Source organism: Halobacillus salinus (assembly GCF_004684905.1).
Classification (GTDB): domain Bacteria; phylum Bacillota; class Bacilli; order Bacillales; family Halobacillaceae; genus Halobacillus; species Halobacillus salinus.
Map to the genome: position 1 here is coordinate 1 of NZ_SRJC01000004.1, position 56,317 is coordinate 56,317.

Below are 56,317 nucleotides of genomic sequence, written 5' to 3' on the forward strand. Positions count from 1 at the left end.
AGGGGATCAGCTCGCTTCCTGCGCTCGACTTGCATGTATTAGGCACGCCGCCAGCGTTCGTCCTGAGCCAGGATCAAACTCTCCATAAAAGTTAAGTTTGACTTGCTCATTTGCACACCGAATGTGCGTTGTTGTCTTTTCTTCACTAAGAAGAAAAATATTGACGTACTGGTTGGTTCGTTCAGTTTTCAAAGATCAAATGTTACAATGGTGGGCCTGAGTGGACTTGAACCACCGACCTCACGCTTATCAGGCGTGCGCTCTGACCAACTGAGCTACAGGCCCCAATGGTAAAACATTTAATGGAGCGGGTGAAGGGAATCGAACCCTCATCATCAGCTTGGAAGGCTGAGGTTTTACCACTAAACTACACCCGCATATTTCATTGTATTGAGTAAGTAACTCGGATGGTCGGGAAGACAGGATTCGAACCTGCGACCCCTTGGTCCCAAACCAAGTGCTCTACCAAGCTGAGCTACTTCCCGTAAGTAGTAAGTAAATGGCGCGCCCGAGAGGAGTCGAACCCCTAACCTTCTGATCCGTAGTCAGACGCTCTATCCAATTGAGCTACGGGCGCCTTTTGAAGCGACAAAATCTATTATATCATTTGTTTCGGTTTGACGCAACAACTTTTTTCAAAGTTTTTTTGGTGCGGCCGAGAGGACTTGAACCTCCACGGGGTGAACCCCCACTAGGCCCTCAACCTAGCGCGTCTGCCGATTCCGCCACGACCGCAAATCTATGAATGCTAATCATGGTAAAATTGAAAAGTGCGGGTGGAGGGACTTGAACCCCCACGCCGTGAAGCACTAGATCCTAAATCTAGCGTGTCTGCCAATTCCACCACACCCGCAAGTTACAATGGTGAGCCATGAAGGATTCGAACCTTCGACCCTCTGATTAAAAGTCAGATGCTCTACCAGCTGAGCTAATGGCTCATAATTAATGAAAGGCTTTTTCAAATCGCTAGTTTCGATGATTCCTGTTTTAAAAGCACAAGGAACATCTTATAACGTTTATTCAAATTTGTCAACCCTTTTTCCGAAGAAAAAATGGCTGGGCCAGCTGGATTCGAACCAGCGCATGACGGTACCAAAAACCGTTGCCTTACCGCTTGGCTATGGCCCAATACTTAATGGCGGTCCGGACGGGACTCGAACCCGCGACCTCCTGCGTGACAGGCAGGCATTCTAACCAACTGAACTACCGGACCTAAATTGTAAAGTGACCCGTACGGGATTCGAACCCGTGTTACCGCCGTGAAAGGGCGGTGTCTTAACCACTTGACCAACGGGCCATTATTTTGAGAAAAAAATAATGGCGGAGAAGGAGGGATTTGAACCCTCGCGCCGCTTACGCGACCTACACCCTTAGCAGGGGCGCCTCTTCAGCCACTTGAGTACTTCTCCGTAATGGCTCCAACGGTAGGATTCGAACCTACGACCGATCGGTTAACAGCCGATTGCTCTACCACTGAGCTACGTTGGAATAATGTAAATGCCGCTCGTGATTGATGCGTTTTTGAATTGCTTTATCATCAGCGACGATTTATATCTTATAACATCTGAAGGACAAAGTCAAACCTTTTTCGCAAAAAAAATGTTGTTTCTTTGCGGTTGATGGCTTGTCTCAATCGACCTTTATAAATTTAACACGGTCTATACTATCCGTCAATGGATTTTCTATATCTTTTTTAACTTCCCTTTACATTTCCCACATTGATACTTGGATATATTCACTCTTCTTCTGCGGTGATATACATGACCGCACTCGGCACACGTATACTTATGGACGCTTTTCTCATGTTCTGATGGCAGTGGCTGACAGTATCTTGGTGAGTTGGTTTGTTTAAGGAGAGACTTGAATTCCGGATCGCCATGTCCGTATCCTTTCCCCTCTATATGCAAATGATAATGACATAATTCATGTTTGATGATGCCCGCAAACTCTTCTTCCCCTAATTCGCGGAGATACTTTGGATTCAGCTCAATAACACGCTGGGACGGAATATAGCGGCCGCCAGTTGTGCGGAGTCTAGGATTGAATGTGACAAGATCAACAAATGGTTTATGGAAATATGTTTCTGATAGATTGTTCGTCCATGCTTGTAAATCAATTTGTTCGGTTGTCATTCCTTCACGCCTCCCCACTTCATTGCATACTGTATCATAACTCATTATTTTTAAGAAAGGATTTGAATAGAAATGCCTTCATGGTTAAGAAAACAAATATCGAAAGCCTTCCTGGACAAAGACAAATATCAGATTAAGATGTTGAATCAGTGCTGGTATTACTACAAGCATCTATATAAATAAGAAACCCGGAAGCATTTGTGCCCCCAGGTTCTCTTTGTATTTTACTTTTGCAGCATGGTTAAGGCTATTCGTTGTTTCTTAATATCTACCGAATCGACCCAGACGGTGACGACATCACCTACAGATACGACGTCCATCGGGTGTTTGACGTAGCGATTTGCTAGTTTGGATATATGAACAAGCCCATCTTGTTTAACACCTACATCTACAAATGCTCCGAAATCCACAACATTACGAACGGTACCTTCAAGCTCCATCCCCTGCTCTAAATCTTCCATAGAAAGCACATTCGTTTTTAAGAGCGGCTTCGGAAGGTCATCACGAGGATCACGACCTGGTTGGATCAGAGACTTCATGATATCTTCTAATGTCAACTTACCTACATCAAGACTTTCTGCTGTCTCATTCAAATCCAATGCTTTGAGTTTCTCCGCCACCTCTTCTTTACCAAGGTCTCCGGCCGTAGCATCCACCATCTTCAATAAGGACCGTGCTGCTTTATAGCTTTCTGGGTGAATGGACGTACGGTCGAGTGGTTCAGCCCCGTCAAGGATTCTCAAGAACCCGATACTTTGCTCATAAGTCTTGGCACCGAGTCTTGGAATGTCTTTCAGCTCGGAGCGTTTCGTGAATTTTCCGAGCTCCTCTCGCTTTTTCACCACATTGTTCGCCACCGTCTTACTCAAACCTGATACATATTGAAGTAACGAAGAAGATGCTGTATTAACGTTTACGCCTACTTGGTTAACGACGGTTTCCACGACAAAGCGGAGCGATTCGTTCAATTGCTTTTGACTGACGTCGTGTTGGTACTGTCCGACACCAATAGATTTAGGGTCGATCTTGACGAGCTCCGCCAATGGATCCTGTACACGCCTGGCAATGGAGACGGCACTTCTCTCTTCAACTTTCATATCTGGGAATTCGTCACGAGCCAGTGCAGAAGCAGAGTAGACACTCGCTCCCGCTTCATTGACGATCATGTACGAAACATCCAAGTTATGCTTTTGAATCATATCAGCGACGAACTGCTCTGTTTCACGGGAAGCCGTTCCGTTCCCGATTGCCATCAATTCGATCGGGTGCTTCTTCATAAAGGACAGGATAATCTTCTCCGCTCCTGCCGTATCATTCTTCGGTGCTGTCGGGAACATGACTGAAATGTCGAGTACCTTCCCTGTTTCATCGACCGCCGCTAGCTTACATCCTGTACGGTAGGCTGGGTCGATGCCGAGAACGACTTTTCCTTTTAAAGGTGGCTGCAAGAGTAAACTTCTGAGATTACTCGAGAACACTTCAATCGCCTGCTCTTCTGCCTGTTCCGATAATGAATTACGGATTTCTCTCTCGATAGACGGTTGGATCAGTCGCTTGTAGGCATCTCGAATTGCTTCCGTTAACAACGTATAGGGTTGTCCTGATGTTTTCGGCAAAATGACATGCTTCTCGAGATACTGGACGATCGAATCTTCTGGAGGATGGATAGATACCTTGATCACTCCCTCTTTCTCTCCACGATTCAAAGCTAATACACGGTGAGAAACAATCGATCGTACGGGCTCCTGATAGTCATAGTACATTTCAAAGATGCCCTTCTCGTCATCCTCTGCCTTCTTATCAGTAGAAGAAATGGTACCTTTTTGGAAGGTTTGCTTTCTGATTTGCTCACGGTAAGCGGGGTCGTCCGAAATCCATTCAGCGAGAATATCATTTACACCGGATTGTACTTCTTCCACGGAATGAAGCTCGTGCTCCTCAGAGAAGTACGATGCTGCTTCCTTTGCAAAATCGAAGTTCTCCTGCTTCCATACCTTTTGAGCAAGGGGTTCAAGCCCCTTCTCCTTAGCAATCGTAGCACGGGTTCTTCTTTTTTGTTTATATGGACGGTAGAGGTCTTCTACCTTTTGCAGCTGAGTGGCTGACTCGATTTCTTTCTTCAATTCATCGGTCAGCTTGCCTTGTTCGTCGATTAAACGAATGACCTCTTCTTTTCGTTGCGAAACATTCTGCACATAATTCCATTGGTCTTCTATTGATTTGATCTGCACTTCATCAAGGCCGCCTGTCAACTCTTTACGATAGCGCGCAATGAAAGGTACAGTATTTCCTTCATTTAATAAGGTGATTACTTTTTCTACAGATTTTTCATTAAGACTGGCCTGGGAAGCGACCAGCTTGATCAATTCTGGGTTTAATGTTGATTCACTCAATACATAGACCTCCTTGGATAACTCTTTCTGTATTGTATCAAATTCTTACCTCTATGACTCGGCAAGGGGACGAGACGTATGATAGATAACAACATAAAAAAGACCCTATTCTATTCTTAAGAATAAGGTCTTTATCATAGATACTCCATCACAATCAACGTCGTATCGTCATCTCTTACTTGACCGTAGAGCTCTTTGTACTGTTCGATAATAGATGTAACGTCATCGGTGTGCACACGTTTGAGTGGGAAACGCCTGTCATTGACACCATCAGAAAACATGAGAAACTTCATTCCCTTCTCCACTGTTCCTCTAGTGACACGCAACTTCCGTGGAAAGCCAGCTAAATAACCAGCCAGCGGAATATTTCTACTCTTCTTTCCTTCAGGGCTTACCATAATGACACCTATATTGCCGATGGATGAGTAAGAATAACTCTGGCTTGGAAAGTCGATCCTCAGAATTCCGAGTACCACTCCACGTTTCCCAACAAGTGCTTCATTGCACTTGTTGACCAACGATTCGATCGTAAGGTGAGGATAATCTTCCACAATGTTCATCACTGCTTGAGATGATTCCCGAGCCATCTCTCCACTTCCTAGCCCATCAGCAATCGCACAGACAAATGCTTCTTCCGTCTCTTTATAAAAGTAACTGTCACCGCAATAATAATTGCCTTTTTTCGCCTTTTGGTAGACATCAAGGCTAATGTGATTCGCTTCGTCCATCTAGAAGACCTCTATGGATTCCGATTGTAATGCTTCCCTGAGCTTCCTCAATGCACGTCGTTGAAGACGAGATACATGCATTTGGGAAATACCGAGCCGCTCACCAGTGTCTTTTTGACTCATATTCTCGAAGTAAGTACATTGCAGAATCTCTTGCTCGCGCTCGGATAATATAGGAAGGATCTTTTCGAGCAGCATTCGCTGATCGATATGTGAGTAACCATCCTCCGCATTCCCGATCAAGTCCAAAATGGTTACGGTACTGCCATCGGAGTCTGCTTCGATTTTACGGTCGACAGACAAAGCCTTGTAACTCTTGCCCATCTCCATCGTCTCTAGTACATCTTCTTCTGAAACCTCCAAGTAGTCCGCAATTTCACGGACGGAAGGAGAGCGTTGAAGCATACTCGTCAATTCTTCTGAGGTCTTCTTGATCTTCGGTCCTAGTTCTTTGATCCGTCTTGGTACATGGACGCTCCATGTTTTATCACGGATGAATCGTTTAATTTCACCAATAATCGTAGGAATCGCAAAGGATTCGAATGACTTACCGAAATCTGGATCGTACCGGCGTATGGCAGCAAGCAACCCAAGCATCCCGACTTGTACCAAGTCTTCATGAATCGTACTATTCTTGGAATATTTACGAGCAATCGATTCGACTAAGTCTTTGTAAACAAGGACGATTTGTTCCTGGACGACTTCGTCTCTCGGATGTTCTTGTAAATGTTCTATCCATTCATATACTTCATCATTGTGATGTTGAGATTTGGTCGCCATCTTGACCCACCTCAGTTTCATGGAGATATTTTGTCATCAACACAATCACCCCATATTTACTATTTATCTCCACTTTATCCATAAGTGCATCAATCAAGAATAGTCCAAATCCACCCTCACGAAGTTCCTCAATGTCGTCATCCTGCTTGTACGGGCCGATATCTTCTTTGATCTCACCTAGGTTAAAGCTTCCACCGTGGTCGGCTACCATTACTTCCAAACGGTCTTCGTAAACGCCGAACCCGATAGTGATTTCCCCTTCACCCGTTTCCTTATAAGCGTGCTTCACTGCGTTCGTGATCGCCTCGGAAATCGCGACTTTCAAGTCCTCAATATCTTCGAAAGTGAAACCCATGCGATTCGCAATTCCAGATATACTGAGACGAACAACCCCAATATACTCTGCTTTCGCCGGCACTTTCACTTCTACAAAATCAAATGATTCCATTATTACATTCCACCTTGTACTGTAGAATCGATGTTCATAATTTCTGTCAGGCCGGTAATCTTAAACAACCGATAAACACGTTCCTGCATATGCAACAGTCTAAGTTCTGTCCCGTGTTCCTTTGTCGATTTGAGCGCACTAATGAAAACTCCGAGTCCTGTAGAATCCATATAGTTCACCTGTTCAAAATCAACTTCAACCGTCTGACCCTCTTCTTTCGTAAGTGGAAGAATGGTATCTTTAAGCTTCGGAGCCGTAAAAGCGTCTACTTCTCCTGCTAGAGTTAAATAAGTAACATTATTATCTTTGTGGGAAACATCTATAGTCAAATTCATCAGACAATCCTCCTGTATTCCTAAAAAAGTCAATCAAATTACTTTTACCCTTTGCCATCCTTCATTAAACATTACGTCTCAAAATAATCAGCGTAAAATCATCACGCAGTTGGAACCCTTGAAGTCGTTCAAAGTGCTTGTACACTTGGTCGACTATTTCCTGAGCTGGTAAGTCGGCATAAGATTTGATGACGTCTAACACCTCTTCTTGCTCGATAAACCGTTCACCTTGACGACACTCGGTAACGCCGTCTGTCAACAGCACGATCATATCCCCTTTTTCCACTTCTTTGACGTACTGGGTATATGTCGTCTCAGCGGACACCCCTAAAACCAGACCAGGTACATCGATCTCTTCGAATTCCCCTTGGTCCTTGTGATAATAGAAACCGGGTTCGTGTCCGGCGGATGAGTATGTGAACGTATGGTCCCTGGAATCATATAATCCATAAAACATCGTGATAAACATACTGGAATCCACATTCCGCTCCACTACACGATTAAGGCTTCCGAGTATGACACTTGGATCCATTCTCATCTCAGGGAAACTGTCCATGGAATATTTGATCATGGACATGCATAACGCAGCTGGGACCCCTTTTCCGATTACGTCTGCGACAGCAATCCCGAGTGTCCCTTTTTCGTCATAAACGAAATGATGGTAATCCCCGTTCATCTGCTTCGCAGGTACACTCAGTGCCCCAACTTCCACTTCTTCGATTTCCGGTTTCACTGTAGACAAAAGCGTCTTCTGCATGTTCGCTGCTACGGAAATTTCGGACTTCAATTCTAACTGCTTCTCACGCAACGACTGGTGCTCTTGGTAAGCTAGACCGTACGAAATCATAGTTTCCAAAAGGAAATTCAATGATGATTGAATATACTCTGGCATTTCCGGGTATATTTCTTGTAGCGATTGAATATGGATATTTATGATTTCATCTGGCGATATCTTCTGTTGCATCGATTGTTTACTGAACTGCTCTGCTTGATATAGAGCTTGCTCATCTTTCGAACGGATATACTCTTGCAGCAATTCTTTATAATTCTCAAGATCTAGCTTCAACGTACTCATCGTTTATACCTCCTCTAACGGAGCCACTTCACTACTCTGATCTCGGTACCTTTCCCTTCTTCTGAGTGAATGTCGAATTCATCCATCAAACGTTTCACTCCGGGAAGACCAGCCCCTAGTCCCCCTGATGTAGAGAACCCATCTTCCATAACTTGACCAATCTCTTTAATTCCTGGTCCATCATCCATAGCGATAATGGCAATACCTTTCCGGTCTATCTCTTCTAGTGCTTCAAAGCAGACTTTTCCTGTCCCTGCATATAGATAAATATTCCTGGCTAACTCCGATATCGCGGTGGCGATCCGTGCCTGATCAACTGTTCCGAAACCTATTTTTCTAGCAATGTCTCTTCCCAGTTGTCGCGCGCCTACGATATCCCATTCCTTTTTAATGTTCACACAGGATTGGAATTCCATAGGCTACTCCTCCAGTTCCTGTCGAAGTTTGATCAATCCTTGTTCTAAATCTAATGCAGTTGGGACATCTTGCATATGAATGCCTAAATCAATCAAAGTCATTGCGACAGCAGGCTGAATTCCTGTGAGGACGACTTTTGCGCCCATCAAATCGGACATTGTCACGACATCTCCTAATACTTTAGCGATGAAAGAGTCGATAATATCGACAGAGGTCAAATCTATGACAACACCTGAGGCTCCGTTTTCATGTATTTTACTGAGCAGGTCCTCTTGGAATTGGATCGCTGTTTGATCATCTAGGTCGATTTGGATGGAAATCAATAAATAATTGTGAAGCTTTAATATTGGTATTCTCATGATCTTCACTCCCCATCTAGCGAATCGATTAGCTTCTCGATATCTGCGTCTCTGTTTTGTGTATCTTCAATTTTCCGGTTTGTTAATTCTAGAGCTGTTTCGAACCCTTTCCGTAAAGAACTCTTCGTCGGGAACTTACCAAGGTCAATGCCCAAGTTGACAATCGTTTGCGCAATCTCCGGCCGTATGCCTACCAAGATACATCTAGATCCGATCAAACGCACCGCTTCTGCTGCTTGGATGATATGGTGAGCGACCATTGTATCAACGACAGGTACTCCCGTAATATCAATCAGTACAACTTCTGCATTATGCTTAATGACACCATCCAGCAGGTTCTCCATAATCAACTTCGCCCGCTCTGTGTCGATCGTTCCAATCAACGGCATGATCGTGATGTTTTCCATAACTGGGATCAGTGGTGCAGAAAGCTCTTGTAAAGCTACTCTCTGTAAGGACACGATGTGTTCCCAACTTCCGGAATATTCATTGACCAGTTGATTGATGATCGGATCGACCCAGCCGTCTACCTTCTTAAGTACTTCAGAAAAATAATCCGTATCCACCTGTTCTGATTGTTTCAGAATAAAGTCGACGATGACACGACGGAAAACTTGCATCCCGTCCGTCAAATATCCAAGTGGCCACCCTAAGTTGATCAAACGTTCTGAGAAATCGTCCAAGTCACTCGATAGACCTTGGTTCTCAATGCTTGAAAAGATGACATTTACAAACTCGCGATTTGTGTTCTCGAACATTTCAGCAGAAATATTCGAAGTGTAGTCTTGCTTTTTATGGGTATTAAATTCTTCAAGCCACATTTTTACAATAGCATCGCTATGGTCGAGTACGATGTTCTTTAACTTGTTATCCATTAACAGACCCTCCGCCTTCATCCCATTTCCGTCTTCGTTCAATTAGTATTTGAATATAATTTTAACAAAAAAACCGAAAAGTTTATACCATTTCACTTTATCAGCGCTAGATAAAAAAACGCACCGATGTCCATTCCCTTACTACTCCTATTATAAACCCGTTTCTCAAAATGACTATATGTATTTATTTCTACATGATTCTCCCTAAATCCTATTATAGTCCAAAAAAGGTTCCTTTTACTCTTTGCCATTCAAAATGTTTTGATTGCCAGGGCTTTGGGGAAGGGAATAAGTGCCCTGTCTTTTTGCGGATCAGAGTCTAAAAAAAGCTACCTGGTAGTCAGGCAGCTTTTCTCATCTGAGAGGATGTGGATTTTCTTTTTTTATAAAGGTTTTAAAAATCGATCAAACCAAGGCTGATCTGTAGAGCCTTATTTACTTCTTGCATCATTGGATCATCCAGTTGAGTGATCTTGTCGGTCAAACGTTGTTTATCAATCGTTCTGATTTGCTCCAATAAGATTACAGAGTTTCGTTCGAACCCGTATTTTTTTGCATCAATTTCGACGTGAGTAGGAAGTTTGGCTTTTTGTATTTGCGCTGTAATCGCCGCGACGATTACGGTTGGGCTGAAACGATTACCAATATCATTTTGCAGGATGAGTACGGGACGCACCCCGCCTTGCTCAGAGCCCACAACTGGGGACAAATCAGCGAAATAAACGTCTCCTCGTTTGACTATCACTGGCTTCACACCCCGCCCACTAATTGCTCCAGGGTGTGTTCTGCCTCCTCTTCAGCCTGAAACGCTTCTGAAGCGATATTTAAATTGATTTTGGCCATCTCCATGTAGCCTCTTCGCATAGATTCTCTGATATGGCGCTGTTTCTTCTCACGCAAATACATTTTAGTAGCTTGACACATGAAATCGCTCCGATCACTATTATCGAGTTGAATGAAGCCATCAACTTCATTCAGTAGGTTATCCGGAATCCGGATGACTATCTCCTGCATGCTGTCGGACAAAACCATACACCTCCACCATCTTCTCTCAAAAGAAAACCAGTCAATTAGTCCACTCTAATCTTATCAAACGGCAAGGTCTATTGCAAAGAAGTGCTGGAATTTTTTCGTGTTTCCTGTATTCTTCGATCAGCCGATAGGGAGATTTGTCTAACTTCCTTACAAAGCATTGTCTACTTCTATCATCTTTCCATTTCTCAAAAACATACGTGGCACTCTGTAACTGATCATGCAAGGGATCTCATAATTGATCGTCTCCAAGTAATCAGCCACTTCGTCTGCCGTAATTTCATCACTGTCTTGTTTACCTATTAAGGTTACCTTTGTCCCTATAGGATATTCCTGATCGAGCCGAATCATGAATTGATCCATACAAATCCTTCCGACAATCGGGTGGCGCTTTCCGTCTACCAGCACGTCCATCCCTTGCAATTTGCGAATCCAACCATCGGCATAGCCAAGTGGAACCGTTCCAATCCACTCTTCCTCTTCGGTTTGATAGGTGGCGCCATAGCTGATGGATTCACCAGGATCCAACTTCTTCACATGAATCAATCGACTTTGCAACGATAAAGCAGGTCTCAGTTCGATCGGGCGTTCTTCCCTCACGACCGAGGAGGGGTACAAGCCATACATGCTGATTCCAAAACGGACAATGTGTTTCATCCGTTCCGGGAACCTCATACTGGCCGCACTGTTCCCTGTATGAAATTCGACATTCTCCGGCCAAACCCTTTCAAAATGTGAAAATAATTCTTCGAAACGGGCTTCTTGTTTCGAATGGTAAGTGGAATCTCCTTCATCCGCCGTAGCAAAGTGAGTGAAAACCCCTTCTAATGATAGATGGTTTGTCTGACGGATGAGCTGAAGGAGCTGGTCCATCTCTTCTGTCGAGCGGATTCCGATCCTCCCCATCCCTGTATCCCACTTCATATGGAGCTTTAATGGGTGAGAGAGGGTTTGCGCTGACACTTCCCCCAACCACTCGCTTTGAAAAACGGTCACCGTGATTGCGTTCTCTGCAGCAATAGGTGCATCTTCAGGTCTTGTCCATCCCATGACAAGGATCGGGGCTTCAATTCCCGCTTCTCTCAACCGTATCGCTTCATCTAATAAAGAGACGGCTAACCCTTTCGCCCCAGCTTGCAAGGCTTCTTTCGCAACTTGCACATCGCCGTGGCCGTAGGCATTCGCTTTGACGACCGCGTATATGCCTGTCCCCGGTTTCAACCTTTCCTGAAGGGATCTAATGTTATTCTCAATGGCCGAAAGCTCTACTTCCGCCCAAGAATCCCGGTAAAACGTTTCATTAGACAAAGTCACTCGCTCCTCCCGTTACAAATATGTTTAAACTCTATTATTGAACGCGGGAGCTTCGAGTGTCAATGACACCCCGGCAGGAGACGAAAATAAAAGCAGACCGCTAAGCCTGCTAAGTGTTCCTGTTATTTGGCTGCCGAATTATTGATCGAACTCGCGACGTTGACCATCTCTGCCTCTGTCAGTTCATCACTAGCCAGTTGATAGGTTGTACCGTTACTGCTCCACTCTAAACGGTTGTGCTCCATTGCTCCAATCACACCGTCATCAAGTTGAACAGGGTCCCCATTTACAGGAACAGAATACTGAGCACTAGCCGCTTGGACTTCGGCTTTCTCTTGAATTAGTGTAAAGCTTTTGTCTCCGGAATAGTTCATGATGATCCGCTGGCCGTCATCTGTTTTGACCGCGACTTCATCCGCAAGTTCTGCTCCGAGCGTCTCCTCCGGGTAAAGAACTTGCGTGAGTTCTTCCCCTTCCATATTCGCTACAGGAGCTTCCGTCGGTGCCATCGCCATATTCTTATCGACATCAAAGTCTTCTTTCTTCAGCTTGTCGTCTTTTGCGAAGTTCGCAAACTGCACTTCGACCAATGCATTCATATCCTGGTCGAATACTTTGACCATGACTGGCTGGTAAGACTTCTTATCAAAATAGATCTCTTGGTAAGGCAGTGTTTTATTGTTCTGGTAGTTTGTCTTAGTTTTAAATACGAAATAGTTCTCATCCGCTGTGAACTCTGATTCCGAGTCGGACTTGATGTCTTTCAGAAGAGACGTGTACAAGTACGGCTGGCTTGTATTTTGCGGCCATTCACTCTGGAACTTGAAGCTCTTATTCAGTGCAGGAGTCAATACGTACACACCACTGTCATTCTTCAAGATGATCTGACTTCCTTTTTCGTCTTGATCATTCTGAAGCTTCACACGATAGTAATCGTCTTTCTTATGCCACACTTGAATTTGGTATTGCTGTTCGTCTTTTCCTGTCCGCATCTTCATATTGGCCTCTGCTTTGTATCCTGACATTTCTTCTGCCTGCTTCTCAAGCTTCTTCACAACATCTTCTTTCGACTGAGAGCCACAAGCGGCTAGCAAACTGATGGTGAACAAAGCTACTAATAGGATCAGAAATCGTCTTTGCATAAGACTCCACTCCTTTGTCTCTACTTATGGACAAAGGGAACGTAACTCATATGGATCAGCAAGAGAATGTACGAAAGGTTACGGGAAGGCCTTCGATGACGTCATTTGCAAGCAAATCCGTCATCGAATGTTTTTCAACCGTCAAATGTTCAGCTGTCGACCCGTGAAGGAAGCAACCGTTCGCCAGCGCCTCCATTAAAGAATCCGTCTGCATCATCATCGCAAGCAGCACACCCGATAACACATCACCGCTCCCGCCTTTCGCGAGTCCGGCGTTACCAGAAGTGTCCACAAGCTGTTCACCATCCGGAGATGTAATGATGGTCGATGGTCCTTTCAATACGAGATACACCCCGTATTCCTTGGCGAACTGACGACTAAGAGAAAAAGGATGCGCGATCACGTCTGATATCGAGACCTCCGCAAGCCTTGCGAACTCACCTGGATGAGGCGTGAGGACAGTTGGATTCCGTCTGGCACGGACTTGATCGAGCGGCAATTCATATAAGCCATCTGCATCAATCAAGAGAGGTGCTTCGACTTTTTCCAAGACGCCTTCAAGGAGACCACGTGTATCTGGGTCCCTACCGATTCCCATTCCGAAGGCGACTCCATCAAAGCCTGATAAATCAGGCGCTTGTCCGGTCGCAAAACCATCGTTTTCCTCTAAACCCATATAGGTCGCTTCCTGTATGAACGGAGCGACAGAGGGAATAGCTGAATCGACAGTAGCAATGGTGATCAGCCCTGAACCACTCCTTAAGGCGGCTCTTGCTGACATGGCGATGGACCCCGGCATGTGCTTGGATCCCCCGATCACCACTCCTTTTCCGTGGCTGCCCTTGTGCGAGTTAGCCTCTCGAATCGGAAGCGCCCGCTTCACATCTTCTCTAGTCCACACTTTCCGGTCGGTCTTAGGAAGCTCATTCACGGGTAGTCCGATTTCAACGACGGACCACTCTCCGTAAAATGGTCTCGTCCGCTCTAAGAAGGCGCTCATTTTCGGCGCAGCAATGACCGTCGTAGCGTCTGCTCGGAAAGCATCGATGTCATCGTCACTCTCATCTGCAGGGACACCCGTCGGAAGATCGACTGCCAATCGCCTCGCTCTTTGTACATTCGCTTGACGTACAATCGTCGAGAACGGTTCACGCAAGTTCCCTTTCACTCCGATCCCAAGCATCGCATCAATGATGACATCGCACCTTTCTAAGGAAGGCTCGAGTCCATCAAGGTCGGTGCGATACGTGTAGCCGGAGGATTGGAACAAAGCACGGTGAGTCTTCGCGTCTCCTCTGACCTTATCATCCGAGACGACTTGCCACGTTTCCACGTTGTAGCCGCGGTTCAGTAGTGTTCGAGCGATGACAAATCCGTCTCCCCCGTTGTTCCCAGCTCCGATGAGCACGACAACTTGGTCACTTCCTTTAATATGACGAAGCATATCTTCTGTCACAGCGCGCCCCGCGCTTTCCATGAGCATGGCACCGGTGATACCCGCTTCCTCTATCGCAACCCGATCCCATTCGTACATTTCTTGTGCGGTTACAATATCCAATTCGTTCCCTCCTACCCGCATTACAATGTTATGAGACAACCTATGTATTTATGTCAGGTTGTTTCGAGGACAACCTGAGCGATTGCCTGTGTCGTGCTATGGCTGATCGACACCCAGATCTTATATTCTTCATATCCTTTGACACGCATCATCGGTGCGCCGAGTTCACTTGGTAGAATCTCGATATCTTGAAAACTTAATGTACCGATACCCGTTCCTACAGCTTTCGCAAACGCTTCTTTAGCTGCGAAACGGCCTGCGACGAACTCCGTCTGCCGCTTTTCATTCAATTGTCTGTACCGCTCTTGTTCGAGTGGAGTTAATATTCGTTGAACGAAACGAGAACTTCGCTTTATACTTTGGTTAATACGATCTAATTCAATCAGATCGATTCCGATCCCTTTAATCACATACATCTTCCTTTTTATTCATAGACTAGTTGTAGTATACCCGAAATGGTTTGAGGGTAAAAAGAATGATAGAGGATCGCACTTTCAAAGGAGTATGAATCTATGTTTTTACGAAATGAATCATTTAAAGAGTTCTTGCGCTTCTATCCTATTGTTTCGGGGCTCGTTGCGCTCCACCTTGTATTATGGTTTCTGACGGATTTCCTGCAGCTTGGGTTCGCCATCGGGCTTGAGCGCTGGGGCATCGGCTTGAACGCCCTCGTGTTGAACGGGGAGTATTGGCGGCTCGTGACCCCAATCTTCTTACACAATGGTCTCGGACACGCGTTCTTCAACTCATTCTCGCTCATTTTGTTCGGGCCGGCACTTGAACAGATGTTAGGAAAAGTGAAATTCAGCATGATGTACTTATTCGCAGGTATTATCGGCAACCTCGGTACGTTTCTGATCAACCCGGATTCTTTCCAACCGCACTTAGGAGCATCCGGTGCGATCTTCGGAATCTTCGGGGTCTATGTATTTATGGTGATGAACCGGAAAGACTTGATCGATGCAGCCAATTCTCAGATCATCATGGTCATCTTCATTCTCGGGTTCGTGATGAGCTTCCGCCCTGGTATCAACATTTACGCTCACCTCTTCGGTCTGATCGGCGGATTTGCGATCGCGCCAGTCGTCCTGCGGAATGCGAGGTCCTTTTCCCTATGGCAAGTGCGGGCGAAATACGCACGAAGTTACGACGATCATGAAGTCCGGTTTGATCCGAACCGCTGGCAGAAGCGGCGACGCTTCGGTGGGGTGAACGGCAAGAACATCTTGTGGGGCGTCATCATATTCCTCGTAGTGCTTTCGTTGTTTGGACGGTTCTTATAATAGAAGACTCTGCCTTCGGGCGGAGTCTTTTTTTGTCTATTTAAAAATGGCCGCCTGGGGAGGCGACCTTTACTGAATCTCTTTGAAAAATGATTCTAGTACATCTGACAGGTTATTCCTTTCAACCCACGATTCGATATCTTGATCCGGACTGAAGAAAACCTCAAGCCCTTGCTTCAACTGTTCAGAAGCACCCTCGTCGACCGCTTCTTGTTTCAGAGCCTCTAACAGACTCTCCCAATCTCCGAATGCCATTTCATCGAATGGACCGTGATAGGAAGGATATTGATCAGCAATAGCCAACGCTTCGTCCGTGCCTTCTTGGTAAATCTTCAGTGCTGTCCACGTTCGAATCGCTTCATCCGATCCAAGTTCCGAGGCTTTCTTGAACCAATTTTCCGCTTCTTCATAGCGACCGTTCTTCGCTAGAGCCGTCGCATAGGTAGCACGAACGGAATCATCCAGAAAAGAATCCTGCTGCAGAACATGGTCCATCGCCTCGAAGTAGATCTCCCACTTCCGCTCCCTGCTTGCCTCACTCGCGAGGTCTCTCCATGCTCCAGGGACGCCCGAGACCTCTGCATACTCCCTTTTCAGAGGAAGTAAGTCACCAGAGTTCTTTTCATGTTCTTTCAGGCGGATGAACATCCGGAGTGAGTGAGCATCCCCTTTTTCCTTATAAAGAGAGGCTGCACGCTCGTATTCATGATTCAATAAAGCCTGGTCCGCTTCCGTCAACTCGCGCTCTTCCACTGAAAAGAACGGGACGCTATCCTCCTGCTCCGTCGATAAGCGGAACCCTTGGCTGGATGAGAGAAATTCACCATTCTTATCAAAAGCGATCACACTCCAGGACCGCTCAGCGTCGGGGTAAGCAAGAGAAAGAAGACTCTCTGGTATCGGACGACCCCCGTGCTCATCTTCGTCGTAAAGACTCACGCCACCTAAGAAATCATACAGCTCTTCCAGGCTCACCGTGAGTTCGTCTTGATCGGTGGATTGAAAGGCACTCGTCGTCGAACCACTGTCTACATGCTTTTCCAGAAGGACTTGGTAATAAGCGGCTCCGTCCACTCCCTCCCAATCAAACGTCATTTCGTCTCCTTTCACGACTTCGAAGTTCGTCGGCTGATAGGTTTGGATCAAGGTTCTCAATTCAGCATTCCATGTAAGATCCTGATCGACTTTATAAATACGGTCGATTTCCGGCCAAGCATAGCCTTTCACCTGTTCGAACTGTGTACCGAAAAAGAATGCATATTCCCCATCAGGCACTCCATACATCGTATAATTACCATCCTCATCCGTATAAGCATGCGGTAGCAATTCGTGTTCCTCCCCACGGAACGTGTTGATATCTGCCTCCGGTTTCGCATAAACAATCGAGTTCGCGACGGGATCGCCGTCATCGGTAGTAATCGTCCCTGATATTGTATGAAGCCCCGTTTCGCCCTCTGTCCAGCGCTTGAGATTCCGTCTCGTTTGCTCTAAATACTCCCCGGAATGACCCCAGCCGTCTGGAGTCAGGTAGCTCTCGACCTTTTGGTATGCTTCGTCGTACTTCTTCTGACTGAGCAAGTGACGTACTTCCACCTCCAAAGCTTCCGACTTCAGCGGTTCCGGTAATACAGCCCGCTCCGCTGAACTTAGCGACTCGACGAGCTGGAGCGCTTTGTCGATGTCCTTGATGGAAGATAACTCGACCTTTAAGAAGTAAGCCTCCCAATACGCTTCATTCTTACCAGGGTATTTCGCTAAGTATTTCTCCACCACGTCAATCGCCTGCTGCAAATCCCCTTTTTTAAAAAAGGACATACTATATTGTTGCAGAGCTTCTGTATAAGCCCCTTGCTTATAACCATCCTCTAAGTATTCTTTCAAGAAAGGAGCCCTGACCTCAAGCGGGATTTCCCCTTCCCCTAAAAAGTCAGCGGATGCCGCGCCTGTGGTACTCTTGAATACATCAAACCTCTGTATACCCTGAGGCATGACAATCTTCTCTTCGATATACGACATGCGCCCCTTCACAAAGATGTGATCACTCTTTAAACGCTCAATCGCTTCATAAGGGCTCTTCGCATCGGACCGTACAGGTGGATAAATCCAGTTAACGAACATAAACAACGCCGCCGCAAACACAATCAACAGCCCGAAAACGTGTTTCACTTTCAACTTAATCCGCATTTTCTCTCAGCTCCTCCACCCGGTCTTGCCAATAATAACTACCATCAATTTCTACAATGCCTGACTTCGGCTGCGGCGTTTTCGTCGTATAAGGGACGACAGTCATCGTCAAAGCAATCACGATGGAAGTAGCGAGGGGAACGACCGGAATCTCTATTTCCTTATTCCATAAATCGCGAACCCTTTCTTTTATCGTGACAGGCTGGCTGTTTTTTTCAAGTACGATCTCTTTGGACGCAAAATGCTCGTCTCGAAGCTCGTAGTCCAGCTCTTTCTTAACGTTCGAATTCATGAAAATCCCCTCCCTCTTCCAACTTCTTCTGCATCTCTTGCCTGCCACGGTGCAGACGACTCTTGATTGTCGAAGTCTTCGCATCTAGAATATGTACGATTTCTTCTATTGAATACTCTTGATAATAAAAAAGGATGAGCACTTCCCGATGCTTCTGCTTCAACCCCATCAGCGCTCTGGATAAAGTTTGGCGGCGGCTGTAGGCATCGATGGACGATTCCGGATCGTCGTAATGCACATTTTCGAAATGATGCTCGTACTCATCGAACGAAAAAAACTTCCACTTCCGCTTCCGCAACTCACTACGACACTTGTTGAAAGCAATGGATGTCAGCCAACTCTTCAATTTGCTGCCGTCCTCTAGCTGCTCTATCTTCCGGAATGCCTGGACAAATGTATCTTGGACGATCTCTTCTGCCAACAAACGGTCGCGCACCATCAACAAGCATCCGCGCTTCAGCTCATCCCCATATGTATCGACGACGTCAGCAAATGCCGCCTCTTCTCTATTCTTTAATCGCTGCGCTAACTCCAAGCTTAACCGCTCCCTGTTTTTGCCGTCCTATTATTTCTGACGCTACTATCTCTCTCTAGGTTGCATCTTTTTGAGAAAATTTCAAGTTTATGGACGGAATTGGGATAGGGCTTTCTTGTTTTGTGCGCGACTTCCTTGCTTTGCGCGCGACTTCCCCGCTTTGTGCGCGGCAACTCACAGAACACGCCCACCCAGCGCCACACAAACAAAAAAAAGCCAGACCACTAGGGTCTGGCTTAAACTATATTAGTTAGAAGAGTTGCGCTTTTGGAAGTTGCCGCGCTTCCCTTTGCTTCCGTTGAAGTTACGGTTACGGGATTTGTTCTTGCTGTTGAAGTTACGCTTACCGCCACCGCGGTAGTTCTTCTTGCCGCCTTTACCTTTGTTCTTGTCGCGTTGAGCGTTTTTCACGCTGATCGGCTGAACGTGAGACAGGCGCACTGGTACTTCACTGCGTTCTTTTGTCATCATTTTCAGCGCTGCCGCTACAAGATCAGAAGCGTCATACTGCTCCAGCAGTTCGTTTGCAGATTGACTATAGTGTTTCAAATCGGTGTTACCGATCGTATCCACTAATTTGTCTACTGCTACTTTTTGCTGGCCGCGTGCTGCTTCTTCAGAAGAAGGAACTTTCAGGCGCTCGACGCGTTTCTTCGTGATTTTCTCGATCAAGTTCAGTTGATCTTTCTCTCTTGGTGTTACAAATGAGATCGATTCCCCTTTACGACCGGCACGTCCTGTACGACCGATACGGTGTACATAACTTTCTGGGTCTTGTGGAATATCGAAATTGTACACGTGAGATACATCAGAGATATCTAGACCACGTGCTGCAACGTCTGTTGCGACAAGGATTTCAATACGTCCCTGCTTGAACTTGTTCAGTGTAGACATACGCTTTCCTTGTGTAAGGTCACCGTGGATGCCTTCTGCAGAGAAGCCACGAGCCTGGAGGCCGTCAGCTACTTCGTCAACACGACGCTTCGTACGACCGAAGACGATTGCTAGGGCTGGGTCATGGATATCCAATAGACGTGTCAGTGTATCGAATTTATGCTTCTCCGGAATTTCAACGTAATACTGTTCGATGTTCTCAACAGTCATTTCTTTCGCTTTTACTTTAACTTCTTCCGGGCTGTTCATAAGCGTTGTCGCGATGTCGCGGATCGCTTTAGGCATAGTTGCTGAGAATAGCAACGTTTGACGCTCTTCAGGTAGAGCTTTCAAAATATCACGAATGTCGTCGATGAAGCCCATGTTCAGCATTTCGTCTGCTTCATCTAGTACAGCAGTGTGCACGTGGGATAGTTTAATCGTTTTACGACGAATGTGGTCTAAAAGACGTCCTGGTGTCGCAACGACTATTTGGTTGGTTTTTAGTGAACGGATTTGACGTTCCATGTTCGAACCACCATAAATAGGAAGCGCGCGAACGCCTTTCCCTTTACCTAGACGGTTCATTTCTTCCGCTACTTGGATCGCAAGCTCACGTGTTGGAGCTACAATCAGTCCTTGAACGGATTTTGTACCTTTGTTAATTTTCTCAAGCATCGGAATACCGAATGCCGCTGTTTTCCCTGTTCCTGTCTGCGCCTGGCCAATTACATCTTTACCTGCTAAACCAAGTGGAATCGTTTGTTCTTGAATCGGTGTGGTTTCTTCAAACCCCATAGTGTCTAAAGATTTTAGAATCGGGTCTGACAAACCGAGTGAATTAAATGTTGTCACTAATTTCATGCTCCTTTAAATATAAGTTCTTCTACCTTATTGTATTCCTATATACATGTAAAAAAAGCCTTCTGCCACAGGACACGGGAGAGGCTTCTCTGGTATCTTCCTGATAGATTCATTCATCATAACACATATAACATAGTTCATTCTACACATTTTCACTGTGCTTTTCAAACAGAAGAATGATAAAATAATGGAAAACTGCTGTTAACTAGAGGGAGGGTACCTGTGAATAAGCCTCCGATCCACCCATATATCATTTTGATAATACCAGTTCTTGCGATTTCTACGTCAGCAATTTTCGTGAAAGCAGCGGGAGATGCTCCTGCTTCCATGATCGCCTTTTACCGACTCCTCCTTGCTGTGTTGATCATGCTTCCTTATGTAGTATGGAAACATTTAGACGAACTCAAACAAGTTACGAAAAAAGATTGGGTTCTTGCCATGGTTTCGGGCGTATTTCTCGCCTTTCATTTCATCTTCTGGTTTCAATCCCTTCAGTACACTTCAGTCGCGAGCTCCGTTGTGCTCGTTGCACTGCAGCCAGTATTCGCCTTTGTCGGGACGTACCTTTTCTTCCAGGAACGGTTCTCGGTCGGTGCACTGCTTAGCCTCGTCATTACCGTAACAGGTAGTGCAATCATCGGCTGGGGAGACTTCCAGGTTAGTGGAATGGCCCTTTTAGGGGACATCTTAGCGATAGCAGGTGCGATGATGGTGACTGGGTACTTCCTGGTCGGACAGAATTTGCGTAGTCGACTTTCGCTTATGACTTACACCTTCATCGCTTACGGCATGTCCGCTGTCACGTTACTGATTTATAACCTAGTGACCAGTCAGCCTTTTACAGGATACGACGGAAGCCAGTGGGGCATCTTTCTTTGCCTTGCGATCATTCCGACGTTCTTCGGACATTCGCTGTTCAACTGGGCATTGAAATGGTTGAGTACTTCAACAATCTCGATGGCTTCCTTGCTCGAACCAATCGGTGCATCGTTACTTGCTTACTGGCTATTCGGCGAAATCGTCTCTTGGTCTCAGTGGCTTGGCGGAGCGATTGTGCTGTTCGGACTGATGATGTTCATTTTCAGTACAACCAAGAAAGTGAAACCGAAACTTACCCATAATACGACGAAGTCTTAGCGTGCTTACTCTAAAACACGTATTTACGTTATAATAAAACTACAATCATGAGAGCAGGTGTGAATATGACGATCCGACTATTTGTCGATGGCGGTGCCGACTTCGAACAAGGCATGATCGAACGCCACCAACTGACAGTAGTACCTCTGAACCTTCACTTTGGAGAGGAACATTATAAGACAGGGGAAACTATTGATTTACCTACTTTTTATAAGAAAGTAAGAGAAGCCGATGAGCTACCTAGTTCATCATCACCGAGCCCCAATGACTTTTACGAAAAATATAAACAAGTCGACCCCGATGATCAGATTCTTGTTCTGTCTTTGAGTTCTGGTCTCAGCAGCACATTCGAAAGCGCTGTAATGGGTAAAAACCTTCTACTGGAAGAAGAACCGGAACGTGAGATTGTCGTACTGGATACGAAAACGGCAAGCTGCGGCGTCGCCCTTCTCGTACACGAAGCATCATCCAAAATCAATCAAGGGGCCTCATTCGAAGACGTGATCGCTCACATGGAAGAACGCATTGAAAAAACGACCACATTGTTCGTATTGAAGACATTGGAGAATGTCATCAAAGGTGGACGTTTGGATCGCGTGAAAGGAACGATTGCTAAAACCTTGAACATCAAGCTATTGATGAGGGCAACGGATGAAGGCATGATCGATGTAGTGGAGAAAGTACGCGGCAATAAAAAATCCGTACGACGCTTCATCGAGCAGATCGGAGATTACGCACACAATTTTGAGGACAAGGTCATCGCTCTTTCCCACACAAACGACGAAGAGCGCGGCCGCTCCGTACTTGAAACCATCAAAGATCGCTACAACTTCAAACAAGGCTTATTCATGGACATGGGCCCACTCATTTCCACATACGCCGGAGAAGGCGGACTTGTCATCGCCTTTTTCAAAGACTAATAGAAAACCCCCGTCAGTTATCTGACGGGGGTTTTTTATGTCGTTGATAAAGTATGCATTGATCCTTTGTCCGTGCTCTTCGCAGGAGGCACTTCATCCCTACTAGACAAGAGTTTGTGGGAACAGAACCTATAAATAATGGACTTCCTTCTCCTATCATGAAAGTAGCGTAATGAGGGAGGTTCAAACTACTTAGGGTAAAGGTGTTGGAGAAACGATGAGACTCCTACGGGAGCATAGTACAGTCTGAGACCCCGCAACGACCGAAGGAAGAGAGGAGGCTCAGCGGACGCCCGTGGAACGCGAGTCGTTTCTCCAACACCGTCTCACAATACCTTATAGAACCGACAGTACTTACTCGTCTATTTGAAGCTGGTCCTGTTATAAAGCACGAAGTTCTCTCACCCATGATAGTCTTCATACTTAGGCTGAGGCGACGATAACGCCAGAATCGTTGCCGTCACCGGGAACAACAGCGTCAACAAGATGACCTCCTGATACCCACCGAGCCAGTCGTAGAAAATACCGAACGGCAGCGGCCCAAGCGCTGAGCCGATGACCATCACGGTTTGAGCAAGCCCCTTAATGCTCCCCAAATGCTCGCGTCCGAAGTAATTCGGCCACACAATCGATAACACAATCCGTTCAAAGCCATTCACAAATCCCCAGAAAACGCCGAAACCAAGCGCCATCCACCAAGAGTTCGTAAAGAATAGCAGGAGAAGCGTCATGACGTGACCGAAGAATGTGATGGCAAGTATGTAATGGACAGAGAAACGATCGACTAAGTAGCCGCTGATGAAGGTGACCGGAAATCCGATGACCGCCATAAGAGTAAGAACGAACGCGGCCACACCAGTACCAAGCCCTTTCAAGTCCATGATCGAAACGATATGGAAGGTGATTGCCGTGTTGACCAATGCCGGCACCGTGACACAGAAGAGAATGAACCAGAACGCTTTGGTCGCCATCGCTTCTTTAAGCGTCCAGCTTTTTTCATTTACCTCCGCGGTCTCCGCAGGATTCTGCTCCCCTTTTACCGGCTTAGGGGTCCCATCAGGTATTTCCCCTATGGACTCTGGCTTGTTGCGCACCAGAAAGTAAGCAAGTGGTACGAATATTACAAGTAGTGCTACTCCCCACATGCCCCACGTCATCCTCCAGCCGAAGGTTTCAATCGCCCACGTGTTCAGTGGCGGTAGTAGGGCGGAACTTGCAAAACCACCGATCGCCATCACACTCAGTGCTCGTCCTCTTTTTTTAATGAACCATTGCGGTACAAGTGTGTTTGGAATCAACGTCATCGATCCTTGTCCGAATAGACGGATCATGAAGAACCCGAAGAACATCATGACGGCGCCGATCAAAAAAGCATTCCAAAACAATGCGACTGCAAGCAACAGTCCGACACCGACCATCATGGCCCGCTGACCGAAGTGGTCGATGAAGCGTCCCACCATGAACATCGCAAGTCCTGCACACAACGTAGCACCGGAGTAAATACCGGATACGAGAGACCTAGAGTAACCAAAGTCCTCGATATAGTAATCTATGAAAATGGAAACGGAATACGTTTGCCCAGGCCCAGAGAAGAATACCCCAAGCCCAGCAATGAAAACGACGACCCAGCCATAGTAAAACGGTGTCTCGATCGGCGCTTTACTGTTTTGTTGACTCATCCTCTACCCCCTCAAGATCGATCAGGAACTCCAACACACGGTTGAACAGCTCGTCCCGGTCTTCCCCGTGACAGATGAGATGCTTGGAATGCTTTAAGTACACGACTTCCCGATCTTCTGCTCCGAGCTCTTGATCGAGGAAATCCGCCGCACTTCGAGGCACCATTCCATCCAACTCCCCTTGAATAATGAGCACTGGACAGTGAACGTCCGCTAAGTAAGGCTTCGTAAATTGTACGCATTTCATGAATTCTAGAGTGGAGAACCAGTAAGTTTGTTTTAGTTTCTTCTGATAACGAAGAAATAGTTCATTCGATAATAATAGACCTTTCCAGGCGTCCATACACATTTCGACGATGTCTTTGTACATTTGCGGCAGACTGACGTACTTTCCTGCTGCTGATAATAGAACGAGACGTTTGATATCGTATTTTGCAGCTAAGTAAGAAGCGATCATACCACCCATGGAAAAACCGATGATGACAATCGTGTCATTCCGTTTCTGCAAGTCCAGTAATGCCAATTCAGCCGTCGCCACCCATTCTTGATAGTAATGGCCTTCAAGGTCGAGTTCTTCACCGTGACCAGGAAGTGTCGGGTTGACCATCTCCCAATCGGTTCTAATCTTTAAATAATCCACCAAAGGCTGCACTTCTTCTGGACTTCCGGTGTAGCCATGGATACATAAACACCCAACACTCATACTGAACCCTCCGCCTCTATGTACTGCCAAGTAACACGCAGGAAGTCTGCGTGTTACTTGATCCCTTTAACAAAGGTACCGATTCCTTTTACAAGCGGACTCACCTGTTGAAAGGTTTTCATCATTGACCCTGTCGTTGACATCATTTTATCAAAATCAAACTGCCCTTGGTCATCTTGGAAATAATTCATTACGGATTTCTGAATACCGCTTCCGTTGAAACCATTGAAACCTTTGGCTTCGGTTCCGGTTCCCTGAACATTTTCAGTATATCCTGGATAATAGTAACTATACGGATTCTGCACCTGATACCCTTGATAGCCATTCATCGGGTATTGAACGGGCATATTCTGCTGGTACCCGTTCGGATACATATTCCTTCCATACAAATAAGCAGCTTGATATCGTGCCCAGTCCTGATACTGGTTATAATTCGGATACATGATGGACCACCTTTTGACCATATTTACTAATAGCCTATGTACTCCACCGAAAAAAGTGAAAAAAAAACAAGTGATCCAATGATCACTTGAACGGTTAAGAAAAATTCATGGCATCTTAATTGAATTGTTTCGCTTCATACGGTATCCCTAGGATTCGTTTCAGCTTTCTCTCCTGAAAACCAAGAACCTTTTCACCATCCACGAATGTTGCTGGTGTTCCATATACCTTTTGCTTCTGGAGCTCTTTAAAATACTCACGGTTATCCGAAATATTGCGCTCCTCGAAATCTATATTCCATTCAGATAGTTTGGTTATCACTGACTCACAATGCACACAATCACGACTTGTGTAAACGACAACCTTAGAGTCAATCATAGCTGTCCCTCCCCTTTTTGTTACCATTACATCTCTATATTTTACTAATATGTTACCCACATTACACAATTGTAAACGTCCGATTCCATGTTAAATTGTACCTACAGAATTGTAAAGGTGTCATTCAAGACCCAAAAAAGGCAGCGGTGATCCCGCTGCCTTCTGTTATGATTCCATCCACTCGGCATACAGAGCTTCTAGTTGTTGATCAAGCTGCTCCCTTTCCTTCTCAAGTTCTGAGAGCTGACTCCATTCCATTTCTTGTTCCATCTGACTGATAACAGCTTCTTTCTGCTCTTCAAGCGAGGCAATCTGTTCTTCCACCGCCGGTCCTTCCTTCTTCTTCATAGACGAAGGCTTAGGAGTAGGTGTTTTTACTTCAACAGTTTCTTTCTCTTTAGAGAGTGCCTTCCAATGCTCACGCGTTTCATCATAGTTACCAATATAACGATGTAGGACACCGTCTACTAAATAAGCGGTATCCGTGAAACACTGGTTCAAGAAGTAACGGTCGTGTGAGACGCCGATCACGGTGCCTTCGAAGCGATTCACCGCTTCTTCCAACACTTGCTGTGACTCTACATCTAAATGGTTCGTCGGTTCATCAAGGACCAGTACGTTGATGCCTTGGTGCATAAAGATGGCGAGTTTTAGACGCATCTGTTCTCCGCCGCTGAGATGTCGGATTCTCTGAAAAACATCGTATCCATAAAACATGAACCCAGCTAAGATGTGGCGCGCCTGCCCTTCCGTAACGCGTATGAACTCGCGGAAATAATCGATCATACGAACATCGCGATCTGCATCTTGCAGAGGGTTTTGTGGCAAATAACCGATTTCAACGGAAGGCCCCATTTTAATAAGGCCCGCATCTTGCGTTTCCTGTCCTAGTACAATCTTCAGGAACGTCGACTTGCCGCTTCCGTTACCTCCGACTATTGCGACCCTCTCTCGATTACGGACGTGTAGATCAACACCTTGAAGCACCTGTCTACCACCGTAGGATTTCCTCACGTCGTCTGCGACTAGAATGTCTTTGCCAAGCCGCCCTTCTGCCTCAAGCGATAAATTCATCTTCTTCGGATCGAGGACAGGACGGTCTAGCTTTTCCATCCGCTCGAGCGCTCGCTCCATGCTTTTCGCTTTCTTGAACAGTTTCGGGTTGGGAGGATTCGCTTCGTTGGCCCACTGTCTGAGCCGTTTGATCGCTTCTTTCATTTTCTTTATCTTCTTCTGTTGCTCTTGATACTGGTGAAATTCCGCAAGCAATTTTTCTTCTTTTTGCTTCTCAAACGAGGAGTAGTTCCCTTTATAGACGTCTACATCACCAGACTCTAAATCATAAATATCTGTCACGATGTGGTCTAGGAACAGCCGGTCGTGCGAAATGATGCACATCGCCCCGTCATACTGCTGCAAATAACTCTCCAACCATTCGATAGCCGGAAGGTCGAGGTGGTTCGTCGGCTCATCGAGTAAGAGCACATCCGGACTTTCCAATAAGATCTTGGCAAGTCCGAGCTTTGTTTTCTCACCACCGCTTAACTGATGGAATGGCTGCTTTAACAGGTGCAAGATTTGAAGTCCGTTCGCTACTTGATCGATAGAGGATTCCATCTCATAGCCACCCGCCTGAGCGAATCGTTCCTGCCACTCTCCGTATTGGATCAATGCTTTTTCCATTTTGTCTGGGTCAGTCATCTCTTGTTCCAGGGTCTCCATTTTCCTCGTCATTTCAAGTAGGGATGCGAAGGCGGAGGTCAAGTAGTCCCTCCCTGTGCCTTCCCACTCTTCAGGTATTTGCTTCAAGTAGCCGATTGTTAGTCCTTTACGGATGAAAAGGTCTCCGCCATCAAGCGGTTCTTCTCTCGTCATCACTCGGAACAACGTTGATTTCCCGCTTCCGTTACGTCCGACAAGACCGACGCGCTGTCCTTCTTTCAATTCTAATTGAAGGGATTCAAATAGCTCGCGTCCACCGACAATTTTATATAAATCTTTGATTGTAATTAGCATTATATTTTCCTCCTAAAGACATTTGGGCACAAAAAAAGCCAGAGGTCCCGTTCCCTCTGACTTTGGTCGTGTATAAAGATCAGATATGAGACGTTACATGATTACCACTATTCAGCTGTAAAAAAGGACATACGTGTCCCGTCAGCAGCAGAATCATGGATAATTGCACGGCAAAAGTAATTCAGTTCATCAGCGATTGCGTGCACATGTAACATAGCCTCATACCTCCTTTAGTCTTTAGAATACATTCATTATACAGAAAAAAACGTTTTCATTCTAGTTCTTTTGTTGATCTGCGTAACGCCCGAGCTTCTTCAACAGCTCTGCAGCGTCTCTCTTTTCCTCTTCTGTCAAGCCACCTGTGATCTGTTTAATCTGCTCCCAGTGATCCGGGAAGATACCATGAAGCAATTCTTCACCCTTTTCCGTAATACTCGCATACGTAATTCTGCGGTCTTTCGGACAAGGGACCCGCTCTAGGTATTCTTTCTTCTCCAGCTTGTCCACCACGTAGGTGATACTTCCACTGGCTAAAAGAATCTTCTCGCCGATTTTTTGGAGCGGCTGTGCTCCTTGGTGATATAAAAGCTCAAGCACCCCAAATTCGGTCGGATTGAGTCCGTATCGCTTGATATCGTCTTTGACGAGATCAGCGATTGCCCGCTGCGCTTTAGTCAGCACAACGAACAACTTCAATGAAGGGTCCTGTTTTTTCTCGTTGTATTGTTCGTGTTCACTCATAGTTTTCGCCCTTTCTTCTTTGTTCACGTTACCGTAAGTATAAGTTCAATGTCATTTAATGGTCAAATGTTCCTCCGGATTTTTTTGGATTACAAAATCATGTGTGGGATAATAGACACATACTTTTTGAAAGCGGTGAACCAATGTGGTTGAAGATACTGGAGAACGAGTGATTCCAGCGTATATGGATCCAATGAACAATTTATTGCTTGAGCATATCGCCCGCTACCAATTCGCTTTACCTTATGTAAGAGGACGAGTTCTGGACTTATCATGCGGAGCTGGATATGGCACGCACATGGTTGCAAAAGGTCGTAAAAACGAAGTGGACGAGGTAGTAGGGGTGGACCTTGACCAAGAGATCATCGACTACGCTAAAGCCACCTATTACCATCCGAATTCAACGTTCGTCACAGGCGACGCAACAGACCCAGACCTCATTGAAAAAGTCGGTACATTCGATTGCCTGTTAAGTTTTGAAACGTACGAGCATATTGAGGATGAACAGCGTTTGTTCGACAATTACAAGAAGCTACTTCGTCCTGGTGGAACATTGATCGTTTCCACTCCGTTCGGAAAGGGACGCGGAATAGAGTGCGGCTCTCCGTTTCATGTCCATCAAATCACACCTGAAGAATTCAAAGCACTGTTCGATGACTTTGATGATAAGGAATTCTTCTATCAAGATGGTGTACTCATTGAACCCCCTCGAGACAATGTTTACTACCCTCTCGGCATCTCCGTCTGCCACAATTAAAGCGCTGAATATTCGGCGCTTTTTTCGTGAGTGTCGAGAGCCGATAAAATGCTTTCGCCTCTGTTTTATGCAGTAAGCCGGGTTGAAGCAACCGGTCGCGCCACGCGGGCAATTGTGAATCTCCTGTATTATTGAGGAGGAACTTTTCCGCTACTCCACCACCCTTGTGAGACCATAACCACTTACCGTTGTAAAGAAACGTTCGGTTCTGTTCTCACTACTCATGGCACAGTGGGGTGGAAAATGGGAAGACTCCTGCGGGATGCACGGACAACGGCGAGACCCCACAGGGCGTTAGCCCGAGGAGGCTCGGCGTCCGCCGCGGAAAGCGACCTATTTTCTACCCCACTGTCCACTTCCTCTCATGACAGAACCGTTTTCTTACCTTACTTTTGGATAGTCCCACAGATCATGACAGTGTTACGGTCGGGGTCTTCTATGTTGAACCAGCCAAAGTCTCCGTGTTGCTCGATGTCCCTTGTGATCGTTACTCCATTCGCTTGCAATTGGTCATAACTATGTTTCACATCTTCCGTAAAGAAATTGAACACAGGAGTTTGAACAGGTTCAAATACGTGTTCAGGATCGAAAGTATGGTCATCGATCGTAAGGTGCACGCCTTCATGTACGGGGATGTTATAGACGGGCGATTCGACTTCTGATTCGTTATAAGGCAAATCAAGCAACCAGCTATACCAAGCTGCCGATCGCTTCAAATTCTCCGTATGAATAAACACGCCATGGACTGCCTGCTTTAGTATGGACATCGTTTTTCTCTCCTTTTATTGATTTTGATGGGAAGGATCGAAGCGTCCAGATTGACCGTTCAGGAAGGTGAAATGCTCAGGCAAGACTTCAATGTGTGCTGGTGTACTCCCTTTGATTTCCCCATCCATGTCGACCTCTTGAACCGAGTCGATCTCTATTTTGATTTTCTTACCTTGTCTATGGTGGAGTTCTTGGAAGCGGCTTTCGTCTGTTCCGGGCTGCCCCATTGTCATTAGTTCCTTGAACAACGTCAAATTCGAGTTCTTGATGATCAATACGTCAAACTTACCGTCTGAAACATCAATGGCTGGCACCGGTAACGGTCTTGTACCAATGAAACGGCCATTCATCACGACTACCATGACAGCCTCGCCTTCCACTTTCTCTCCGTCCACATCGATCTTGAATTCGAAAGGGTCCGCCTGATTCATTGTTTTCAATGCACTGATAAAGTAGCTGAGAACGCCGAACCTCGCTTTCTGTCCTTCGTCGATGTTGAAAGAAGTCTGTGTGACGAGACCGATCCCCCAGAAATTCAGGAAGTAATTTCTCTCCGTGCGGCCGACATCCACAGGCTGTTCTTCGCCTTCTACTAAGGCGCGGGCTGCTTGTTGTAAATTCTGTGGCATATCCATCATTCGGCTGAAATCGTTGCATGTACCACCAGGCAGAATACCAATTACAGGACGCTTCTCGAGTTCTGCTAAGCTATTTATACATTCATGGACGGTACCATCCCCGCCTAATATGATCATCACATCGACTTCGCTGCCATACTGCTGGCAAACGTCTTTCAATTCATCAATGCTTTCTGTCTGAATGGAAGTTAACTGTTTGACTGCTTGAGCAATGACAGGCAGTACTTGCGATAGTTGAGGCTCCATCTCTTTGTTTCCTGCATTGCCATTAAAGATAAACAGTCCTTTTTCATAACGAGGCATTGTTCCTACACTCCTTCTTTACTCATCCAAAAATTCCACACCCTTTGATTGCAACTCGCTAAGAAAACGCTCCGGCTCATCTACTGAAATACATATTGTACGAACGGAACGCGTCCTGCCGAAAGCTAAATAAGCTAATAAAGGGGTACGTAGTGTCAAGACAAAGTCTGGGACCGGCGTTTCCAACCCGGTTAGTGTCAGCGACAAGGATGAGCGATGTTTGATTGGTTCTTTTCCAAGATGAATGGTTTTAATCTGATGGATTGGGACATCGATGTGAAACCGAAGTCCTTTTTGTATATGTAGATCGTGTTGCCGGATAATGATCGGGGATTTCCGGATAGCTTGGTAGTCCGCAATGATAAATAACAGAGCATACACATCCAGAATAGTGGCAACCCAAGCTACTGTATGGTTATATTGCGCAAGCATTGCATGGACGGCTATGATCTCGATGGCCATCGCGTGGACGAGCATGAGAAAGACTCCGAGATACTCGCTTTTTTTGTGGTAGGAAAAGGCACCCTCCTGCTTCGGTACCGTATCCAAATGCGGCAATAGCGAATACCTGATTGCTGCTGCGTCTGTTACAATCAAGCCTGCCCCCTTCTTAAGCAACGTTAAACGCGGGGGTTGGAAAGTAAGTTCGTTCGCCTTTTTCATACGGGGTAATAGGTGATATCCATCCGCTTCCCTGAAGATGCGCTTCCACCTGAGAAAGTAGCGGAATAATACGATCATCAAGAGACATTCCGATAAGACCAGAACCCCCTCGGCTATCACTATGCCTGTGTTTAAGTAACCGATGTTGCTTTTCACCCCGGAAGGGACGACTAACTGAATGAACAAAACGCTCAGAAAGAATAAAGGGACAAAAACGGACAAGGTAGGCTTTCGTCTTAGGACAAACAGAAAGAGGACAGTTGGAATAATTACCAACATGTCGATCAGCGTCCCCAACACCACAGCCGGTGGGATATCCACAGTCAAGCCGCCTCGGTACAAAAGCAGATTGGATAACAGGACTAAACCAATGAACATCAAACCGAAAATCGTTTTTCGATTTCTAGTGTGGAAAACCTCTATGACTACCCCCTCCTTGTCATTTCCTTTATTTTACTACAAGCGCTTAGGGAGAACTAGTTCTGTCTCTTTCAGTACCCTTATGCCAGACTTTCATAAACGTTTTACAAGGAGAAAACAAAATGATTTACTTCTTAAAGGATGTAAATTATACTTAATTTGTTTAGGGGGCTAAGTAAATGAAAAACAGTGAATTCCGGAACCTTCCTGGATACAATATCCATGTCGTTTCGCACTTTTTACAAAATATATATAACGAAAAACTCGGGGAGCATGACTTGACCCATGCCCAGTCCAAGGTCATCTTCTTCCTTGCTAAATACGGAAAGCAATCCCAAACCGAATTACAGAACCGGTTATTCATCCGTCCGTCATCGATGAACGGTATTATTGATTCTCTATTGAAGCACGGAAGAATCTCCAAAGAGCCGAGTGAACATGATAAACGCACGAAGATGGTCGCTTTGACTCAAGCTGGTCATGACCTGAAAGAGATCATCACAGACATCATCCAGACAATTGAAGAGCAATTGACTGCAGGAATTCCTGAGGAGGAAATCATTGCAATGGTGAGTACTTTGCAGCGCATGCAAGACAACATGCGACCAGACTGCCATAGGAGGGACAGCGAATGAAAGAACAAAGTCAACGTCTAGGAACACAACCGATACCTAAACTCCTTGCCAATCTATCTATTCCAGCCATGATCGGCATGTTCGTCATGGCATTGTATAACGTCATCGACACCCTCTTCATTGCAAGAGGAGTCGGAATTCTTGGTGTATCAGGCGTGAGTATCGGCTTTCCTGTCATGATGATCATGATGGCTATAGCCGCTGCGGTCGGTATTGGTGGTGCTTCCGTTATCTCCCGCCGACTAGGCGAGAATAAACCGGACGAAGCAGACCGAGTTTTCGGGAACGTCTTGTTCTCCATTCTTATCGTCAGTTTGTTCGGCTTCATCGGAGCGTTTACGTTCTTAGAGCCACTCTTGCATCTTTTCGGTGCGACAGAGAACATCATGCCATATGCAAAGGATTACTTGTTCCCGATCATGTTGGGAGCTGTTTTCTTCTCCTTCGCTTTTACAACGAATAACATCATTCGTTCGGAAGGTAATTCTCGTTTTGCGATGATGACGATGATCATTCCGGCAGTATTGAACATTATCCTGGACCCTATCTTCATCTTCACGCTGAATATGGGAGTCCAAGGGGCTGCCTTAGCTACCGTCATCTCACAAGCGAGCGTATCGATTGTCATCTTGTTCTATTTCTTGCGAGGAAAGTCATCCCTGAATGTTCACCTTTCTTACTTGAGACCTCAATGGAAGGTGCTTAAAGAGGTCGTGACAATCGGTATGCCTGCTTTTATCCGTCAAGTATCCGGAAGCGGTATGATGATTGCCATTAACTTGATGCTTATCAAGTTCGGAGGGGAATTCGAAGTCGGTGTTTTCGGAATCGTCCAGAAGCTAGCCATGTTTACCATCATGCCGATGATCGGTGTCCTTCAGGGTATGCAGCCGATAGTCGGGTACAACTATGGTGCACAGAACTTTGCACGCCTGAAAGAGACGGTCCAATTAGGTTTGAAGGTCGTCTCTATCATCTCCGCAGGGATCTTTATCATCATGATGGTCTTCCCTGAAAACTTGATGAACATCTTCACAGGAGATAATGCCACCATTGAAACTGGTGCTGGAGCGATCCGGATCATGTTCGCCCTATCCATGTTGATCGGTGCTCAAGTTGTCAGCGGTGGATTATATCAAGCGTTAGGAATGGCGAAGCCGGCGCTTGTCCTGTCTATGGCACGACAAGTACTATTCCTTATTCCACTGGTGTTGATTCTTCCTTATGCATTCGGGGTCAATGGCGTCTGGATCGCCTTCCCAATAGCAGACTTGCTTGCATTCGTTCTATCGATGGTCTTTCTCTTCAGAGACCGTGACCTATTTTTTAAATCGAAACCATCACAAGACAGTGAATATAAAGCAGCTCCAACTCCGTAAACCTAAGAAGCCTGGCGTCCTCGTCAGGCTTCTTTTATTTAACAAGGACTATCGATTCTGAATGGATTAGTGAAACAAAACAGCCCACGAGTTCGTCTTTATAAAGATCCGTAAAAAAATCAGGGGATTTTGTCGTCTCTCAGGGGAAATCAGGCTATCAATCGACAGCCTTTAACTTTTTCTTCCATGAATCTATTATCATATAGCATGAAGTGCCAAATTCAGTTAAAATAAGTAAGGTGTAGATAAAGACAAAAGGTGGACCGCTTTATGTATTCAGTGAATTTAGCGCAGCTGTTCCTCAACCGGGATGATCATCTATTCCGACTGAAGCGTGCAGAAAGAATCAAGAATGTATGGAATCTATTATTCTTTTTATTGGTATTGACGTTACTTACATACATATGGATGACTTGGCTTGGACTCGGATCAGACTCGATTTCTCCTAATATGACAGCCTTGAACCGAGTAGAATATGAGTTTCAGAAAGCATGGTTTCTAATAGGACGGGTCGGGTATGCTCTCCTATTCTATTTGTTCACCCTATTCATTACGCCGTTTATATTCTGGCTGTTTAACGATGTCGCTTATAAGAAGATCATTGTACTGCAGATGAATGTGCTCCTCATCTTATTATTAGAGCGTATAACATGGATCCCCCTGATGGTGTACGCAGGGCTTGATTGGTACGTTTCACCGTTTTCATTCGGTGTCATCGCCTCTTATTTCACCGGTTTGGAATATGTTATTTATTTCTGTGGAACGATCTCTTTATTTCAGCTCTTTGTGATTTGGTACCAAATTAAATGGCTGCAGACGATGTCCCATACAAGAAAAGTATGGATTTGGATCGGTGTCCTCATATGGCACTTATTAATGTGGGCAGGAGCTGCTGCATTATCCTATTACGACCTGTTGCTCCACAATTTAATCATCAGGTAAGAGAAGGTGTGGATACAGATGAAAACCAAAAATTATGCGGGTAGAATCATAGGTTTACTCATCATCGCTTTAGTCGCGACGAACTCCTTCTTGATATTCTTTGATGAAGAAGGGCGTGTTGAACAGAAATCGTATGTCGAGGAATGGTCAAAATCAACGACATACAACTTGTTTGAGCGACTAAACGTAAATGGTGTATTTGCTTCAGATGATGAGAATGAAGTTTATTTCGATGAGAGCATCGGCTCTTTTCAAACGTTTCAAGTGGAAGAAGGTCAGGTCGTCCAAGAGGGCGATGACTTATATACGTATCAAGTGACCGATTATGGTACTCAAGAAGCTGAGCTTGAGGGCGAGATTGATCGTCTCGAAGAAGAGATCGATGCCATCGAAGACTACGTGGATGAACTGGAAGACTATGATATCCCAGAACCAGAAAGCGATGACGACTCAAGCGATCCGCCTTCCTACGTAGAAACCGAATACTTACAGGAAGCTGATATTGCCGAACAAGATGCAGAACTTGAGAAGAAACGCGCTATGCTTGATATGGTGCAAGATCAACTGGATCAACTTCAGGATGACGGAGAGGAAATTACGGTTACGAGCCCTTATAACGGTACAGTAACGGATGTCTCCAAAGATCTACAAGCACCACTTCTTACGCTAAAAGCAAGTAGTTTAATTGTCACAGGAGAGTTGAACGAAGAAGAACGGCAGCAAGTAGAACAGGATATGCCTTCTCAAGTTACAGTAGAAGATATAGAACTGGAAACATCCGGCACCTTAACGTCCATTCATGACTTCCCTGAACAAGTGGAAGTTCAGCGTTCCAGCCGCTATCCGTTCGAAGTGACATTGGAAGGCGAAGCAGAAAACGTCCTTCCAGGGTACCACGCTGATGTGGAAATCATTACAGACTCAGCCATTAATGCTGTTACGGTACTCGATAATGTTCTCCTGACAGATGAAGACCTGTACGCGTGGGTCATGAATGAACAAGGTGTACTAGAACGAAGAGCTGTAGAGACCGGTATTGAAGAGCAAGGGTTGATTGAAGTGGAAGAAGGATTAGCCGAGGGAGAATGGCTTGCTGCGGAACCAAAAGATGAATTCCGTCATCAAGCTCCTTTCCTTACCCCAATCCATTTACGCGACCTTTCTGTTAAACGTTTGTTGGATTCAGAATTAGGTGACTGGAAAACTTACGGTCTGTTCGGCATTCTTAGTAGATAACACCAAAGCTTGAGGGCTACCCCCCTCAAGCTTTTTTCAATGAAGGGGAGTGCCTTCCGAGGTTGATAATATAGTATATTCATTGCATCTGTTCTTCTAAGATGGGAAGATATAAGCACGATAAAGGGGGTAATCAGATGAAATTAAGTGTATTAGACCAGTCTCCCCTCTTACCAGGGATGACCCCTCATGATGCGCTGCAGCAGACGACAGAACTTGCGAAGTGGACAGACGAGCTCGGGTTCCACCGTTATTGGGTTTCGGAACACCATAGTACAGAAAGCTTGGCCGGATCCGCTCCTGAGATCCTTGTCAGTCACCTGGCTGCACATACAAACAATATCCGTATCGGTTCTGGTGGAGTATTACTCCCTCACTACAGTTCTTATAAAGTAGCAGAAGCATTCCGCGTGTTAGAAACGCTTCATCCAGGTCGAATTGACCTCGGTGTCGGGCGAGCTCCTGGCGGAATGCCAAACGTAAATCTCGCCCTGAACAAAGGAAAACTACCAACCATTGAAGACTATCCGGCTCAGGTGGAAGAATTGATGGCTTACCTTCACGGCCAAGACCCGTATGGTCAAGAGGTCTATGCGACTCCAAGAGGGGAAACAGCCCCTCGTGTTTGGATGCTCGGATCAAGCGGGACGAGTGCTAGATTGGCAGCCGATTTAGGGACCTCCTATTCTTTCGCCCACTTCATCAACGGCAGAGGTGGTACTCGAGCAATGGACAGGTACAAGCGTTATTTCTCCCCGTCTATGCAACAAGGGGAACCGCAAGGCAATATTTCGGTGTTTGTTGTATGTGCCGAGACGAACGAAGAAGCTGAATACTTGGCCTCCAGTCTTGACCTTGCCCTTTTAAGAATTGAGCAAGGAGGACGCCACACTCATTTCCCTTCATCCGATGAAGCCATTCACCACCCCTATACAATGGCTGAACTCGATCGTGTACAGGAAAATCGCAACCGGATCATCGTCGGTACACCTGATGAGGTCAAGACCTCTATTGAGCAGCTTGCCGAGGAATACAATATAGAAGAGGTCATGTTGAACACCATCGTCTCTCCGTTTGAGAAGCGACTGAAATCTTATGAATTGATTGCGGAAGCATTCAAATTAACACCCTCCCTTCAAAAATAATTGAAGTCTTCACCCGTCAAGCCCTGTCTTGACGGGTTTTTTGCATGGAATGAAACAAAAGTCCTGTTAAAAACAGGCTATAACATTCCGATATGTATTGTTGTCAGACATCATACGTTAGGAGTGTGAAAAAAGTGAAACGAATATACTTATTTTTCGCTGTGTGCCTCCTCCCTATCTTCTTAATCGGTTGCACCCAGCAGAAAACCACACAGGCGGAAGATTCAATCAGTGCGGGGCTTCTTGTCACCGAAAGTGGGTTAGGGGACGATTCCTTCAGTGATTCCGCCTTCCGCGGATTGGAACAAGCACGAGACGAACTGGGAATCACGTTCGATTATCGTGAACCTTTCGATCAAAATTACGAAGAACAGATGAAGGAACTCATTCAGCAGGAGCACGACGTAATCATCGGCCTCGGTTATAACGCCCTCCCTACTGTAGAAAGCCTAGCCTCTGAATTCCCTGAACAAGCTTTCGTTCTCATCGACGCCGTATCGGAAAAAGAGAACGTTACATCGATTACGTTCAAAGAAGATGAAGGCAGCTATTTAATCGGATTAATCGCCGGAATGAAGACAAAGAGCGGTGTCGTCGGATTTATCGGAGGCGAAGAGATTCCAGTAGTACAGCGGTTCGAGGAAGGGTTTAAGCAGGGTGTGGAAAAAGCGAACCCCGATGCAGAGGTGCTTGTCACTTATGCGAATACGTTCGATGACGATCAAAAAGGCGCAGATATTACGAAAGAAATGGTAGATCAAGGAGCAGATTACGTATTCCCTGCAGCAGGCTTCACTGGTGTCGGAGCTTTAAAAGAAGCCGAAGTCCAGAACATCTACGCTTTCGGCGTCGATAGCGACCAGTTCTTCGTCGCAGAAGAATCAGTGGTAAGTTCGATGCTGAAGAATGTCAATGTCGCTTTATATGATGTAATGGAACAACTAACGGGCGATCAAGCTCTTTCAGGAGAACACATAACCTTAGGAGTCGAGCAGAACGGTGTCGGCTTAGCACCGATTCGTCTGATCAACCTTACAGAAGAACAACAGAAAACCATCGATCAAGCACAAAACCAATAGAAAGGACCTTGCCTTATGAGTATCGGAAAACGCCTGTATACTATGACTTTGATCCCATTGATTCTTAGTCTCGCCTTAATCGGATATATCGTCTTTCAAATGATCCAGCTTCAGCAAGCTTCGAATCAAGACGTTCAACTTTTACTTGAAGAAAAAGAACTTCACGGTCAACTCGTGACCGTCGAGCAGTCTCTAGACAGCTATGGTTACAACCCTTCTGAGGCGACAAGAAGTGAAGCAATCAATCAAGTAGAACAGACGAAAGAAGCTTTCTCATCGCTTGCACCACTAATTGAAACAGAAGCGCAACAACGCTGGTTCGACCAAGCTCAGTCCAAATATGACCGCTGGGTTGGAATTTCGACGGATGCTCTTGATCAATCAGATGTCAATGAAGTACAACGCCAAGCTGCTCGGACAGCAGGTATGCTGAATGATACATATATGCTGCAACAAGAATCTAAAGCATGGTACGACAGCAAAATGGCGTCACAGAAACAACAGATACAAACTCTTATTACATTCACCATCATCGCAGCCGCTGTGTTGATAATTACGTCGATCTTGTCCTCTACACGACTAGCCCATCATATCGCTAAGCCGCTCCGCCATTTAGCGGAACAAGCTTCGAAAGTCGCAGAGGGCAATTTGAATACGGATGTCGAGGTTACAGACCGAGAAAAGGATGAAATCGGCCAACTGAAACGATCTTTCCTTGTCATGGTCAACAACCTACGGGAGACAGTACAGTCTGTACACCATATCGGAGATAACGTAGGTCAATTCAGTACGAAATTGAAAACAGAAATGGACGGTTTAACGGAAATCACCAACCAAGTCGCAAGCTCCACCGATGAGCTCGCTCAAGGAAGCCAGTCTATTTCAAACGATATCCAAGATGTATCAGCACTAATGGAGAATGTACACCAATCGTTTGAAGCCAATACAGAACAAAGTATGCAGTCACGAGAACTGAGTCGTGATGCGCTTGGATATGTAGACCGTGGGCAAGAGGCCATCAGCGAACAACGTGACTTGATGAACAAGAGTACAACAGCCATCAACGGCATGAACAACTCTGTGAATAACTTTGTGAAGTACACCGACAAGATTGAACAGACGATCCAATTGGTAAATGATATCGCGGAACAAACGAACTTACTCGCTTTGAATGCAGCCATTGAAGCGGCTCGCGCCGGTGAACACGGGAAAGGGTTCGCGGTGGTCGCTGATGAAGTGCGTAAACTTGCGGATCAATCAACAGAAGCAACCGGAAACATCTCAGAAATGGTCCAGCATATCAAAACGGGTGTCCAAGACATAGCATTAGAGATGGAAAACACGGTGAACTTATCTAAAGAACAAGATGCTTCCGTTACACAATCAAAAGAAGCATTTGAACAAATCAGCTCACAAGTGACGCTCATTGATGCGAGGCTGCAGACATTGACCGAGGGCATGGAGCAATCGAAAGAAAAGAGCGCTCAAGTGAGTGCCTCAGTCGAGAATGTCAGTGCCATCACGGAAGAAACAGCTGCAGGGACAGAAGAGATTTCCGCTTCTACACAGGAACAACAAACAGCCTTCCAGCAAATGATCCAAGAGACAGGAAAGCTTGAAGGTATGATTGAAGGGCTAAATCAACAGCTCCAACAATTTTCTTGGGATCCAGCGGATGCATCTTCGGATGAGATGGAGGAACACTTCATTCCTGAAGAGCCCACCGAACATTCCAAAACAGCATAAAAACCAACTGAAGCCGCTCCCCTTTAGGGGAGCGGCTTCACATATTTATTATTTAGCGTTCTCATCCGGTTGATGGATGCCGAAAGTGTTGCCTTCCGTATCAATGAAGTAACCTTGCCACGCCATACCAGGCAAGGCGTATTTCTCCATCGCAACTTTCCCGCCATTCTTTTCGATCTTAGCAGCCGTGGAATCAAAGTCGCCTACTCCAATCGTACATGCATATCCGTTCATAGGCTGTCCTTCTGCCGGAGGGTTCCCTTGTCTCTGCATCAGTGCTCCATTGATTCCCGGAACATCCTCGCTTCCTGTCACCGCTCCCATATACGGCATACCCGCATATTCTGTCCAATCTTCAAATGTCCATCCAAACACGTCTCCGTAAAACGCCGTTGCACGCTCCATGTCGTCTACGTGAATCTCAAAATGTACAATTCTACTCATGACAACCTCCTATGTAGTTGAGGGGGATTTCCCCAAATGTATTCTACTATGTATTCGTCCTTCTCTATCGAATCCCTCTTTTCTGGAAGAAAAAAGCTCCCCTACGAGGAGAGCTTTTTCAAATAAATTAATACCCAGTGTAATTTACCCACGAACATTGTGGTCCGTTACAATAAGCACGGCCATTCCCCTGTTGGCTTGCTTCTGCTGCCTCCGCGTCTGCTTTTGTTTTATGCACGGTCCCGTATGGGTGATTCGGTGGAGCGTAAATTGAGTACAGCTTGAGAGGGGTTGAGCCAGTATTCGTCACATTGTGCCAAGTACCGGCAGGAATGATGATCGCATCGTCATCTTTGACTTTCCTCTCATAGGTAAGCGCTGTTTTGTTTTGCCCCATCTGAACAAGTCCCTGCCCTTCTTCGATGCGAAGAAACTGATCAACTTGAGGGTGTATCTCTAATCCAATATCTTCTCCCACCCCGATACTCATCAATGTCACCTGCAAATGGTCTCCTGTCCACAAGGCGGTTCGGAACGTATCATTCTGTTTCGTAGCTTCATTGATGTTCATGACAAACGGGTTCGGGCCGTAATCTTGGAGCATCAGTTGCCTGCTCGAGTAAGGTGCATAAGCTCCTCCATAAGGATAAGACCAATTCGGTTGGGGTCTCGAATAAGCGTGGACCGGAACATTTCCGTAAAACGGGTGTATATAAGGACCTTGGTACATCTTGCTTCATCCCTTCCTCATTTTTATAGAAGTATCGTATGCAAGAAGCCCAAGAGTGTACGTTATATTTCCATCAAACAAGCAAGGAGCGTTCCGTTCTTCCGGAACGCTCCTTGCTTGAAATTTCCGTTTTTTTTCACATGGAACTAACTTTTTTTGGTACGGTTATAGGAGAGTGATTACCTTGTAGGTCGACCAGCTGGACGTTCCAACGAAAGCAGGTCTTCATCCAGATTCATGACTTTTTGCTCGACCATCTGCCTAGCATCATGGACGCCCTTATTATAAAGAAATGGCCCGAGCTCTTTAACCATGTAATCTAGGAACTGATCCGCGCCAAGCTCGCCGATCTCTTCCCCCCGTTCCAATTCGAAATACTCTTGGATACGGGTAATCATGTATTCTTTCTCTTCTTTCTTCAATGACTTCATATGAGGACTCCCTTTTTTCTTTTTATCCTATCATACATAGAAGGAGCGCGATGAATTTGAGTCAACCCTATTCCACTGTTACAAGTCTTGAACAATTGCAATCTATCCAAGGTACGCCTGGTAAACTTGCGGCGAACAAAGTCATCAATCATTTAGACGAGCACTGTCGTGAATTTATCAAGCACTCCCCTTTCGTCACCATCAGTACCGCGAGCAAGAACGGGGAGTTTGATGCATCCCCACGTGGTGATGCCCCGGGCTTCGCTATGATTCCAGATCCTAAAACGATCGTTTTACCAGAGCGAATCGGCAACAAGCGGATGGATTCAATGAGAAATTTACTCGAAAACCCCGGCATTGGACTCCTGTTCCTGATTCCTGGTCAAAATGAAACCTTGAGAATCAACGGAAAAGCCTACCTTTCCGATGATTCAAGACTCTTGGAACCATTAGAAGCAAAAGGCCACCTCCCTAATGTCGCCATTGTCGTTGAGGTCGAGGAATGCTTCATTCACTGTGCCAAAGCGTTCATTCGATCAAAGTTGTGGAAACCTGAGCATTGGCCTGATATAAGCAACATGACGAAGCCCGCCAAAATGATTGCCGCTCACGTAAAGCTTGATGGGGTCGATGAAACAAGTGTCCAATCCTCACTAGATGAAAGCTATTCCAAGCGACTCTATTGATTTGTTGCGACGACACAAACCGAATCGTTCGGTTTGGTATGTTTGATAAAAACTTCGATTTCAGAAAATCCAGCTTTATGAAGCAACGCATGGAGTTGACCACCTAACACTTCCGTCGTTTCATCCTCTGCTCCCTTTTCATGTGGACAGAGGGTGAGCGCAATTTGTCCACCTTTTGCTAGACAAGTCTTTAGATGGCGAAGTGTAAGGATCGGCTCCTTCCAATAGGTCACGTTGTTCACAGCATAGATTTTATCAAAGGTCTCATGAAAGTGATGAAGGGTAGAAGCTTCTCCCTGAATGAGGCAGACATCACACGATTGTTCCCGCCTCTGCAATCTCCTGATAGAGGTCTCCACCATAGACTCAGACGGGTCGATTCCGAATAGTCTTCCTCCACTTCGATGGGATAGCTCGCAAAGCGCCTCGCCTGCACCAAAGCCGATTTCCAAGACACGATCATCTTCCTGAATATCTAAAAAAGAAAGCGTCCATTGATTCAGCATGTCATTTTCCTTTGTCATGAACCACCCCACCGCTTTCCCGACAATCCCTTTCGGCTCCGCAAATTGTTCATAAAACATTGTCAAAACCTCCTCTACCATGTTGTTCCCAAAGCACCACCCGTTGAACCGACAATACCATGCCTTTTTAGAAAGAGAGTTTGTAGGATGGATTACATGTAAACAGAGAGAAAAACGGGTACACTGAATGATAGAGAGATTGATCGTCAGGAGGGGAAATATGAGATTACTAAGCTTATTAGGTTTATTGACCATCATGTTATTATCCGCCTGTTCCTCACAGAACAGTAGCCAGGAGTTTTCGACCGTGACAGAACAGAAGTGGTCGGAAGTGGAAGCGGATGCAGAAGATACAACGGTACGTATGTTTATGTGGGGCGGAGATGAAGGGATCAACCAGTACATCGACGATTGGGTCACCCCTAATCTTAAGGAGAAGCACAACGTCACGTTAGAACGCATTCCGATGGACACAGGGGAGATCTTACAAAAGCTTCAGACAGAAAAACAGGCCGGCAAACAAGATGGGACCATCGACATCATTTGGATCAATGGAGAAAACTTCAAAAATGCCAAGGAAAACAAGCTGCTCGCAGGTTCCTTCACTAGCAACCTCCCGAACTTCAACGAATTCTATCAAACGGATGATCCAGCCTTCCAAACGGATTTCGGTACGCCCGTTGAAGGAATGGAAGCTCCATGGGGTAAGGTGCAGTTCGTTTTCCATTACGAATCTGAAAAAATCGAAACGCCACCTGCTTCGTTTGAAGAGTTAAAAGGATGGGTTCAAGAAAACCCAGGTAAGTTTACGTATCCGAATGCGGACGACTTTACAGGCAACGCCTTTCTCCGCCACATCCTTTATGCAAGTGCCGATACACCTTCTGACATCTATGACTCTCCCTTAGACGAAGGGTCTATTTCAGAAACGGCAGAGGAGACTTGGAACTATTTGAATGAAATGGAACCTGAATTATGGCGCTCCGGTGAGCACTACCCGAATACGTTAACCGAGCTAGATCGCTTATACAGCCAAGGCGAAGTGTGGATGACGATGGGGTATAACGAAGCTCGGGCTGAATCGCTTATCAACGATGGTGTCTTCCCAGAAACGACTCGTTCTTTTGTCATGGAGCCAGGATCGATAGGGAATACTCATTTTCTATCCATACCCTTCAACAGCACGAATCCGGCAGGGGCGTTGACAGCCATCAACTTTATGTTGTCTCCAGAAGCTCAGTTGGCTAAGCTGAAGCCGAACTATTGGGGTGAGAATACACCAATCAGTATCGATAAATTACCAAAAGAAATGAAAGAAGAATTCCAATCCGTCGACAGAGGTCAGAGCGTGTTATCTCAACAGAAACTTGAAGACAGTTTTCTGCCGGAGTCGGAAGCTGCCTATGTAGATTGGATGAAAGAGCAGTGGTTTGATGAAGTGGTTCAAAACTAAAACAATTTATTTATTCATACCGAGCTTCCTATTCTTGCTTCTCCCCTTATATGGGTTAGGAGCAGCGATCGCACAGAGCTTAAGCGACGGGAACGCCTTTACATTGATATATTACAAGGAACTCCTGCAATCCGATCGTTTTCTTACATCGGTTGGGTTCAGCTTGTACATCGCTCTCGTGTCATCCTTGCTGTCTTTATTAATCGGTCTATGGGTTACAAGAACGTGCTATCCCTTGCTTGAGAAGTATACGCCACGACTCATTGTTTGGCTTCCGATGCTTTTCCCTCATTTTGTCTGGGGGTATATGGTGATCCTGCTTTTATCTGAGACAGGCGTCCTATCCCAAGTACTGCAGATGACAGGGTTATTGGCAGAGAGCAGTGATTTTCCCGTGTGGACCAGAGATCCTAACGGAATCGGCATCATTCTCACCTACGTGTGGAAAGAAGTGCCTTTCGTGATTCTCATGCTTTTACCAGTCTATTCGTCTATCAAGCCACAATATTATGATTTGGTTCAGACACTAGGCGGCAATGGATGGGATAGGTTTCGGACAGTGGAATGGCCGAACATCCTCCCTGTAATCACCGAGTCCTTTTTAATCATCTTCGCTTTTACGATATCCGCCTATGAAGTACCTGCTTTATTAGGGACTACATTTCCGGAGATGCTCTCTGTGTTGAGTTATGAGTGGTTTTACGGGAGTACTTGGGAAGAGCGCCCGCTTGCTTTTGCAGCGATGTCAGCATTAAGTATATTTTTACTTATCATGACTCTGGCTGCCTATCTCTTCCTGAATCGTAAGCGCTGGAGAGCGATGAGGGGGAGGATATCATGAGACATTATAAAATAAGGTTCTACGTGCTAGCCTCTTTCCTATTTCTATTCCCTGCGCTACTGCTCGTCTTACAAAGCTTATCTAAGACGTGGCGGTTCCAGAGGGGGGAAGGAATACGATTTCAACTAGATAGTTTCCAAGTTCTATTATCCGACCCGAATTTGTGGTCAGCTACAGGTTGGTCTATCACCATCGGCTTATTGGTCTTATTGATCAACCTGGTCGTAGGCATCACAACAGGAAAAGCATTAACTTCTCTTTCATTTAGAGGAAAGTCTTTTATTGAAGCAGTAATGTTGGCTCCGATTCTAGTACCTGTTTTAGCCATCGCAATAGGGCTCCATTTGTTCATGATACGAATTGGACTAGCCGATACGGCTCTGGGTGTGGTCCTGATCCACCTTGTTCCGACGGTTCCTTACAGCATCAAGATTTTCCAAAATGCCTATCAACAGCTAGGTCGTTCTATGCTCGACCAACCGGTCATTCTCGGTTCGAATCCTTGGCATCAGCTTGTCACAATTGAACTTCCACTTATGAAGCCTGCGATTCGAAGTGTGACCTTCTTAACTATTGTGATCAGTTTGAGCCAGTACGCCATAACATCGATTGTTGGCGGAGGTACCATCATTACGTTGCCGATGGTCTTTTTCCCTTTCCTTGATACGGCCAACGCTTCAATTATGGCAGCCTTCTCGGTGTGGTTTGCTATGATTCCATTTTTCTTATACATGATTGTGGAAGCCTTATTATGGCTGCTCCCCTACTCCAAGAAGATGAGGAGGACAACTACATGACAAATACCTTAGAAATCAAGCAGCTATCGAAACAATTCCAACGAAACAACATTTTGAATGATATCTCCTTCTCTCTTCACAAAGGGGAAGTATTAAGCATTGTTGGACCATCCGGAAGTGGCAAGACAACCCTTCTCCGAATCCTAGCAGGTCTCGAGCCTCCGACTGGTGGTTCGATTGTTCTTTCCGGAAAAGATATTACGAGTCAGAAAGCGAATAAGCGTAACATCAGCCTTGTCTTTCAACAGCCGCTGCTCTTTCCGCATATGACGGTGAAGGAGAATATTGAATATGGGGCAAAACTTGTCAAAAAGGCAGATAAGCGCAAGATTCATTCTTTACTAGAAGCGATTGATTTACTCGAGTACCAGGATTACTACCCCGCTGAAATTTCAGGAGGCCAGCAGCAACGCGTAGCATTAGCACGGGCAATGGCGACAGAACCAGCCGTCATTTTGTTTGACGAGCCATTCAGCAGTCTCGATCCGAAGCTTCGAAAAGAGTTGCGATTATGGGTACGGTCGTTCCTGGAAGACCGTTCCATCACATCTATATTTGTGACGCACGATACGGAAGAAGCCATGTTGATGGGAGATCGGATTGCCTTGTTCCATGATGGAAGGTTCCAACAGATCGATGAGTCCTCTACTCTTTATCAAACTCCGGCAAACCCTTTTGTTGCAAACTTCTTGGGAGGGCATATCGTGTTGGACGAAGCAAGGTACATACCACTGCGATTCTGTAGATTGGAACTCCCCTCGGATGAGTCATTCGAGAAGATCGAAGGCATGATCAAGCACCGTACTTTCCAGCATGGTCAAATGATTGGACACATCCATATCCATTCGTTGAACCAAAACATATCGATGCCCTTGAGTGAATCCAATACCCAAGAGTCCGTATCCCTTTACCTACCAGGTTCAGAGATTCGATCATTCGGAGGGGATGCGACGTGAACAAGAAAAGCATTTTGAGAGCACTGTTCTTTTTGATCGGCTTTGTTGCCATCGTGTGGTTCGCTCGACGACAATTTGATATCTCTCCTCAAGGCGTAAGGGAATACATTCTCTCTGTCGGGGTTTGGGGGCCTCTCCTCTTCATGGGAATATACGCTATCGGTCCGATCATCGCCTTTCCCACGTCCGTTCTTTCTCTCGGTGCCGCGTACGCATATGGTGTATGGCCGGGAATGCTCTATATTATCATCGGGGCGACAGCAGCTGGTATAACAGGTTACATTATGGGACGCTTCTTCGGAGATTCTGTATTAAAGTTCCAAGAATCCCCGTGGGCTCAGAAAATCTATCCAAGGATGAAAGAACAGGGATTTCTTTACGTCTTTGTCCTAAGACTCATTCCGCTGGTAGGCTTTGATATTCTCAGTTATCTAGCGGGAATGACGCGGGTAAAGTTAAAATCTTTCATCCCGGCTACTATCTTCGGGATGATTCCAGGTACTTTCGCCTACAGCCTAGTTGGGAGCAGCCTTGCAACAGGCGACACTACATTGATCTTCATCGCCTTCAGTGTATTCGCACTTGTCTTAGTGATGACGTTCGTATTCCGAAACAAGGTCAGAGCGTGGCTTAAAATTTGAATTATCCTTTTTATACAAAGAAGTCACCAGCTTAATCGCCGGTGACTTCTTTGTATTTCTTCATGAAATCTGTGTCAATTTTGTTTTTCAATTTCCAAGCCTGATGGCTATGATGGGTGATGGGACCATAGGTGAGAAAACCTTTCTGTTGTCCTGTAGACAGAATATAGAGGGCTTGGTTCTGTGGTTCATAAGACTGAAGGTCATCTCTCTCCAAATAATTCTTCAGATTCTCCCACAACACTGGTCCTTGGCGCACGGCATACACTCCGCTCTTAGCCAATTGAGGGTGTTCTTTCATCGTGACACAGTCCCCTGCGCCAAAGATAAAATCGTAGTTTTCAAATTGTAATGTATTTCGTACGTAGGCAAAGCCTCTTTCATCACACGAAATTCCAGACGATTCGAATATAGGATCTCCCACTGCTCCGCCAAGCCACAGCACTCCTGTGTGACGGATCCGGTTCCCCTGGTCCGTCAGGATGTGTTCATCATGTACATCGACTGCCCTTTCCTGCTCCCAAAGCTGGATGCCTTTTTTGGAAAGGAGTGACCGTAGTTTACGAGACACTCGCCCAGGGGCGTCTGATAGCACACGGTCTGCACTGATAAGACGTACTTGCCCGGGGATGTTCCGCTTCCTTTTATAAGTCTGGATAGACATAGCCAGTTCGCATCCTGCTGCTCCGCCCCCTACTAATAGAGGGTGCGAGGTCTCACGCAATTCATTGATTTGATTAATAAATTCATAGTTTGGTTTGATAGTTTTGGCAACTGAGGATTCAAGCTCAGCTGGTAAACTTCTCGAACCGATATCAAAACTGATGACATCAAAGGGGTAGACAGAGCGGTCTGTACAAACGAGCTTCTTTTGTTTTTGAAGGAGTTTTCGTGCCATTTTTTTCACAAAGTGGATTCCGGCGGCTTTCGCCAGCTTCTCTACATCCACCCGTGTATCCTCCATGTCGTACAACCCTTCCGTATAGCCTGAGAACATTCCAGAATAATATTGATAGGCTGAAGGAGTGATCAAGCATACTTCCACATCGGAAAATTTCTCTTCCGTTAGATTCCTGATCACTTCTAAATGTGCGTGTCCCGCTCCTACCAGTAATAATCGCTTTGACATCATCCAACCTCCCTATACAAAACGCCCACATGGAAAAGACCATGTGGACGCTGACTTTACAACCTTACAGACTTGCTTTTAAGAAATCTTGAACTTCTTCTGGTGTCTTCGCATTGGCACTATGCAAGTGAGCGATCTTCTCACCTTGTTTGAAAATCAAGATACTTGGAATGCCCATGACGTCATACTTTTCAGCCGGTTCAGGTAGTTCATCACGATTTACGTCATACCAATTGTATTGGTTATATTCCTCAAGAATATCCCCGATAAACATATCCATACGTCGGCAATCCGGGCACCAGTCCGCTTGAAACTTGATGATTACAGGTTGTTCACTTTCAATAATTTCATTAAATGCTTCTAATTTATGAATAGATTCCATGATTACATTCTCCTTTGTTGATTCATCTGATTTCATGATAAGGGAATGGAGGTTATTTGTCCTATGATGTGCTTACTTATATTCCACACGACCGAGCAGCCAAGCCGCTAATAGCCCACCGATAAAAGTAACCAGACTGATAACAAGGACAGACGCCCCTGGAATGCCCGGGAATACAACAAAGACAGACCCGATGACTAGTCCGATAATCAGCGCAAATGTGCCTGAGGTATGGTGCTCTAGGAAGTACTTGACGATTTTACTCATCGAGATAATTCCGAGTAGTACTCCTACTCCGACGACACCGATCACAAGCAGGTTCAGTTCCTCAATTCCCGTTGTAACCGTCGTGTAGATACCGATCACATATAATATAAAGGAACCACTGATACCTGGTAGAATCATAGCACTACTGGCAATGAAGCCCGAAAAGAACAACAGCACATAAGTAGAAAGTGTGAAATTCTGAATAGGGTCCGTTTCCGTCGTTTGGAAGAATGCCATTGACCCGACTACAACGACACCGAGTAACAGAATGCCATAATGGCTGCCTTTGAAATTATGCTTCATATCCGCTTTTTGTGTAAGGTAAGGCAGCACCCCGATAATCAACCCTAAGAAGAAGAACTGCGTCGGTTCTGGATATTCTTCAAACAAGAAGTTAATTACATTAGCTAAAAGTAAAATGGCCGTTCCGACACCAAGTCCTAACGGTATCAAGAACTTAAGATGTTTCTGCCACTCTTTACTGAACAAGCCGTTGATTGCTTCGATCAGCCGATCATATATTCCAAGGACGACCGCAATGGTTCCACCACTCACGCCAGGGACGATATCGCTTGCGCCCATCAGCATCCCTCTATAAATATTTTTCCATTCCCACATAATCTTAGCTCCTTTTCCTTTCAAACATACCTCTCTATTTTAACAAAAATATGTATCTACACCGAGGATGATTATTAAAATCTTTTTTACTTTTGGATTGACAAACAAACTCCTGCCGAATAATCGGCAGGAGTTTTTGTTTATGAATATAGTGTTTCGTGGTCTGGAAAACACCTCGCTTTCCGTGGGCGAGTGTCGAGCTTCCTCGCTCGCTTTGCTCTCTGCGGGATCTCGACTATCAAGTGCATCCCACTGGAGTCTCATCGTTTTCCAGACCACTTTGCCATAATTTACGCGAACAAAACCATGCACTATTGAATAGAAATCTCTTTAAGTTGTAGCCTGGTATTCTTGGCCGGAGTTTGTTGAAATGTTATGCAGAATTCTTTTCCTGATTCTGATCCCTTTCAATGGCAGCTTTATCTGCCCGTAATGCTTTATAGAGCGAGACGACCATCAATATCATGATAAACGAAAACGGGAAAGCGGCGGATATCAGAGCGTTTTGTAAAGCTTGAAGACCACCTGAATACAATAGCACAGCTGCCATAGAGGATTGGATAATACCCCACACAAACTTGACCATGGTCGGAGGCGTCAGGGAACCATTCGTAGTCTGCATACCTAGCACGAATGTTGCCGAGTCAGCAGACGTAATGAAGAATGTCCCGATCAACGTCATCGCTATGATTGACATTAATAGACCTAACGGATATTGATCGAAAGTACCGAACATTGCTTGTTCCGTCGCAAGATCAGCAATGCCAGCTCCGTCCTGCTGTGCCTTGATGGCAGAAGAACCAAAGGTCGAGAACCACAAGAACCCTACAGCGGATGGTACTAATAGTACGCCGGACAAGAATTCTCGAATGGTACGCCCTTTTGATACACGAGCAATGAAGATACCGACGAACGGTGACCAAGAAATCCACCAAGCCCAGTAGAATACCGTCCAGCTATTGATCCACTGTCGGTTCTCTTCACTATTCGGAGCTAATCGGAAGCTCATCGAAGGAAGGTTCTGTAAGTAAGCCCCGATTGTATCGGTAAATATGTTCATTGTATAAAGAGTTGGGCCGATAATAAACATCAATACGAGCAGTCCTAGAGCTAATATCATGTTCGTATTACTTAAATACTTGATTCCTTTACTAAGTCCAGTGTAAGCAGAAATCATGAACAGCACCGTCACAATAGCAATGATGATGAGTTGAACACCAAAGTTCTCCGAAATAGGTGTCAAATACGTTAAGCCACCATTGATTTGCGAAGCACCGAACCCGAGTGTAGTCGCCACCCCTACAATCGTGGCAAAGACTGCGATGACATCGATGGCTTTACCCAACGGGCCGTCCATCTTATCACCGAAAATCGGCTTCAAGGTGGAACTGATCAAGGCAGGCGCTCCGTGTCGGAACTTGAAATAAGCAAGAACCAGAGCCACGATAGCGTAAATTCCCCACGCATGAATACCCCAATGAAGATATACGAACTGCATCGCTTCATCAATCGCTTCCGGCGTCCCTGTTTCCGCCGTTGGAGCATTTGTCGCGTAAAAATAAATAGGCTCAGCCGCTCCCCAGAAAACGAGACCGATTCCCATACCGGCACTAAATAACATCGCAAACCAAGTAGCATAGTTATAATCCGGCTTGTCCTCCGGCTTACCGAGCTTAATTTTACCGTATGGACTGAAAATCATATAAAGACAAAAAATCACAAATCCAGTTACAATCAATAAATAATACCATCCAAAATGAACAGAAATAAACGTTTGTATGGATCCCGTGATTTCCTGCAAGTTCTTAGGTGCAACAGACCCCCACACCACTCCAAACATAGCAATTGCCAACGTAACCCAAAATACCGAAGTAACTTTTTTCATTATCTTCTCCTTCCAAAATGTATTCTTTCTTGTTCGGAGAATCATTCGAAGATCAATCAGGCGAGGTATAGTAACAAGTACCCAAAGTAGGGAAATATAAACAAAATATGACCTCTTCCTACAAAAAAACCCCTCTTCTTACAGAGGGGATAGCGACAACCGTTCATCGCACACATCAGCTAATTTCTTCGCTTGCTGATAAAAGCGTTCATAATCTAAGTCATTTAATTCGTCAGTCTCTACAGAATCGATGATATATTGCCCGAACCGCCACACGTCGCTTTGTATCTTATCACCGTGCACAATAGAAATTTTGTACAATGCTTCCAATACACCGTTCATGACGGTAAGGTCTTTCTTTCCATAGATCCTGATCTGATAGAAACTCTTATAAATATAATCCCTGTATTCCTTCGGCTCTATGATCAATCTGAGCTGTTCTTCGTCATCGGCATAATAACGAATCGGTTGGTGAACGTGTGCAAGCTCTGTAAGAAGAGAACCGATTCTGTTGATACAGTTGACGGCAGTGTGCGGATCATTGATGCTCGGGGAAATGGCCTTCACGGCTATTTCTACAAGCTTCTGAATGGAGAACTCGATATCTTGGATGTCCGTTCGTTCATTTCCAATCAACAGATATCCCATACACCCTCCATCATCCACATCATCAGTTCCACCTTCTACCTGCCAGTAGTAAAAGACCGGCATGCCTTTTTCGATGTAACTGCCCATCTGAAAGTTCGCTTCCAATAACAGGTTGTGTTGCTTGGCAAAGGACAATAAGCCCTCAATCTGCAGTCCCTGCAAGTAACCCGACTCTCCTGCAACGATTGTAGAGGGTTCTCCCTGCTTCCAGTCACGAACTACTTCTTCATCCCATTCCACACTCTCTGTGAAATCCTTATCTTGAAAAGTCTTAGCAATCACGGAAGAAGTGTCCGTGCGTATCTTTCCAATCAAATTATTAACTTGCACAAAGCGTGATGAATGGTGAATAAAGATAATAAAACACGCCAAACACACAATCGAAACAACAACGGTTAGAAAAGGACTCAGTAGCCCTTGGCTGTCATCGCTTCCTAAAAGAAGCAGGTTGATCAACGCAAATACAAATCCGAAAGAATACACACCAAGCACATGCTGTGTAACACGGCTTTTCATGAAATCTTGTAGTGTTCGGGGAGAGAATTGTGTTGTGTAGGTGGTTAGCACAACCATAATCGTGGAGAAGCTGATAGTGGTCATTGTCAGTATAGAGGTGATCAATGAACCGTACAACGTTTGTGCAACGCTCTTTTCTGCGAAGAATATCCTCGGCAGACTTTCCTGTATTTTCGGCACCACCCAAACGTCCAAAGCGCTCGTGAGTGCTACCATAACGATAGATATTGCACCATAAAGGGCCGGCAGAAACCAGAAACTGTCCCGTACCGTAACCCAAGCTTTTTCTCTATTCACGTTTGTTCCTCCTTCTAATTACTCTCTCTATCCATTCCCTTTTCATCCTATGCAAACATCCTTTTTTCGAAATTTATAAAACAGAAAATAATGGAAATTAAACGAAAAGGTTTTTCACCAATAAAAAAAGCGGCACCGTTTACGGTCCGCTTTTCTAATAAATATTAACCAATCCCTGAATCTCCTGGGTCTTCAGAACCTTGTGGCTCAACAATTCCAATCCCTGAGTCACCTGGATCTCCAAAATACTTCTCAATATTCGTACCCGGATCCTGTGATGCTACAGAACTAAAGCCGATGTTCCCAAACACAAGTAGAAGTGCCAGCAAGGCACCAGTGAAAAATTTCTTCATAACTTGTACCTCCTACATGATTTTATTTATTTAAATTCATCTGTAGAGGGCCCTTCCACACAATGAATTCATCACGTCATATACGATTGGCATATAGGCTTGGAAGCTTCGCAAAGAAATGATCCCCATTCTCTTTCAAAAAGCGGCTCCTTGCTTGTTCAACCAACTGCTTATCTCGGATGGCAACCCCGTAGTAGCAATCTTGGAATGGTGTTCTGTTCCTTAGTGAACCTAGCATTCGAGCTGCTTCCTCATACTCGTCATTCGCAATAGCCAAATGAGCCGTTTCTACCAAGTCTGGTGTCGAAACATTCTCTGTTCTCTTATGCAAAGCTGAGATAAACGGAATCGTTCGGTGCTTGATTGAAACGATATGGTGCGTCAATCCACTTTTCTCTGCGTTATCTAACGCTTTATAAGAGTGGTCAAGCGCCAAATGATAGTTCTCAAATGCATAAGTTAGAGCTAAATGGTGCTGAATCATAATCATTTTTCTCTGAGATAATTCTTTGTTGATCAACTTGTAGGCATATCTCCTCGCCAAAAGCGTATTATCCGTCTTCCAATAATGGTTAAAGAGCAATTCATGATAGCGTTGTTCAAAGAAGTATAAGGCAAGGGGCTCATTCACTTGTTGAAGAGCTTGATCACAGTTTTCGATGTAAGGATCCAACCCTCCATACCGTTTAATATCAAAATAACGATAGACCATGATGAATTGATGCAGACAGTGTAAAGAGGGGTGTGAGAAATGGAGGGATTTAAGCCATAGGAGCGGATGTTCTGACAGTTGTTCATCCATCCGATTCAACACAATTTCATAAATCAACTTTACTTCTCCATCCAGTACAGAATCCTGAATGACCTGCTTCATTTCGGCTAAGTAATTATTCATATAAAGAAACTCAAGACAAGCAACCTGATCCTCGACAATTTCGAAGGACATCTCTGTACAGAAGTGGCTTGTCCGTTCCAGAGCAAGATCTTTCGGGAACTCGCGAAGCATCGCCAAGTAATAAAGATAGACTTTGGATTGGTAATTCATTTGCAGGCTTTTAATCGCCCGAGGCTTCAGCACTTGATCATTGCTCATTTGACAACAACCTTTCTTCTTTCTACTTTGAGTTTAGATGTTAGACTTCCTAATGTCTAGCCATTTATGTCTAATAATTCAAAATTTACTTAATAATACAAAGTCAGCGTATTGTCGCTAAAAATCGACATTATGCCTATAACAAAAGCCCCATACGGTAAACCGTGCGGGGCTTTCTAATTAGAACAATTGATCAGTTAAAAACCATATGTTTCCAGCTATCAGAATGTAGACAAGTACTTTCTCCACAGTAGAACCTGTTCGAAATGTTACGAAGAAACGTGTACGCTTCTTGGAAAATGGATAAGCAAGTGGTATGCCTCTCTTCGTAAGACAATCAGCGAATAGATGTGATACTACACCTACAATCAAGCCGCTCAAATAGAACCATGGGATATCGAACCATGCCTCAATCAGCCAACTGTAAAGAACCAGAATCAATAAAAATAGAACAGAGTGAGTTATTTGTCTATGCCCTCTCATCATTCCGATCACTGGAAGGAGCATAAGGATGAAAACCTTCAGCTCATCGTGATAAACATTCAAATAAGATGGTGCAAATATGTATCCTAATAGCGCAACTCCAAGGAGAATGACAAGCCCCCGCCAAAACTTCTGACCCAGCTTCGAACTCGGAGTATCAATATCCGGAAGTAAGGCTCCCACTAATACAAATGTGAAAAATAACATGGTAGGAAACGGTTGAGAAGCGGATACCTCTGCATAAGGTACCCACATCACCGCCCCCACCCCAAACGTAAAACCGACAACTTGGTGTCCTGGTGCCATCATGATGTTCTTAATTCCCTTCTAACGTGTACAAACGATAAAGAAACCCACACTAAGTGCGGGCACTATTCGTCACAATTCTTTTCAGGAAGACCCTGCATCTGAAACTTTGGCCCTTCCATCGTTTGCTTTCCTTCAATGATTAAGGTTTCTGTTAAGTGTATAATTCGTTGGTCAATGGCTACAGGAATGGAGTTTACATAGTGCAACTCATCGTCTGCCTCCGGTTCCCCGATTGTCATTCCGATATCCGGCTCTCCGCAACCGAAACCTGCGAAAAACAGACGTAAACTTCCTGACTCTTCTTCAAGTATCTGGTGTAACAAGTCCCTTGCTTGATCGGTTATTTCCATGACTGTTCCACTCCTTCGATTCAAAAATACCACATTTCAACTGGTATATAAAAGGATTGGTCTTGATTGTTTCACGTGAAGCAGTATATATGAACGGGAATTTAGAACGTTGTCTTTTCATAATGGAAAGCACTTCCAA

Annotated in this window: 61 protein-coding genes, 12 tRNA genes and 1 rRNA gene; 18 read left to right on the forward strand and 56 right to left on the reverse strand. The window is 45.3% G+C overall.

Annotated elements, in window-relative coordinates; translation table 11 throughout:
* From E4663_RS14290 to E4663_RS14355, 14 genes are all read right to left on the reverse strand, one after another.
* A 16S ribosomal RNA gene (locus tag E4663_RS14290) occupies positions 1 to 89 on the reverse strand; the annotation flags it as partial.
* Positions 90 to 208: 119 nt separating this feature from the next.
* A tRNA-Ile gene (locus E4663_RS14295) sits at positions 209 to 285 on the reverse strand.
* An 18-nt stretch (positions 286 to 303) separates the two neighbouring features.
* A tRNA-Gly gene (locus E4663_RS14300) sits at positions 304 to 377 on the reverse strand.
* Positions 378 to 408: 31 nt separating this feature from the next.
* Positions 409 to 485, reverse strand: a tRNA-Pro gene (locus E4663_RS14305).
* Between the two features lie 15 nt (positions 486 to 500).
* Positions 501 to 577, reverse strand: a tRNA-Arg gene (locus E4663_RS14310).
* A 70-nt stretch (positions 578 to 647) separates the two neighbouring features.
* A tRNA-Leu gene (locus E4663_RS14315) sits at positions 648 to 735 on the reverse strand.
* 36 nt (positions 736 to 771) lie between these two features.
* Positions 772 to 853 (reverse strand) — tRNA-Leu (locus E4663_RS14320).
* Between the two features lie 9 nt (positions 854 to 862).
* Positions 863 to 938, reverse strand: a tRNA-Lys gene (locus tag E4663_RS14325).
* Between the two features lie 115 nt (positions 939 to 1,053).
* A tRNA-Gln gene (locus E4663_RS14330) sits at positions 1,054 to 1,128 on the reverse strand.
* Between the two features lie 8 nt (positions 1,129 to 1,136).
* Positions 1,137 to 1,213: transfer RNA gene (locus E4663_RS14335), tRNA-Asp, on the reverse strand.
* Between the two features lie 12 nt (positions 1,214 to 1,225).
* A tRNA-Glu gene (locus E4663_RS14340) sits at positions 1,226 to 1,297 on the reverse strand.
* 21 nt (positions 1,298 to 1,318) lie between these two features.
* Positions 1,319 to 1,409: transfer RNA gene (locus E4663_RS14345), tRNA-Ser, on the reverse strand.
* A gap of 4 nt (positions 1,410 to 1,413) precedes the next feature.
* Positions 1,414 to 1,488 (reverse strand) — tRNA-Asn (locus E4663_RS14350).
* 194 nt (positions 1,489 to 1,682) lie between these two features.
* Positions 1,683 to 2,132, reverse strand: a complete 450-nt coding sequence (locus tag E4663_RS14355) for a SprT family protein (RefSeq protein WP_135328137.1) — start codon at positions 2,130 to 2,132, stop codon at positions 1,683 to 1,685.
* Positions 2,133 to 2,204: 72 nt separating this feature from the next.
* On the opposite strand from E4663_RS14355, the gene cmpA reads away from it, so the two are divergent.
* Entirely contained in the window at positions 2,205 to 2,315 is a 111-nt protein-coding gene (cmpA, locus tag E4663_RS14360; protein WP_135328138.1) for a cortex morphogenetic protein CmpA, read from the forward strand.
* A 41-nt stretch (positions 2,316 to 2,356) separates the two neighbouring features.
* Here the strand turns inward: cmpA and E4663_RS14365 are convergent, their stop codons facing one another.
* The 15 genes from E4663_RS14365 to acpS all read right to left on the reverse strand — a co-directional run bounded on the left by E4663_RS14365 (position 2,357) and on the right by acpS (position 14,998).
* Positions 2,357 to 4,525, reverse strand: a complete 2,169-nt coding sequence (locus tag E4663_RS14365) for a Tex family protein (RefSeq protein WP_135328139.1) — start codon at positions 4,523 to 4,525, stop codon at positions 2,357 to 2,359.
* A 134-nt stretch (positions 4,526 to 4,659) separates the two neighbouring features.
* Positions 4,660 to 5,253, reverse strand: coding sequence for a PP2C family serine/threonine-protein phosphatase (locus E4663_RS14370; RefSeq protein ID WP_135328140.1), 594 nt, complete (start codon positions 5,251 to 5,253; stop codon positions 4,660 to 4,662).
* Positions 5,254 to 6,033 (reverse strand): RNA polymerase sigma factor SigB, encoded by a 780-nt coding sequence (gene sigB / locus E4663_RS14375; protein WP_079477079.1) that lies wholly within the window; start codon positions 6,031 to 6,033, stop codon positions 5,254 to 5,256. It abuts the gene before it with no gap.
* Entirely contained in the window at positions 6,005 to 6,481 is a 477-nt protein-coding gene (gene rsbW / locus E4663_RS14380; protein WP_079477080.1) for an anti-sigma B factor RsbW, read from the reverse strand. The genes sigB and rsbW overlap by 29 nt, the downstream gene beginning before the upstream one ends.
* A gap of 2 nt (positions 6,482 to 6,483) precedes the next feature.
* On the reverse strand, positions 6,484 to 6,816 hold the full coding sequence (locus tag E4663_RS14385; protein ID WP_079477081.1) for an STAS domain-containing protein: 333 nt from the start codon (positions 6,814 to 6,816) through the stop codon (positions 6,484 to 6,486).
* A 64-nt stretch (positions 6,817 to 6,880) separates the two neighbouring features.
* On the reverse strand, positions 6,881 to 7,891 hold the full coding sequence (locus E4663_RS14390) for a PP2C family protein-serine/threonine phosphatase (protein WP_079477082.1): 1,011 nt from the start codon (positions 7,889 to 7,891) through the stop codon (positions 6,881 to 6,883).
* Positions 7,892 to 7,905: 14 nt separating this feature from the next.
* Entirely contained in the window at positions 7,906 to 8,307 is a 402-nt protein-coding gene (locus E4663_RS14395) for an anti-sigma regulatory factor (protein WP_079477083.1), read from the reverse strand.
* Between the two features lie 3 nt (positions 8,308 to 8,310).
* Positions 8,311 to 8,667, reverse strand: a complete 357-nt coding sequence (locus tag E4663_RS14400; RefSeq protein WP_079477084.1) for an STAS domain-containing protein — start codon at positions 8,665 to 8,667, stop codon at positions 8,311 to 8,313.
* 5 nt (positions 8,668 to 8,672) lie between these two features.
* On the reverse strand, positions 8,673 to 9,542 hold the full coding sequence (locus tag E4663_RS14405) for an RsbT co-antagonist protein RsbRA (RefSeq protein ID WP_079477085.1): 870 nt from the start codon (positions 9,540 to 9,542) through the stop codon (positions 8,673 to 8,675).
* 394 nt (positions 9,543 to 9,936) lie between these two features.
* Positions 9,937 to 10,287 carry a type II toxin-antitoxin system PemK/MazF family toxin gene (locus tag E4663_RS14410; RefSeq protein WP_079477431.1) on the reverse strand — a complete coding sequence of 117 codons (351 nt, stop codon included), beginning with the start codon at positions 10,285 to 10,287 and terminating at the stop codon, positions 9,937 to 9,939.
* A gap of 5 nt (positions 10,288 to 10,292) precedes the next feature.
* Positions 10,293 to 10,574: a CopG family ribbon-helix-helix protein gene (locus E4663_RS14415; RefSeq protein WP_079477086.1), complete on the reverse strand. Its 282-nt coding sequence runs from the start codon at positions 10,572 to 10,574 to the stop codon at positions 10,293 to 10,295.
* Positions 10,575 to 10,724: 150 nt separating this feature from the next.
* Positions 10,725 to 11,882, reverse strand: coding sequence for an alanine racemase (gene alr, locus E4663_RS14420; RefSeq protein ID WP_135328141.1), 1,158 nt, complete (start codon positions 11,880 to 11,882; stop codon positions 10,725 to 10,727).
* Positions 11,883 to 12,010: 128 nt separating this feature from the next.
* A complete protein-coding gene (locus E4663_RS14425; RefSeq protein WP_079477088.1) occupies positions 12,011 to 13,030 on the reverse strand; it encodes a LolA family protein in 1,020 nt (339 codons plus the stop codon).
* A gap of 55 nt (positions 13,031 to 13,085) precedes the next feature.
* On the reverse strand, positions 13,086 to 14,588 hold the full coding sequence (locus E4663_RS14430; protein ID WP_135328142.1) for an NAD(P)H-hydrate dehydratase: 1,503 nt from the start codon (positions 14,586 to 14,588) through the stop codon (positions 13,086 to 13,088).
* A gap of 53 nt (positions 14,589 to 14,641) precedes the next feature.
* Positions 14,642 to 14,998, reverse strand: coding sequence for a holo-ACP synthase (gene acpS / locus E4663_RS14435; protein WP_135328303.1), 357 nt, complete (start codon positions 14,996 to 14,998; stop codon positions 14,642 to 14,644).
* 102 nt (positions 14,999 to 15,100) lie between these two features.
* Between acpS and E4663_RS14440 the strand changes: the two genes are divergently transcribed.
* Positions 15,101 to 15,871 carry a rhomboid family intramembrane serine protease gene (locus E4663_RS14440; RefSeq protein ID WP_135328143.1) on the forward strand — a complete coding sequence of 257 codons (771 nt, stop codon included), beginning with the start codon at positions 15,101 to 15,103 and terminating at the stop codon, positions 15,869 to 15,871.
* A 69-nt stretch (positions 15,872 to 15,940) separates the two neighbouring features.
* Here E4663_RS14440 and E4663_RS14445 read toward each other — a convergent pair whose 3' ends face one another.
* The 4 genes from E4663_RS14445 to cshA all read right to left on the reverse strand — a co-directional run bounded on the left by E4663_RS14445 (position 15,941) and on the right by cshA (position 20,610).
* Entirely contained in the window at positions 15,941 to 18,055 is a 2,115-nt protein-coding gene (locus E4663_RS14445; RefSeq protein WP_135328144.1) for a carboxypeptidase-like regulatory domain-containing protein, read from the reverse strand.
* Positions 18,045 to 18,347: a hypothetical protein gene (locus E4663_RS14450; RefSeq protein ID WP_135328145.1), complete on the reverse strand. Its 303-nt coding sequence runs from the start codon at positions 18,345 to 18,347 to the stop codon at positions 18,045 to 18,047. Before E4663_RS14450 ends, E4663_RS14445 begins: the two co-directional genes overlap by 11 nt.
* Complete coding sequence (locus E4663_RS14455; RefSeq protein ID WP_135328146.1) at positions 18,331 to 18,882, reverse strand: RNA polymerase sigma factor; 552 nt, start codon at positions 18,880 to 18,882, stop codon at positions 18,331 to 18,333. The genes E4663_RS14450 and E4663_RS14455 overlap by 17 nt, the downstream gene beginning before the upstream one ends.
* Positions 18,883 to 19,128: 246 nt before the next feature.
* The gene (cshA, locus tag E4663_RS14460; RefSeq protein WP_135328147.1) at positions 19,129 to 20,610 is read right to left on the reverse strand and encodes a degradosome RNA helicase CshA; all 1,482 of its coding nucleotides are present in this window, start codon (positions 20,608 to 20,610) and stop codon (positions 19,129 to 19,131) included.
* A gap of 231 nt (positions 20,611 to 20,841) precedes the next feature.
* On the opposite strand from cshA, the gene E4663_RS14465 reads away from it, so the two are divergent.
* Together E4663_RS14465 and E4663_RS14470 are read left to right on the forward strand one after the other, a co-directional pair.
* On the forward strand, positions 20,842 to 21,756 hold the full coding sequence (locus E4663_RS14465; RefSeq protein ID WP_135328148.1) for a DMT family transporter: 915 nt from the start codon (positions 20,842 to 20,844) through the stop codon (positions 21,754 to 21,756).
* Between the two features lie 65 nt (positions 21,757 to 21,821).
* Positions 21,822 to 22,676, forward strand: a complete 855-nt coding sequence (locus tag E4663_RS14470) for a DegV family protein (RefSeq protein WP_135328149.1) — start codon at positions 21,822 to 21,824, stop codon at positions 22,674 to 22,676.
* A gap of 401 nt (positions 22,677 to 23,077) precedes the next feature.
* Here the strand turns inward: E4663_RS14470 and E4663_RS14475 are convergent, their stop codons facing one another.
* From E4663_RS14475 to E4663_RS14500, 7 genes are all read right to left on the reverse strand, one after another.
* Entirely contained in the window at positions 23,078 to 24,355 is a 1,278-nt protein-coding gene (locus E4663_RS14475) for an MFS transporter (RefSeq protein WP_135328150.1), read from the reverse strand.
* Entirely contained in the window at positions 24,336 to 25,058 is a 723-nt protein-coding gene (locus E4663_RS14480) for an alpha/beta hydrolase (protein ID WP_079477099.1), read from the reverse strand. The genes E4663_RS14475 and E4663_RS14480 overlap by 20 nt, the downstream gene beginning before the upstream one ends.
* Positions 25,059 to 25,111: 53 nt before the next feature.
* Positions 25,112 to 25,501: a YppG family protein gene (locus tag E4663_RS14485; RefSeq protein ID WP_158290507.1), complete on the reverse strand. Its 390-nt coding sequence runs from the start codon at positions 25,499 to 25,501 to the stop codon at positions 25,112 to 25,114.
* Between the two features lie 115 nt (positions 25,502 to 25,616).
* The gene (locus E4663_RS14490) at positions 25,617 to 25,877 is read right to left on the reverse strand and encodes a glutaredoxin family protein (RefSeq protein WP_079477101.1); all 261 of its coding nucleotides are present in this window, start codon (positions 25,875 to 25,877) and stop codon (positions 25,617 to 25,619) included.
* A 165-nt stretch (positions 25,878 to 26,042) separates the two neighbouring features.
* Entirely contained in the window at positions 26,043 to 27,893 is a 1,851-nt protein-coding gene (gene abc-f / locus E4663_RS14495) for a ribosomal protection-like ABC-F family protein (RefSeq protein WP_135328152.1), read from the reverse strand.
* Between the two features lie 107 nt (positions 27,894 to 28,000).
* Positions 28,001 to 28,108, reverse strand: coding sequence for an RAxF-45 family protein (locus tag E4663_RS20325; RefSeq protein WP_303047402.1), 108 nt, complete (start codon positions 28,106 to 28,108; stop codon positions 28,001 to 28,003).
* Between the two features lie 61 nt (positions 28,109 to 28,169).
* Positions 28,170 to 28,634, reverse strand: a complete 465-nt coding sequence (locus E4663_RS14500; protein WP_079477103.1) for a MarR family winged helix-turn-helix transcriptional regulator — start codon at positions 28,632 to 28,634, stop codon at positions 28,170 to 28,172.
* A 193-nt stretch (positions 28,635 to 28,827) separates the two neighbouring features.
* Between E4663_RS14500 and E4663_RS14505 the strand changes: the two genes are divergently transcribed.
* A complete protein-coding gene (locus tag E4663_RS14505; RefSeq protein WP_338323646.1) occupies positions 28,828 to 29,391 on the forward strand; it encodes a class I SAM-dependent methyltransferase in 564 nt (187 codons plus the stop codon).
* 386 nt (positions 29,392 to 29,777) lie between these two features.
* Here E4663_RS14505 and E4663_RS14510 read toward each other — a convergent pair whose 3' ends face one another.
* Genes E4663_RS14510 through E4663_RS14520 form a run of 3 tightly spaced genes read right to left on the reverse strand, consistent with a single transcriptional unit; the run spans position 29,778 to position 32,141 of the window.
* Positions 29,778 to 30,158: a VOC family protein gene (locus E4663_RS14510; protein WP_079477105.1), complete on the reverse strand. Its 381-nt coding sequence runs from the start codon at positions 30,156 to 30,158 to the stop codon at positions 29,778 to 29,780.
* A gap of 15 nt (positions 30,159 to 30,173) precedes the next feature.
* Positions 30,174 to 31,100 carry a YegS/Rv2252/BmrU family lipid kinase gene (locus E4663_RS14515; RefSeq protein WP_079477106.1) on the reverse strand — a complete coding sequence of 309 codons (927 nt, stop codon included), beginning with the start codon at positions 31,098 to 31,100 and terminating at the stop codon, positions 30,174 to 30,176.
* 18 nt (positions 31,101 to 31,118) lie between these two features.
* A complete protein-coding gene (locus tag E4663_RS14520) occupies positions 31,119 to 32,141 on the reverse strand; it encodes a hypothetical protein (RefSeq protein WP_135328154.1) in 1,023 nt (340 codons plus the stop codon).
* Positions 32,142 to 32,362: 221 nt separating this feature from the next.
* Between E4663_RS14520 and E4663_RS14525 the strand changes: the two genes are divergently transcribed.
* From E4663_RS14525 to E4663_RS14555, 7 genes are all read left to right on the forward strand, one after another.
* Positions 32,363 to 32,818, forward strand: coding sequence for a MarR family winged helix-turn-helix transcriptional regulator (locus tag E4663_RS14525; protein ID WP_135328155.1), 456 nt, complete (start codon positions 32,363 to 32,365; stop codon positions 32,816 to 32,818).
* On the forward strand, positions 32,815 to 34,197 hold the full coding sequence (locus E4663_RS14530) for an MATE family efflux transporter (RefSeq protein WP_135328156.1): 1,383 nt from the start codon (positions 32,815 to 32,817) through the stop codon (positions 34,195 to 34,197). Before E4663_RS14525 ends, E4663_RS14530 begins: the two co-directional genes overlap by 4 nt.
* Before the next feature lie 270 nt (positions 34,198 to 34,467).
* On the forward strand, positions 34,468 to 35,139 hold the full coding sequence (locus tag E4663_RS14535; protein ID WP_135328157.1) for a hypothetical protein: 672 nt from the start codon (positions 34,468 to 34,470) through the stop codon (positions 35,137 to 35,139).
* Positions 35,140 to 35,157: 18 nt separating this feature from the next.
* Entirely contained in the window at positions 35,158 to 36,375 is a 1,218-nt protein-coding gene (locus E4663_RS14540; RefSeq protein WP_135328158.1) for an efflux RND transporter periplasmic adaptor subunit, read from the forward strand.
* A gap of 137 nt (positions 36,376 to 36,512) precedes the next feature.
* Positions 36,513 to 37,520, forward strand: a complete 1,008-nt coding sequence (locus E4663_RS14545; RefSeq protein WP_135328159.1) for an LLM class flavin-dependent oxidoreductase — start codon at positions 36,513 to 36,515, stop codon at positions 37,518 to 37,520.
* 134 nt (positions 37,521 to 37,654) lie between these two features.
* The gene (locus E4663_RS14550) at positions 37,655 to 38,599 is read left to right on the forward strand and encodes a BMP family lipoprotein (protein ID WP_135328160.1); all 945 of its coding nucleotides are present in this window, start codon (positions 37,655 to 37,657) and stop codon (positions 38,597 to 38,599) included.
* A gap of 15 nt (positions 38,600 to 38,614) precedes the next feature.
* A complete protein-coding gene (locus E4663_RS14555; protein ID WP_135328161.1) occupies positions 38,615 to 40,345 on the forward strand; it encodes a methyl-accepting chemotaxis protein in 1,731 nt (576 codons plus the stop codon).
* 48 nt (positions 40,346 to 40,393) lie between these two features.
* On the opposite strand, the gene E4663_RS14560 is transcribed toward E4663_RS14555, so the two are convergent.
* The 3 genes from E4663_RS14560 to E4663_RS14570 form a co-directional block, all read right to left on the reverse strand.
* Complete coding sequence (locus tag E4663_RS14560; protein WP_079477115.1) at positions 40,394 to 40,789, reverse strand: VOC family protein; 396 nt, start codon at positions 40,787 to 40,789, stop codon at positions 40,394 to 40,396.
* A 127-nt stretch (positions 40,790 to 40,916) separates the two neighbouring features.
* Positions 40,917 to 41,519: a cupin domain-containing protein gene (locus tag E4663_RS14565; RefSeq protein WP_135328162.1), complete on the reverse strand. Its 603-nt coding sequence runs from the start codon at positions 41,517 to 41,519 to the stop codon at positions 40,917 to 40,919.
* A 179-nt stretch (positions 41,520 to 41,698) separates the two neighbouring features.
* Complete coding sequence (locus E4663_RS14570; RefSeq protein ID WP_079477117.1) at positions 41,699 to 41,950, reverse strand: DUF2164 domain-containing protein; 252 nt, start codon at positions 41,948 to 41,950, stop codon at positions 41,699 to 41,701.
* 50 nt (positions 41,951 to 42,000) lie between these two features.
* Here E4663_RS14570 and E4663_RS14575 point away from each other — a divergent pair, with 50 nt between their 5' ends.
* On the forward strand, positions 42,001 to 42,636 hold the full coding sequence (locus E4663_RS14575; protein ID WP_135328163.1) for a pyridoxamine 5'-phosphate oxidase family protein: 636 nt from the start codon (positions 42,001 to 42,003) through the stop codon (positions 42,634 to 42,636).
* Here E4663_RS14575 and E4663_RS14580 read toward each other — a convergent pair.
* Positions 42,630 to 43,220: a class I SAM-dependent methyltransferase gene (locus tag E4663_RS14580; RefSeq protein WP_135328164.1), complete on the reverse strand. Its 591-nt coding sequence runs from the start codon at positions 43,218 to 43,220 to the stop codon at positions 42,630 to 42,632. The genes E4663_RS14575 and E4663_RS14580 overlap by 7 nt on opposite strands.
* Before the next feature lie 160 nt (positions 43,221 to 43,380).
* Here E4663_RS14580 and E4663_RS14585 point away from each other — a divergent pair, with 160 nt between their 5' ends.
* Genes E4663_RS14585 through E4663_RS14605 form a run of 5 tightly spaced genes read left to right on the forward strand, consistent with a single transcriptional unit; the run spans position 43,381 to position 47,848 of the window.
* Entirely contained in the window at positions 43,381 to 44,613 is a 1,233-nt protein-coding gene (locus tag E4663_RS14585; protein ID WP_135328165.1) for an ABC transporter substrate-binding protein, read from the forward strand.
* A complete protein-coding gene (locus E4663_RS14590; RefSeq protein WP_135328166.1) occupies positions 44,594 to 45,454 on the forward strand; it encodes an ABC transporter permease in 861 nt (286 codons plus the stop codon). Before E4663_RS14585 ends, E4663_RS14590 begins: the two co-directional genes overlap by 20 nt.
* Complete coding sequence (locus E4663_RS14595) at positions 45,451 to 46,251, forward strand: ABC transporter permease (protein ID WP_135328167.1); 801 nt, start codon at positions 45,451 to 45,453, stop codon at positions 46,249 to 46,251. Before E4663_RS14590 ends, E4663_RS14595 begins: the two co-directional genes overlap by 4 nt.
* Entirely contained in the window at positions 46,248 to 47,207 is a 960-nt protein-coding gene (gene ccmA, locus E4663_RS14600; RefSeq protein WP_079477123.1) for a heme ABC exporter ATP-binding protein CcmA, read from the forward strand. The genes E4663_RS14595 and ccmA overlap by 4 nt, the downstream gene beginning before the upstream one ends.
* Positions 47,204 to 47,848, forward strand: coding sequence for a TVP38/TMEM64 family protein (locus E4663_RS14605; RefSeq protein ID WP_135328168.1), 645 nt, complete (start codon positions 47,204 to 47,206; stop codon positions 47,846 to 47,848). Before ccmA ends, E4663_RS14605 begins: the two co-directional genes overlap by 4 nt.
* Before the next feature lie 31 nt (positions 47,849 to 47,879).
* Here E4663_RS14605 and E4663_RS14610 read toward each other — a convergent pair whose 3' ends face one another.
* From E4663_RS14610 to E4663_RS14650, 9 genes are all read right to left on the reverse strand, one after another.
* Complete coding sequence (locus tag E4663_RS14610) at positions 47,880 to 48,977, reverse strand: FAD-dependent oxidoreductase (protein WP_135328169.1); 1,098 nt, start codon at positions 48,975 to 48,977, stop codon at positions 47,880 to 47,882.
* A gap of 64 nt (positions 48,978 to 49,041) precedes the next feature.
* Positions 49,042 to 49,359 carry a thioredoxin family protein gene (locus E4663_RS14615; protein ID WP_079477126.1) on the reverse strand — a complete coding sequence of 106 codons (318 nt, stop codon included), beginning with the start codon at positions 49,357 to 49,359 and terminating at the stop codon, positions 49,042 to 49,044.
* Between the two features lie 72 nt (positions 49,360 to 49,431).
* Entirely contained in the window at positions 49,432 to 50,244 is an 813-nt protein-coding gene (locus E4663_RS14620; RefSeq protein ID WP_079477127.1) for a DUF368 domain-containing protein, read from the reverse strand.
* 373 nt (positions 50,245 to 50,617) lie between these two features.
* Positions 50,618 to 52,129 (reverse strand): glycine betaine uptake BCCT transporter, encoded by a 1,512-nt coding sequence (locus tag E4663_RS14625; RefSeq protein WP_135328170.1) that lies wholly within the window; start codon positions 52,127 to 52,129, stop codon positions 50,618 to 50,620.
* Between the two features lie 138 nt (positions 52,130 to 52,267).
* On the reverse strand, positions 52,268 to 53,590 hold the full coding sequence (locus tag E4663_RS14630; RefSeq protein WP_135328171.1) for a DUF2254 domain-containing protein: 1,323 nt from the start codon (positions 53,588 to 53,590) through the stop codon (positions 52,268 to 52,270).
* 164 nt (positions 53,591 to 53,754) lie between these two features.
* Positions 53,755 to 53,943: a hypothetical protein gene (locus E4663_RS14635; RefSeq protein ID WP_135328172.1), complete on the reverse strand. Its 189-nt coding sequence runs from the start codon at positions 53,941 to 53,943 to the stop codon at positions 53,755 to 53,757.
* 76 nt (positions 53,944 to 54,019) lie between these two features.
* A complete protein-coding gene (locus E4663_RS14640) occupies positions 54,020 to 55,036 on the reverse strand; it encodes an AimR family lysis-lysogeny pheromone receptor (protein ID WP_079477131.1) in 1,017 nt (338 codons plus the stop codon).
* Positions 55,037 to 55,216: 180 nt separating this feature from the next.
* Positions 55,217 to 55,828: a metal-dependent hydrolase gene (locus E4663_RS14645; protein WP_135328173.1), complete on the reverse strand. Its 612-nt coding sequence runs from the start codon at positions 55,826 to 55,828 to the stop codon at positions 55,217 to 55,219.
* Positions 55,829 to 55,890: 62 nt separating this feature from the next.
* Positions 55,891 to 56,178: an iron-sulfur cluster assembly accessory protein gene (locus E4663_RS14650; RefSeq protein ID WP_135328174.1), complete on the reverse strand. Its 288-nt coding sequence runs from the start codon at positions 56,176 to 56,178 to the stop codon at positions 55,891 to 55,893.
* Between the last annotated feature and the right edge of the window lie 139 nt (positions 56,179 to 56,317).

What these genes read in the sequence shown, in the direction of transcription:
- E4663_RS14355 (WP_135328137.1), bottom strand. Translation starts at nt 2,132, where the DNA reads ATGACAACCGAACAAATTGATTTACAAGCATGGACGAACAATCTATCA.
- cmpA (WP_135328138.1), top strand. Translation starts at nt 2,205, where the DNA reads ATGCCTTCATGGTTAAGAAAACAAATATCGAAAGCCTTCCTGGACAAA.
- E4663_RS14370 (WP_135328140.1), bottom strand. Translation starts at nt 5,253, where the DNA reads ATGGACGAAGCGAATCACATTAGCCTTGATGTCTACCAAAAGGCGAAA.
- sigB (WP_079477079.1), bottom strand. Translation starts at nt 6,033, where the DNA reads ATGGCGACCAAATCTCAACATCACAATGATGAAGTATATGAATGGATA.
- rsbW (WP_079477080.1), bottom strand. Translation starts at nt 6,481, where the DNA reads ATGGAATCATTTGATTTTGTAGAAGTGAAAGTGCCGGCGAAAGCAGAG.
- E4663_RS14385 (WP_079477081.1), bottom strand. Translation starts at nt 6,816, where the DNA reads ATGAATTTGACTATAGATGTTTCCCACAAAGATAATAATGTTACTTAT.
- E4663_RS14390 (WP_079477082.1), bottom strand. Translation starts at nt 7,891, where the DNA reads ATGAGTACGTTGAAGCTAGATCTTGAGAATTATAAAGAATTGCTGCAA.
- E4663_RS14395 (WP_079477083.1), bottom strand. Translation starts at nt 8,307, where the DNA reads ATGGAATTCCAATCCTGTGTGAACATTAAAAAGGAATGGGATATCGTA.
- E4663_RS14400 (WP_079477084.1), bottom strand. Translation starts at nt 8,667, where the DNA reads ATGAGAATACCAATATTAAAGCTTCACAATTATTTATTGATTTCCATC.
- E4663_RS14405 (WP_079477085.1), bottom strand. Translation starts at nt 9,542, where the DNA reads ATGGATAACAAGTTAAAGAACATCGTACTCGACCATAGCGATGCTATT.
- E4663_RS14415 (WP_079477086.1), bottom strand. Translation starts at nt 10,574, where the DNA reads ATGGTTTTGTCCGACAGCATGCAGGAGATAGTCATCCGGATTCCGGAT.
- E4663_RS14425 (WP_079477088.1), bottom strand. Translation starts at nt 13,030, where the DNA reads ATGCAAAGACGATTTCTGATCCTATTAGTAGCTTTGTTCACCATCAGT.
- E4663_RS14440 (WP_135328143.1), top strand. Translation starts at nt 15,101, where the DNA reads ATGTTTTTACGAAATGAATCATTTAAAGAGTTCTTGCGCTTCTATCCT.
- E4663_RS14445 (WP_135328144.1), bottom strand. Translation starts at nt 18,055, where the DNA reads ATGCGGATTAAGTTGAAAGTGAAACACGTTTTCGGGCTGTTGATTGTG.
- E4663_RS14450 (WP_135328145.1), bottom strand. Translation starts at nt 18,347, where the DNA reads ATGAATTCGAACGTTAAGAAAGAGCTGGACTACGAGCTTCGAGACGAG.
- E4663_RS14470 (WP_135328149.1), top strand. Translation starts at nt 21,822, where the DNA reads ATGACGATCCGACTATTTGTCGATGGCGGTGCCGACTTCGAACAAGGC.
- E4663_RS14475 (WP_135328150.1), bottom strand. Translation starts at nt 24,355, where the DNA reads ATGAGTCAACAAAACAGTAAAGCGCCGATCGAGACACCGTTTTACTAT.
- E4663_RS14480 (WP_079477099.1), bottom strand. Translation starts at nt 25,058, where the DNA reads ATGAGTGTTGGGTGTTTATGTATCCATGGCTACACCGGAAGTCCAGAA.
- E4663_RS14485 (WP_158290507.1), bottom strand. Translation starts at nt 25,501, where the DNA reads ATGTATCCGAATTATAACCAGTATCAGGACTGGGCACGATATCAAGCT.
- E4663_RS14490 (WP_079477101.1), bottom strand. Translation starts at nt 25,877, where the DNA reads ATGATTGACTCTAAGGTTGTCGTTTACACAAGTCGTGATTGTGTGCAT.
- abc-f (WP_135328152.1), bottom strand. Translation starts at nt 27,893, where the DNA reads ATGCTAATTACAATCAAAGATTTATATAAAATTGTCGGTGGACGCGAG.
- E4663_RS20325 (WP_303047402.1), bottom strand. Translation starts at nt 28,108, where the DNA reads ATGTTACATGTGCACGCAATCGCTGATGAACTGAATTACTTTTGCCGT.
- E4663_RS14500 (WP_079477103.1), bottom strand. Translation starts at nt 28,634, where the DNA reads ATGAGTGAACACGAACAATACAACGAGAAAAAACAGGACCCTTCATTG.
- E4663_RS14505 (WP_338323646.1), top strand. Translation starts at nt 28,828, where the DNA reads ATGAACAATTTATTGCTTGAGCATATCGCCCGCTACCAATTCGCTTTA.
- E4663_RS14510 (WP_079477105.1), bottom strand. Translation starts at nt 30,158, where the DNA reads ATGTCCATACTAAAGCAGGCAGTCCATGGCGTGTTTATTCATACGGAG.
- E4663_RS14515 (WP_079477106.1), bottom strand. Translation starts at nt 31,100, where the DNA reads ATGCCTCGTTATGAAAAAGGACTGTTTATCTTTAATGGCAATGCAGGA.
- E4663_RS14520 (WP_135328154.1), bottom strand. Translation starts at nt 32,141, where the DNA reads ATGTTCATTGGTTTAGTCCTGTTATCCAATCTGCTTTTGTACCGAGGC.
- E4663_RS14525 (WP_135328155.1), top strand. Translation starts at nt 32,363, where the DNA reads ATGAAAAACAGTGAATTCCGGAACCTTCCTGGATACAATATCCATGTC.
- E4663_RS14530 (WP_135328156.1), top strand. Translation starts at nt 32,815, where the DNA reads ATGAAAGAACAAAGTCAACGTCTAGGAACACAACCGATACCTAAACTC.
- E4663_RS14535 (WP_135328157.1), top strand. Translation starts at nt 34,468, where the DNA reads ATGTATTCAGTGAATTTAGCGCAGCTGTTCCTCAACCGGGATGATCAT.
- E4663_RS14540 (WP_135328158.1), top strand. Translation starts at nt 35,158, where the DNA reads ATGAAAACCAAAAATTATGCGGGTAGAATCATAGGTTTACTCATCATC.
- E4663_RS14545 (WP_135328159.1), top strand. Translation starts at nt 36,513, where the DNA reads ATGAAATTAAGTGTATTAGACCAGTCTCCCCTCTTACCAGGGATGACC.
- E4663_RS14555 (WP_135328161.1), top strand. Translation starts at nt 38,615, where the DNA reads ATGAGTATCGGAAAACGCCTGTATACTATGACTTTGATCCCATTGATT.
- E4663_RS14560 (WP_079477115.1), bottom strand. Translation starts at nt 40,789, where the DNA reads ATGAGTAGAATTGTACATTTTGAGATTCACGTAGACGACATGGAGCGT.
- E4663_RS14565 (WP_135328162.1), bottom strand. Translation starts at nt 41,519, where the DNA reads ATGTACCAAGGTCCTTATATACACCCGTTTTACGGAAATGTTCCGGTC.
- E4663_RS14570 (WP_079477117.1), bottom strand. Translation starts at nt 41,950, where the DNA reads ATGAAGTCATTGAAGAAAGAAGAGAAAGAATACATGATTACCCGTATC.
- E4663_RS14575 (WP_135328163.1), top strand. Translation starts at nt 42,001, where the DNA reads ATGAATTTGAGTCAACCCTATTCCACTGTTACAAGTCTTGAACAATTG.
- E4663_RS14580 (WP_135328164.1), bottom strand. Translation starts at nt 43,220, where the DNA reads ATGTTTTATGAACAATTTGCGGAGCCGAAAGGGATTGTCGGGAAAGCG.
- E4663_RS14585 (WP_135328165.1), top strand. Translation starts at nt 43,381, where the DNA reads ATGAGATTACTAAGCTTATTAGGTTTATTGACCATCATGTTATTATCC.
- E4663_RS14590 (WP_135328166.1), top strand. Translation starts at nt 44,594, where the DNA reads ATGAAGTGGTTCAAAACTAAAACAATTTATTTATTCATACCGAGCTTC.
- E4663_RS14595 (WP_135328167.1), top strand. Translation starts at nt 45,451, where the DNA reads ATGAGACATTATAAAATAAGGTTCTACGTGCTAGCCTCTTTCCTATTT.
- ccmA (WP_079477123.1), top strand. Translation starts at nt 46,248, where the DNA reads ATGACAAATACCTTAGAAATCAAGCAGCTATCGAAACAATTCCAACGA.
- E4663_RS14610 (WP_135328169.1), bottom strand. Translation starts at nt 48,977, where the DNA reads ATGTCAAAGCGATTATTACTGGTAGGAGCGGGACACGCACATTTAGAA.
- E4663_RS14615 (WP_079477126.1), bottom strand. Translation starts at nt 49,359, where the DNA reads ATGGAATCTATTCATAAATTAGAAGCATTTAATGAAATTATTGAAAGT.
- E4663_RS14620 (WP_079477127.1), bottom strand. Translation starts at nt 50,244, where the DNA reads ATGTGGGAATGGAAAAATATTTATAGAGGGATGCTGATGGGCGCAAGC.
- E4663_RS14625 (WP_135328170.1), bottom strand. Translation starts at nt 52,129, where the DNA reads ATGAAAAAAGTTACTTCGGTATTTTGGGTTACGTTGGCAATTGCTATG.
- E4663_RS14635 (WP_135328172.1), bottom strand. Translation starts at nt 53,943, where the DNA reads ATGAAGAAATTTTTCACTGGTGCCTTGCTGGCACTTCTACTTGTGTTT.
- E4663_RS14640 (WP_079477131.1), bottom strand. Translation starts at nt 55,036, where the DNA reads ATGAGCAATGATCAAGTGCTGAAGCCTCGGGCGATTAAAAGCCTGCAA.
- E4663_RS14645 (WP_135328173.1), bottom strand. Translation starts at nt 55,828, where the DNA reads ATGATGGCACCAGGACACCAAGTTGTCGGTTTTACGTTTGGGGTGGGG.
- E4663_RS14650 (WP_135328174.1), bottom strand. Translation starts at nt 56,178, where the DNA reads ATGGAAATAACCGATCAAGCAAGGGACTTGTTACACCAGATACTTGAA.